This is a genomic window from Nodularia sp. LEGE 04288, assembly GCF_963896525.1.
Taxonomy (GTDB): Bacteria; Cyanobacteriota; Cyanobacteriia; order Cyanobacteriales; family Nostocaceae; genus Nodularia.
Genome location: NZ_CAWQOY010000098.1, coordinates 1 through 57,671 on the forward strand (window position 1 = coordinate 1; position 57,671 = coordinate 57,671).

40 protein-coding genes (1 of these 40 running past the window's edge) are annotated in these 57,671 nt (G+C 42.5%); 20 read left to right on the forward strand and 20 right to left on the reverse strand.

What is annotated here, in order from left to right; genetic code table 11:
- Positions 1–268: 268 nt before the first annotated feature.
- Positions 269–1,603 (reverse strand): methyltransferase domain-containing protein, encoded by a 1,335-nt coding sequence (locus AACX33_RS09150; RefSeq protein WP_193997509.1) that lies wholly within the window; start codon positions 1,601–1,603, stop codon positions 269–271.
- Positions 1,604–1,955: 352 nt separating this feature from the next.
- Between AACX33_RS09150 and AACX33_RS09155 the strand changes: the two genes are divergently transcribed.
- The 5 genes from AACX33_RS09155 (at position 1,956) to AACX33_RS09175 (ending at position 7,012) form a co-directional block, all read left to right on the forward strand.
- On the forward strand, positions 1,956–2,927 hold the full coding sequence (locus AACX33_RS09155; RefSeq protein ID WP_193997508.1) for an FkbM family methyltransferase: 972 nt from the start codon (positions 1,956–1,958) through the stop codon (positions 2,925–2,927).
- A gap of 365 nt (positions 2,928–3,292) precedes the next feature.
- On the forward strand, positions 3,293–4,660 hold the full coding sequence (gene trxB / locus AACX33_RS09160) for a thioredoxin-disulfide reductase (protein ID WP_193997507.1): 1,368 nt from the start codon (positions 3,293–3,295) through the stop codon (positions 4,658–4,660).
- A 240-nt stretch (positions 4,661–4,900) separates the two neighbouring features.
- Positions 4,901–5,797: an ABC transporter permease gene (locus AACX33_RS09165; RefSeq protein ID WP_193997506.1), complete on the forward strand. Its 897-nt coding sequence runs from the start codon at positions 4,901–4,903 to the stop codon at positions 5,795–5,797.
- Between the two features lie 79 nt (positions 5,798–5,876).
- Complete coding sequence (locus AACX33_RS09170; protein ID WP_193997505.1) at positions 5,877–6,080, forward strand: hypothetical protein; 204 nt, start codon at positions 5,877–5,879, stop codon at positions 6,078–6,080.
- Between the two features lie 38 nt (positions 6,081–6,118).
- A complete protein-coding gene (locus tag AACX33_RS09175; protein ID WP_193997504.1) occupies positions 6,119–7,012 on the forward strand; it encodes an ROK family protein in 894 nt (297 codons plus the stop codon).
- Positions 7,013–7,154: 142 nt separating this feature from the next.
- On the opposite strand, the gene AACX33_RS09180 is transcribed toward AACX33_RS09175, so the two are convergent.
- On the reverse strand, positions 7,155–7,574 hold the full coding sequence (locus AACX33_RS09180) for a hypothetical protein (RefSeq protein WP_193997503.1): 420 nt from the start codon (positions 7,572–7,574) through the stop codon (positions 7,155–7,157).
- A 133-nt stretch (positions 7,575–7,707) separates the two neighbouring features.
- Complete coding sequence (locus tag AACX33_RS09185) at positions 7,708–9,345, reverse strand: CTP synthase (protein WP_193997502.1); 1,638 nt, start codon at positions 9,343–9,345, stop codon at positions 7,708–7,710.
- 90 nt (positions 9,346–9,435) lie between these two features.
- Here AACX33_RS09185 and AACX33_RS09190 point away from each other — a divergent pair, with 90 nt between their 5' ends.
- On the forward strand, positions 9,436–11,232 hold the full coding sequence (locus tag AACX33_RS09190) for an N-acetylmuramoyl-L-alanine amidase (RefSeq protein ID WP_193997501.1): 1,797 nt from the start codon (positions 9,436–9,438) through the stop codon (positions 11,230–11,232).
- Between the two features lie 131 nt (positions 11,233–11,363).
- Positions 11,364–13,136 carry an N-acetylmuramoyl-L-alanine amidase gene (locus AACX33_RS09195; RefSeq protein WP_193997500.1) on the forward strand — a complete coding sequence of 591 codons (1,773 nt, stop codon included), beginning with the start codon at positions 11,364–11,366 and terminating at the stop codon, positions 13,134–13,136.
- A gap of 51 nt (positions 13,137–13,187) precedes the next feature.
- Here AACX33_RS09195 and AACX33_RS09200 read toward each other — a convergent pair whose 3' ends face one another.
- A complete protein-coding gene (locus AACX33_RS09200; RefSeq protein WP_193997499.1) occupies positions 13,188–13,913 on the reverse strand; it encodes a hypothetical protein in 726 nt (241 codons plus the stop codon).
- Between the two features lie 201 nt (positions 13,914–14,114).
- Between AACX33_RS09200 and AACX33_RS09205 the strand changes: the two genes are divergently transcribed.
- Together AACX33_RS09205 and AACX33_RS09210 are read left to right on the forward strand one after the other, a co-directional pair.
- Positions 14,115–14,414 carry a hypothetical protein gene (locus AACX33_RS09205; RefSeq protein WP_193997498.1) on the forward strand — a complete coding sequence of 100 codons (300 nt, stop codon included), beginning with the start codon at positions 14,115–14,117 and terminating at the stop codon, positions 14,412–14,414.
- 8 nt (positions 14,415–14,422) lie between these two features.
- The gene (locus AACX33_RS09210) at positions 14,423–15,106 is read left to right on the forward strand and encodes a DUF6745 domain-containing protein (protein ID WP_228048615.1); all 684 of its coding nucleotides are present in this window, start codon (positions 14,423–14,425) and stop codon (positions 15,104–15,106) included.
- 90 nt (positions 15,107–15,196) lie between these two features.
- On the opposite strand, the gene AACX33_RS09215 is transcribed toward AACX33_RS09210, so the two are convergent.
- The 5 genes from AACX33_RS09215 to argZ all read right to left on the reverse strand — a co-directional run bounded on the left by AACX33_RS09215 (position 15,197) and on the right by argZ (position 21,109).
- Positions 15,197–17,035, reverse strand: a complete 1,839-nt coding sequence (locus AACX33_RS09215) for a vWA domain-containing protein (protein ID WP_193997496.1) — start codon at positions 17,033–17,035, stop codon at positions 15,197–15,199.
- A gap of 234 nt (positions 17,036–17,269) precedes the next feature.
- A complete protein-coding gene (locus AACX33_RS09220; protein ID WP_193997495.1) occupies positions 17,270–17,776 on the reverse strand; it encodes a DUF2085 domain-containing protein in 507 nt (168 codons plus the stop codon).
- Positions 17,777–17,802: 26 nt separating this feature from the next.
- Entirely contained in the window at positions 17,803–18,606 is an 804-nt protein-coding gene (locus AACX33_RS09225) for a Uma2 family endonuclease (RefSeq protein WP_193997494.1), read from the reverse strand.
- Positions 18,607–18,713: 107 nt separating this feature from the next.
- The gene (locus AACX33_RS09230; RefSeq protein ID WP_193997493.1) at positions 18,714–18,881 is read right to left on the reverse strand and encodes a hypothetical protein; all 168 of its coding nucleotides are present in this window, start codon (positions 18,879–18,881) and stop codon (positions 18,714–18,716) included.
- Positions 18,882–18,997: 116 nt separating this feature from the next.
- Positions 18,998–21,109 (reverse strand): bifunctional arginine dihydrolase/ornithine cyclodeaminase, encoded by a 2,112-nt coding sequence (gene argZ / locus AACX33_RS09235; RefSeq protein WP_193997492.1) that lies wholly within the window; start codon positions 21,107–21,109, stop codon positions 18,998–19,000.
- Between the two features lie 803 nt (positions 21,110–21,912).
- Here argZ and AACX33_RS09240 point away from each other — a divergent pair.
- Positions 21,913–23,550 (forward strand): TonB family protein, encoded by a 1,638-nt coding sequence (locus AACX33_RS09240; RefSeq protein WP_193997491.1) that lies wholly within the window; start codon positions 21,913–21,915, stop codon positions 23,548–23,550.
- Between the two features lie 244 nt (positions 23,551–23,794).
- Positions 23,795–25,159, forward strand: coding sequence for a tRNA (N6-isopentenyl adenosine(37)-C2)-methylthiotransferase MiaB (gene miaB, locus AACX33_RS09245; protein ID WP_193997490.1), 1,365 nt, complete (start codon positions 23,795–23,797; stop codon positions 25,157–25,159).
- Between the two features lie 51 nt (positions 25,160–25,210).
- On the opposite strand, the gene AACX33_RS09250 is transcribed toward miaB, so the two are convergent.
- Complete coding sequence (locus AACX33_RS09250; RefSeq protein WP_193997489.1) at positions 25,211–26,059, reverse strand: lysophospholipid acyltransferase family protein; 849 nt, start codon at positions 26,057–26,059, stop codon at positions 25,211–25,213.
- A gap of 1,289 nt (positions 26,060–27,348) precedes the next feature.
- Here AACX33_RS09250 and AACX33_RS09255 point away from each other — a divergent pair.
- Positions 27,349–29,691 carry a hypothetical protein gene (locus AACX33_RS09255; protein ID WP_193997488.1) on the forward strand — a complete coding sequence of 781 codons (2,343 nt, stop codon included), beginning with the start codon at positions 27,349–27,351 and terminating at the stop codon, positions 29,689–29,691.
- A 41-nt stretch (positions 29,692–29,732) separates the two neighbouring features.
- Here AACX33_RS09255 and AACX33_RS09260 read toward each other — a convergent pair whose 3' ends face one another.
- Positions 29,733–29,933, reverse strand: a complete 201-nt coding sequence (locus AACX33_RS09260; RefSeq protein WP_193997487.1) for a hypothetical protein — start codon at positions 29,931–29,933, stop codon at positions 29,733–29,735.
- A gap of 446 nt (positions 29,934–30,379) precedes the next feature.
- Here AACX33_RS09260 and thrC point away from each other — a divergent pair, with 446 nt between their 5' ends.
- The gene (gene thrC / locus AACX33_RS09265; RefSeq protein WP_193997486.1) at positions 30,380–31,471 is read left to right on the forward strand and encodes a threonine synthase; all 1,092 of its coding nucleotides are present in this window, start codon (positions 30,380–30,382) and stop codon (positions 31,469–31,471) included.
- 52 nt (positions 31,472–31,523) lie between these two features.
- On the opposite strand, the gene AACX33_RS09270 is transcribed toward thrC, so the two are convergent.
- Positions 31,524–32,369 (reverse strand): Rpn family recombination-promoting nuclease/putative transposase, encoded by an 846-nt coding sequence (locus tag AACX33_RS09270; RefSeq protein WP_193997485.1) that lies wholly within the window; start codon positions 32,367–32,369, stop codon positions 31,524–31,526.
- Between the two features lie 79 nt (positions 32,370–32,448).
- On the opposite strand from AACX33_RS09270, the gene AACX33_RS09275 reads away from it, so the two are divergent.
- Entirely contained in the window at positions 32,449–33,759 is a 1,311-nt protein-coding gene (locus AACX33_RS09275; RefSeq protein WP_193997484.1) for an ATP-binding protein, read from the forward strand.
- 80 nt (positions 33,760–33,839) lie between these two features.
- Positions 33,840–37,727, forward strand: coding sequence for an nSTAND1 domain-containing NTPase (locus tag AACX33_RS09280; RefSeq protein WP_193997483.1), 3,888 nt, complete (start codon positions 33,840–33,842; stop codon positions 37,725–37,727).
- A gap of 166 nt (positions 37,728–37,893) precedes the next feature.
- Here the strand turns inward: AACX33_RS09280 and AACX33_RS09285 are convergent, their stop codons facing one another.
- The gene (locus AACX33_RS09285) at positions 37,894–38,370 is read right to left on the reverse strand and encodes a hypothetical protein (RefSeq protein ID WP_193997482.1); all 477 of its coding nucleotides are present in this window, start codon (positions 38,368–38,370) and stop codon (positions 37,894–37,896) included.
- A 204-nt stretch (positions 38,371–38,574) separates the two neighbouring features.
- On the opposite strand from AACX33_RS09285, the gene radC reads away from it, so the two are divergent.
- Positions 38,575–39,306, forward strand: a complete 732-nt coding sequence (radC, locus tag AACX33_RS09290; protein ID WP_193997481.1) for a RadC family protein — start codon at positions 38,575–38,577, stop codon at positions 39,304–39,306.
- A gap of 4 nt (positions 39,307–39,310) precedes the next feature.
- Here the strand turns inward: radC and AACX33_RS09295 are convergent, their stop codons facing one another.
- From AACX33_RS09295 to AACX33_RS09305, 3 genes are all read right to left on the reverse strand, one after another.
- Positions 39,311–40,606 carry a hypothetical protein gene (locus AACX33_RS09295; protein WP_227788994.1) on the reverse strand — a complete coding sequence of 432 codons (1,296 nt, stop codon included), beginning with the start codon at positions 40,604–40,606 and terminating at the stop codon, positions 39,311–39,313.
- Between the two features lie 66 nt (positions 40,607–40,672).
- Complete coding sequence (locus AACX33_RS09300) at positions 40,673–44,146, reverse strand: response regulator (RefSeq protein WP_193997480.1); 3,474 nt, start codon at positions 44,144–44,146, stop codon at positions 40,673–40,675.
- Between the two features lie 891 nt (positions 44,147–45,037).
- Entirely contained in the window at positions 45,038–46,282 is a 1,245-nt protein-coding gene (locus AACX33_RS09305) for a hypothetical protein (protein WP_193997479.1), read from the reverse strand.
- A 529-nt stretch (positions 46,283–46,811) separates the two neighbouring features.
- Between AACX33_RS09305 and AACX33_RS09310 the strand changes: the two genes are divergently transcribed.
- The 3 genes from AACX33_RS09310 (at position 46,812) to AACX33_RS09320 (ending at position 48,664) form a co-directional block, all read left to right on the forward strand.
- A complete protein-coding gene (locus AACX33_RS09310) occupies positions 46,812–47,726 on the forward strand; it encodes a tetratricopeptide repeat protein (RefSeq protein ID WP_193997478.1) in 915 nt (304 codons plus the stop codon).
- 90 nt (positions 47,727–47,816) lie between these two features.
- Complete coding sequence (locus tag AACX33_RS09315; RefSeq protein WP_193997477.1) at positions 47,817–48,320, forward strand: phosphate-starvation-inducible PsiE family protein; 504 nt, start codon at positions 47,817–47,819, stop codon at positions 48,318–48,320.
- 104 nt (positions 48,321–48,424) lie between these two features.
- Entirely contained in the window at positions 48,425–48,664 is a 240-nt protein-coding gene (locus AACX33_RS09320) for a hypothetical protein (RefSeq protein ID WP_193997476.1), read from the forward strand.
- A gap of 309 nt (positions 48,665–48,973) precedes the next feature.
- On the opposite strand, the gene AACX33_RS09325 is transcribed toward AACX33_RS09320, so the two are convergent.
- The gene (locus tag AACX33_RS09325) at positions 48,974–49,192 is read right to left on the reverse strand and encodes a hypothetical protein (protein ID WP_193997475.1); all 219 of its coding nucleotides are present in this window, start codon (positions 49,190–49,192) and stop codon (positions 48,974–48,976) included.
- Between the two features lie 179 nt (positions 49,193–49,371).
- On the opposite strand from AACX33_RS09325, the gene AACX33_RS09330 reads away from it, so the two are divergent.
- On the forward strand, positions 49,372–53,040 hold the full coding sequence (locus AACX33_RS09330; protein ID WP_227788996.1) for a HEAT repeat domain-containing protein: 3,669 nt from the start codon (positions 49,372–49,374) through the stop codon (positions 53,038–53,040).
- Between the two features lie 312 nt (positions 53,041–53,352).
- On the opposite strand, the gene AACX33_RS09335 is transcribed toward AACX33_RS09330, so the two are convergent.
- The 3 genes from AACX33_RS09335 to AACX33_RS09345 form a co-directional block, all read right to left on the reverse strand.
- Positions 53,353–54,927, reverse strand: coding sequence for an NAD(P)H-quinone oxidoreductase subunit 4 (locus tag AACX33_RS09335; RefSeq protein WP_193997473.1), 1,575 nt, complete (start codon positions 54,925–54,927; stop codon positions 53,353–53,355).
- Between the two features lie 342 nt (positions 54,928–55,269).
- Positions 55,270–55,890, reverse strand: a complete 621-nt coding sequence (locus AACX33_RS09340; RefSeq protein ID WP_193997472.1) for a hypothetical protein — start codon at positions 55,888–55,890, stop codon at positions 55,270–55,272.
- 197 nt (positions 55,891–56,087) lie between these two features.
- Positions 56,088–57,671, reverse strand: the 3' portion of a protein-coding gene (locus AACX33_RS09345) for an NAD(P)H-quinone oxidoreductase subunit 5 (protein ID WP_193997471.1). It continues 504 nt past the right edge of the window; the window shows 1,584 of its 2,088 coding nt (coding positions 505–2,088); its start codon lies off the right edge, out of view — the gene reads right to left on this strand; the stop codon is at positions 56,088–56,090.

Consider the following 57,671-nt stretch of genomic DNA (forward strand, 5'->3'; position numbering starts at 1 on the left):
CCCCTAACCCCTCCCCCTTCGGGTTCACCAGTCGCCTACGGTGGGAAACCCGCCTACAGCGCTGGTTCACCGCAAGCGAGGAGGGGAACTGGATTTCTCGTTCAATCATGTTTTTAGGGCTGGAAAACCTTTATGGGTAAGGATGTGTGTACACGATAGCCCCTGCAAGGAGAGAGGCTTTAACGTTTTTCCTTTTCCCTCTCCTTGTAGGAGAGGGTTAGGGAGAGGTCAGAAATCCGGGGAAGCTGAGTGAGGGGTAAAGTTGAAATTACGAATTAGCTTGAGGTTCCAGCATCACGTAACCAAAGCTTTCTAGCCTGATGAGCAACTGTTGGACTATATTGAAGGCTGCTTCTGACTCTGTAGGTTCTAAGGTGACAGGATCTAGGGGTCGAAATTGTTTCCAACGCTCTACCAGAGACATTATCGGCTGGGGTTGATCTAACAAAGGTATCAAGCAAGTGGCTCTTGAGCTTTCTAGCTCCTTAATTCCTTCTGTGGGTGATAAATATTCACTGATGGGAAATGGTCGAATTTCTCTGACGCAAGCGATGAGGTCTTCTTGGAATTTGGGAGTGTTTAACTGAGGACACAGATGCACCGTAGCTACTCGCCAATCAGAGTCAGTCCACTCTGTCAGTGGTACAGTAGCGGCGGCTAGCTGAGGATGACCACACCAAAAGTCAAGCAGCCGATTTACAGGATTTAGCAGCTCAAATAACTGTAGGCGCTCTTCTATAGATATATCTGGTAAGCTCATCGCCAGAAAAGCAGGTAAATTATCTGGATCTTGGAATAAATCCAGCAATTCCCACTGTCGCCAGTTCACCATATTGATAAACTCTAGGTCTGAGTCTCGCAAAGCCGTAAACATATCAGTGATGGTGTAACCTTTATCTGCTTGTAATAAGTGATTCATTAAAATTTTCTCTTTCCCAGACTCCAGTTCATAAGTAGAATTCCAAGCTGTAGTTTTAAGATAGACAGTATCTTTCAAAGCTTTCATGGTTTCTAGTACAATTTCAATCTCAAATTCTTGGGGATTTTCTGCCATCAAACCCATCATACCGAAGACTTTCTGAGCGCTGAAATAATTGAATCGCTGGATATAACTATGGAGATTTGTCCGAATAATTCCATCCGGCTTCAATACATTTTTCATTGCTTCTAAAGCCAGAGGTATATCAGGAAAAAGATAAAGTGTCTCATCACAATTAATATAATCAAATTGAAAATCTAGATGAGTTAGATTTTCAATTGATAGAATGTGAAATTCAGCATGATCAAAACCGTGATATTGCAAGCGTTGTTGTGCTAATTTAATTGATTCCGGTGAGATGTCAATACCGACAATTTTTGCTCCTGGATTAGCTTCTGCTAAAATTAAAGATTTATAACCACTGCCACATCCAGCATCTAAAATTACTTTGTTTTTGGGGTCTATAATTTTTTGATTTCTTACATAGTAAGCTGTAACTAAGCTATGAATATAAAGTAAATTTGGTTGTGTTTTAGGTGATTTCTCCAGGGGAATTCGGGGATAGGGAGAACTGTCAAATTGCTGTCGAATTTTTTCTAGTAACTCAGATGATATATTTACCATTGCAATTGCTCCTGATCCTAATTTTTTTTGCCGGGTCTAGATGCTTACACAAAGTTTATTATTCCCGAATTTTCAGATTTATAACACAACTGCACTAAGCGAGGGTGATTCGGAGTTACATAGACAATAACCTCACCCCCAACCCCTCTCTCCTTGCTTTCGCGTAGCATCTTCCTTTGGAAGAAGGATAGGGGAGACTTTAACGAAAGTAAAAGGCGGGGTGAGGTTTCCGCCAGACGTAGGCGATATTGATGGAGAGGACTAAAATCGTGACTACGAGCTTTTAATTATTGACAGTGTGGTATGTGCAATGCATACTTGCTCATACAAGTACAAAGAGATTGAACAAACTATGTCTGTTTTTCTAAAAAGTCTCAAAGAAAAAGGTCGCCTTGACCAAATTCATCTGACAATCTGCAATGTAGGATCTCGTAAATTATCATCACAAGATGATTACGGTGCTGGCGCTTGGAATGTATTTGCTCCTAACCTAACTATTTACGGATTTGATGCAGATGCAGATGCTTGTGAAGCTGCTGAATCTGAACTGGAGTTGCAAAATATCAATTGGACTGAAAAACATATTCCTTTAGCTCTGGGTAAATCTATAGAGGAGAGAACTCTTTATGTAACTAAGCATCCTATGTGTAGTTCTCTATATCCGCCGAATGAATCATATACAGACAGATTTTCCAGTTTACCGGAATTTTGTAATTTGGATTTCACTATGGAGATTGAGACAACTACATTAGATAGTTTTTGCGATGCTGAAGGAATTAATACGATAGATTTTTTACAAATTGATGTTCAAGGTGCGGAACTGGAAGTTTTAAAAGGAGCATCTAAAATTTTAAGCCGTGGGGTGTTGGGAATTGAAACAGAAGTTGAATTTTCACATATATATGTAAATCAACCTTTATTTGCTGATATAGATGGCTATTTAAGGGAACATGATTTTACATTATTTGACTTAAGAAATTCCTATCGGGTTCGCGCTCGCTCACCCATCGCATCGGCACAGCGTCCGGGACAGTTACTCTGGGGCGAGGCTTTTTATCTCCAAGATCCGATCAGAGAAAATGCGAATCTTCAGATTCAGGAACCAGCGAAGATTTTTAAATTAGCTTGTATAGCTGATGTTCTAGATTTTCCAGATTATGCTTTGGAGTTACTAGAATATTTAACAGTTAATTATGGCGATAATCCTGAATATAACTTTGCTGACTCTATTATAGAGAGCTTATCTAATTTTCCTGAGTTGGTGGAGATGGGTTTAGATTCTCTCCCTGTGGTAGCTAATATTCGTTCTTTTTTAAAGGTATAAAGATGATTTTACCAGTTTACCTTCTCCTGAACTAATACCAATTTAAGTGAAGGTTTGTAGTGAAGAATTTAGTTGTCTAAAAGATGCTCAAGCCCTGACTAACAATTCATATCAAGTCCGGTTAATTAGTTATGTTTTTCACAGTCTAGCACCCCACCATTTACCCCTCGTCATAATTAATGGTGGGTTACGGACTATCACTAAGCCACCCTATGAAACATAATTTTGATTAATGAAATCATTTGTGCGTAAATAGTAGCCTTAGTAAGGAGATGGGTAGGGGGTGAGTTTCTGTATTTGATTCAATCCGCATTCCTGAGTCGGTTATGATATATTAGTCATAGTCGTTATGAGTTTATATAAATATGGCTAACCCGATTGTAGAAAACTTAGTCATTATTGGTTCTGGGCCAGCCGGCTACACGGCCGCTATCTATGCGGGACGGGCGAATTTAAAACCTGTGGTGTTTGAAGGTTTTGAAATGGGGGGTTTACCAGGTGGTCAACTGATGACAACGACGGAAGTGGAAAATTTTCCGGGGTTTCCCCAAGGTATTACTGGACCGGAACTGATGGATAACATGAAGGCGCAAGCTGAACGCTGGGGGGCGGAGTTATATACTGAGGATGTGACTGCTGTGGATTTGAGTCAGCGTCCTTTTATTGTTCGTTCCGAAGAACGGGAAATCAAAACCCATAGTCTAGTTATCGCCACTGGTGCAACAGCCAAGCGTTTGGGTTTACCCAGTGAACATCAATTCTGGAGTCGGGGGATCTCTGCTTGTGCAATTTGCGATGGTGCGACACCAATTTTTCACGGTGCGGAATTAGCTGTGATTGGGGCTGGGGACTCGGCGGCGGAAGAGTCGATTTACTTGACTAAATACGGTTCTAAGGTGAATCTGCTGGTGCGTTCTGATCAAATGCGCGCTTCTAAAGCTATGCAAGACCGGGTTTTGAGTAATCCTAAAATCCAAGTACATTGGCATACTGAAGCTGTGGATATCTTCGGTGATGGTCACATGGCTGGGGTGAAGGTGCGTAATAATCAAACTGGTGAAGAAAGTAAACTTTACGCTAAGGGTTTATTTTACGCTGTTGGACACACTCCCAATACTAGGTTATTTCAAGGACAACTAGAACTGGATGAGGTGGGTTACATTGTCACTAAAAACGGTTCTGTAGAAACTAGTTTAGAAGGTGTGTTTGCAGCTGGGGATGTGCAGGATCATGAGTTTCGTCAGGCTGTTACGGCTGCTGGTACTGGCTGTATGGCGGCGATGTTGACTGAACGCTGGTTATCTACGAAGGGTTTAATTACTGAATTTCATCAGTCAGCGACTGCTGTTAATGAATTGGAATCCCAGCCTGCTCAGAAAACGGAAGCGGAAGCAGAGGCTGGATTTAATTTGCAGGCGACTCGCCATGAAGGGGGTTATGCTTTAAGGAAATTATTCCATGAAAGCGATCGCCTAATCATAGTCAAATACATTTCCCCTGGTTGCGGCCCTTGTCATACCCTGAAGCAGATATTAAATAAAGTCGTAGATGAATTTGAGGGTAAAATCCACTTTGTAGAAATTGACATCGACCAAGACCGAGATATTGCGGAAAATGCCAATGTCACAGGAACACCGACGGTGCAATTCTTTAAAAATAAGGAACTGTTGCAGGAAGTCAAAGGTATGAAGCAAAAGAGCGAGTATCGTCAGATAATTGAGCGTTATCTTTAGAAAGTCGGGAGTGGGGAAGAGTTTTCCTCATCCGCTAAATAATTTACGAACCAAAGATCCCCGACTTCTTGAAGAAGTCGGGGATCTGAGCCTATTTTGTGTTTGCAAAGTATATAAATAAACATAATACTCATGTTTTATCTGGAGGTGGAATTTCTAGGTAGGCATTCCCCGGATGGTTTCAGGAACGAGAGCATCTTATATGTAGAATAGTATCTTGCTTTATGCAGGCGATCGCTCATGGCCATGACTAAACGTCAGCTACCGACTTTTTTACGTTTTGCTCAAAATTCCAACCTTTCCCAAAAATTAATGCTGATTGGCATAGCCATTAGTTTATTTTTCCTCTGTTTGGCATTCTTTGCTCCTGTATTACAAGCTTGGGGATGGTTGCAAAACCCCAGAGAGTTTCTCTCTAACCCTATTCAAGAACCACCTTCAGCTAAATATTGGTTTGGTACGAGTCGTCTGGGACATGATGTATTTTCCCGCACATTGTTTGGCACTCAGGCTGCATTGCAAGTAGTATTTTTAGCGACAGCGCTGAGTATGTTTATTGGTGTGCCGTTGGGAATGGTGAGTGGCTATCTCGGCGGTAAATTAGATAAGGTGTTGCTGTTTTTGATGGATAGTATCTACACCTTACCAGGGCTACTGCTTTCTGTAACACTGGCTTTTGTGGTGGGGCGGGGAATTTTTAATGCCGCGATCGCCATTAGCATTGCCTACGTTCCCCAATATTATCGTGTTGTCCGTAATCACACTGTTAGCGTCAAAACAGAGGTATTTATTGAAGCGGCTCAAGCAATGGGTGCTTCTACTTGGGTGGTACTATCTCGCTATCTATTTTTTAACGTCATTCAAAGCGTACCCGTATTATTTACTCTGAATGCCGCCGACGCAATTTTAGTATTAGGCGGTTTAGGCTTTTTGGGGCTAGGACTTCCCGAAGAAGTGCCAGAATGGGGACATGACCTCAGACAAGCCCTAGAAGCCTTACCTACGGGAATTTGGTGGACTACCCTTTTCCCTGGTTTAGCAATGACATTGATGGTAGTAGGGTTATCATTACTGGGTGAGGGGTTAAACGAATTTGTCAATCCTCGATTACGGCGAGAAAATAAAATGGGGAAATAGTCAAAAATGAAGTTTTAATGGCATCTAACTGAGTATTTCTGCGTCTACATATTTTTGAAGTTATTACCGAGAGAGTTAAGTGAAAGATCATATTTCTTTAATTGCGGCTGCTACTGGTGGGTTTATGCTGTCTATCGCCCTGTCCGGTTTATTACGGGGTACACCGATGACAGCTTGGCAGCTACCATCAAGTTTTCATTCGGCAATGGTTACGAGTTCACCTGTGGCTGTCAAAAAAATCGAAAAATCGGAATTTTTGCGGGATAAAACCCAAAAAAGCTAAATTACTACATAGGTTAGGTCTGTCTTATATTTTTTCAGGTGGTTAATTCACAATTCATCGGTATTGATGTGGGGGGAACAGCGATTAAGCTGGGACGGTTCCAAGCAGATGGTACTTGCTTACAATCTTTGACTGTAGCAACTCCCCAACCATCGACACCAGAAGCAGTTCTAGCTGTTATGGTAGATGCGATCGCTCAAGTTGACCCGTATGATCAAGCTGTGGCTATTGGTGTGGGTACTCCAGGGCCTGCTGATACAACCGGACGCATTGCCCAAATCGCCATTAACTTACCGGGATGGCAAAATGTGCCTTTAGCAGACTGGTTAGAAGCGAAAACTGGTAAACCTACCGTGATTGCTAACGATGCCAACTGTGCAGGATTAGCAGAACATTGGTTGGGTGCCGGTCGCCACTTTCAAAATCTGATTTTGTTGACCTTGGGGACTGGGGTGGGTGGTGCGATTATTTTGGACGGTAAACTGTTTGTCGGTCATCAAGGCGCAGCTGGGGAACTGGGTTTAATTACTTTAAACCCCGATGGCCCTATCTGTAAGAGTGGCAATTCCGGTTCTTTGGAACAGTATGCTTCCATTACAGCAATTCGTCGCCGCACAGGTAAGGAACCCGCCGAGTTAGGCGCACTGGCCGCACAGGGAGATATGGCAGCATTGACTTTTTGGCAAGAATATGGTAGGAATTTGGGTATTGGTTTAGCTAGTTTGATTTACGTGTTGACACCGCAAGCAATTATTATTGGTGGTGGTATCAGTGCTAGCTTTGAGTTTTTTTTCCCCGCAGTTCAGGCAGAAATTGAGCAGCGAGTCATGCCGACATCTCGCGCCAAATTGCAAATTTTACCAGCAGAATTGGGCAATTCGGCGGGAATGGTAGGTGCAGCAAAATTGGCATCGTTAGTCATTGGTCATTAGTCATTGGTCATTAGTCATTGGTCATTAGTCATTGGTCATTAGTCATTGGTCATTGGAAAGTTTCTTTTCCCCTGCTCCCTGCTTCTTCTCCCCTGCTCCCTGCTCCCTGCTCCCCTGCTTCTTCCCCCACTCCCCATTTTCATTACAAAGAATATCCGGTTGACTTTTGCACAAATTTTAAAACTTTCTCATAAGATTCTGGATTACTTACGGGGCTAATAATAATGGGGATAGTCCCGTCAGGTAACCAAAATGTGATTCTGCCATTAGTTTCTTGACAAAAGGAACTAATACAGGTGAGGTTAATTATATATTCCTTTTGCTCATAAATAATTTTCACCCAATAGGCATCTTCTAGTTCTAACCCGGTAACAGATTGTATATATTCTTTAATTTTTTGATACTCTTCTAAATGAGTCTGTGGATTCAGCACAATAGGAATGGCGCAATCAGGTAGCCAAAAGGTTACTCTGCCGTTCTTTTCATAACAAAAAGCATTAACACGATCAAAATTGACCACATATTTTTTCCTATCGTAAAGGATTTTCACCCAGTACGCCACAACATCTCCTTAAGTTTGAAGTTTATGAATGATGCACCCTATATATAAAGGAAAATATCCTCAAGTCCTAAGTTAATGTTGCTTAGTACTAATTCAAAACTCAAAAAAGTGATTTTCTTGAGTTTTGAATTGTTTAAGAAACCTCTACGGGTGTTGGTAAGTTTGACATGGGATGAGTCCGGTTAATCGCGGCTTCCATAAATCCTTTAAATAAAGGATGAGGAGTGCTAGGACGCGAATGAAACTCTGGATGAAATTGACAAGCTAAAAAGAAGGGATGTTGCGGAAATTCTACGATTTCTACTAAGCGTCCATCGGGTGAAGTTCCACTGATCACATAGCCTGATTCCAACAACATATTACGATAAGTATTGTTGAATTCATAGCGATGGCGATGGCGTTCGTCAACGACTTCTTTTTGATAAAGATTAGCAGCCATAGTGTTAGGGACAAGATGACAAGGATAGAGTCCTAATCGCATGGTTCCGCCTAAATCAACTACATCCTGCTGTTCTGGTAATAAGTTAATGACTGGATACTTGGTTTCGGAGTCAAATTCGGCACTGTTAGCACCAATTAATCCTTCTACGTTTCTCGCCCATTCAATCACGGAACATTGCATTCCTAAGCATAAACCTAAGAAGGGGATTTGGCGATCGCGCGCATATTTAATTGCCGCAATTTTGCCGTCTACCCCCCGAACACCAAAACCTCCAGGAACTAAAATACCGTCAACACCGGCTAAATAGGTTTCGGGTGATTCGTTTTCTAAATCTTCGGAGTTCACCCACCGCAAACGCAAATCCCCATAGGTAGAAATCGCCGCATGACGCAGCGCCTCTACTACAGACAGATAAGCATCACTTAATCGCACATATTTCCCAACAATGGCAATTTCTACAGTATACTTAGGACTGTATAAGCGTTCCACCATTGTTTGCCACTGCACCAAATTCGGTTGGCGTTGTTCCATTTGCAGCAAATCTAAAACTTGCTCTGCCAGTCCTTCCCGTTCTACAATCAGCGGTACTTCATAAATACTGCTGGCATCTTGGGCAGTAATCACACATTCTTGAGGAACATCGCAAAATTCCGATAACTTGCGTTTTAATCCCAGAGGTATCGAGCGATCGCATCGACAGACTAGAATATCTGGTTGAATGCCAATGGATCTCAATTCTTTCACAGAATGTTGTGTGGGCTTCGTTTTCATTTCCCCAGCCGAAGCTATCCACGGGATGAGGGTAACGTGCATATACAACACATTTTGCCGTCCCACTTCCTTGCGTAACTGGCGAATAGCTTCCAAAAACGGCAGTGATTCAATATCGCCCACCGTGCCGCCGATTTCCGTAATTAATACAGATGGATTAGTATCTTGGGCAACCTTCAGAATCCGTTCTTTAATTTCATTGGTAATATGGGGTATAACTTGTACAGTACCGCCATTGTAGTCTCCGCGCCGCTCCTTATTAATTACCGCTTGGTAAATCGAGCCAGTGGTAACACTGTTTAACCGCGACATTGAGGTATCAGTAAAGCGTTCGTAATGTCCCAAGTCTAAATCCGTTTCAGCACCATCTGCGGTAACAAAAACTTCTCCATGCTGAAAAGGACTCATTGTACCTGGATCGATATTAATATAAGGGTCGAGTTTCAAAATCGACACCGAATAATCCCGCGATTTCAGTAACCGTCCCAGACTTGCTGCTACAATGCCCTTGCCAATACTGGAAACTACACCTCCAGTTACAAAAATAAATTTAGTCATAGTATAGGATTTTGAATTTTTAGCAACTTCTCAAAAAACATCCCGTAATTGTGCCACAGTGTCTGTGGTGAAATCTTTTGTGCTGTTGTCGTGAAAAAACTTCTAGGATTACTAATATTAGGGTTGATTGTTACCTCCTCTGTAGTAGCATTGGCAAGATCATCATTTTTGGTTGTTTATCCGGCAAACAATCACCAAACAAGCGCAGAAAAAATCTTCTTGATTGGCACAGCGCCACCAGATGGACAGGTTCTCATCAATGGTAAGCCAATTAACCGCAGTCAAGCAGGCCATTTTGCGCCAAGTTTTCCTTTGCAGTTGGGAGAGAATCTCTTTGCTGTACGTCACCAAAATCAAGAACTAAAAATTCAAGTTACAAGGTTAGCGACACAGCCTGAGTTACCTCAAGGATTAGCCTTTGCCAAAGATTCTCTGATTCCAGCAGCCGACATTGCCAGACTACCGGGAGAATTAATTTGCTTTAGCGCCATCGCACCCCCTAATGCCAGTGTATCTGTCAATCTGGCAAATCAAACTATTTCTCTTGCACCCCAATCTCAGCAGGTAAAACTACCAAGTAATTCTGCCGCCCTCACAGGAAGTAACCAGCCTACTGCCCAGTCTACCCCAGGAAAGTATGAAGGTTGCACTACAGTTGAACAACCTGGTTCCCCCTCCTCTGCTAACAACATCATTTCTGCTGCTAAAGTGGGAGATTTGGGTAAACCGGAATTTCAACTAACACTCAACGGAAAGACGATAACTCAACCAGGAACTGGAAAAATTCAAATTCTCTCACCTGCAAACTTAGAAGTTGCCGAGGTGGTAGCAGATGCAGGGGTAGCGCGTACAGGCCCCAGTACCGATTATTCCCGACTCACTCCACTTCCCAAAGGAACAAAAGCATCAGTGACAGGGCGTGAAGGTGAATGGTTGCGTCTCGACTATGGCGGTTGGATTAATAGTCAGGAAACTCGAGTTTTACCAGGTGCAATTCCGCCACGCACAACTATTCGTAGTGTCGGATATCGTCGGCTTCCTAGTGCCACAGAAATAGTTTTCCCTCTACAAGTTCCTGTACCAGTGAGTGTGCAACAAAGCGATGATAATTTCACTCTCACACTTTACAACACCACTGCCCAAACAGACACAATTCGCCTCGATGATGACCCCTTAATTTCTCGTCTCGATTGGCAGCAGGTAGTTGCAGGGCAAGCTCAATACACCTTTAACCTCAAAAAAGCTCAACAGTGGGGATATAAGCTCAGATACGACGACACAACCCTGATTTTAGCTTTGCGTCATCCGCCAACTATCGGGAGGGACAGACAAAAACCACTATCTGGCATTAAGATTCTACTCGATCCCGGACATGGTGGCAAAGAATCAGGTTCAGTGGGTCCGACTGGATATCCAGAAAAAGAAGTCAATTTAGTCGTGTCCAAGTTATTCCGCGATGAATTGCTGAAATTAGGAGCCAGAGTAGTCATGACTAGGGATACTGATATTGACGTTTCCCTGGGCGATCGCATGGCCATGATAGATCGAGAAGAACCAGCGATCGCACTTTCTGTACATTACAATGCTTTACCCGATAGCGGTGATGCAGAGAATACCAAGGGAATCGGCACTTTCTGGTATCATCCCCAAGCTCATAACTTAGCTATATTTATGCAAGATTATCTAGTCAAAAAGCTAAATAGACCTGACTATGGCGTATTTTGGAACAACTTAGCGCTGACACGTCCCCATGCTGCGCCATCTGTTTTATTAGAATTGGGTTTTATGATTAACCCCCAAGAATTTGAATGGCTGACAAATCCCCAAGAACAGAAAAAGTTAGCAAAGGTTTTGGCTGAGGGAGTTGTAGAGTGGTTTAAAACGTAGGGTGGGTTAGACGGCGATAAATTATATTTTCTGGAAAAGGTTTGTACCGTCGTAACCCACCTTTACGGCGATAAATCTTTTTTGATGGCGAATTTCATTTTCGTCGTAACCCACCAAAACATCCCTCAATCATGCGATCGCTTATCGGATTAATCATTCTCGGTTCTCTCACAACTCCCACCCTAGCTTGGGCGCAAGCAAACACGCTCAAGGTGGTTTATCCGCCAGCAAACCACGAAACTAATACAGATAAAATATTTCTCCTGGGGACTGCACCACCCAGGGGACAAGTTATCATTAATAATCAGGTAATTAATCGCAGCAAATCTGGACATTTTGCCCCTAGCTTTCCCTTGGAGGTGGGAGAAAATCTGTTTACTGTACGTTACCAAAATCAAGAAATTCAGATGCAGGTAACTAGGGTTGATTCTCAGCCAAAAATACCACAAGAATTAGCTTTTATTGAAGATTCCCTAACTCCTAAACTTGATATTTCCCGACTACCAGGAGAAGAGATTTGTTTTAGTGCGATCGCTTCTCCCAATGCTAGTTTAAATGTCAAATTTGGACAGCAAACTGTTAAATTATCACCGCAGCAAGAACAAATATCTCTGCCCAGTAATTCAGCAATTTATCTAAATAAAAATCAACCTATAAATCAAGTTATCCCAGGTAAATATCAGGGATGCACAATATTAGCAATCTTAGAAGAGGAAGAAAAACCAGAATTTCAATTAACTCTCAATGGCGAAACCATAACTCAAATTAGTGCAGGGAAGATTCAAAGCCTTTCCTTAGCCAAACTCCCAGTAGTCGAAGTGATAGCTGAGGCTGGTGTGGCGCGGACAGGGCCCAGTACCACTGATTCACGCTTAACGCCTTTACCCAAAGGTGTGAGAGCATCTGTTACAGCAAAAGAAGGCGATTGGTTGCGTTTAGATTATGGAGGTTGGATTCATAGTCAAGAAACTCGGATGATTCCAGGCGCAATTCCCCCACGCTCAATGATTCGCAGTATAATATCCCGGCAATTACCAACAGCAACAGAAATAGTTTTTCCTCTACAAGTCCCTGTACCCGTCAGTGTTGAACAGGGGGATAAAACATTTACCCTGACGTTGCATAACACCACTGCCCAAACAGACACAATTCGCCTCGATGATAACCCCTTGATTTCTCGTCTGGATTGGCAGCAAATAGCTCCAGGGACGGTGAAATATACCTTTAACCTCAAAAAAGACCAACAATGGGGTTATAACCTGCAATACCAAGATACAAGCTTGGTTTTAAGTTTGCGTCATCCCCCGGCTATTCCCCGCAGACAACGACAACCTTTATCTGGGTTGAAAATTCTGCTGAACGCCGGACATGGTGGCGAAGAATTAGGTGCAGCAGGACCGACAGGTTATTTAGCTAAAGATTTAAATTTGGTAGTTACAAAACTGTTGCGGGATGAATTAGTACAGCGAGGTGCAACAGTGGTGATGACTAGGGAAGATGACCGGGATTTGTCTTTGGTGGCACGTCAGAAAATGATAGATCAAAAACAACCCGCGATGGCTTCGCCCGCCGTAGGCATCGCACTGACTTTTCATTATCGATTTTTGGCTGATGATGGCGACGCGGAAAATACGCAGGGTGTCAGCAGTTATTGGTATCATCCCCAGGCGCACAGTTTAGCTGTGTTGCTGCAAAATCGGTTAGTGCAAAATTTAGGTAGGTCTTCTTTTGGGGTGTATTGGAATAATTTAGCGCTGACTCGTCCCCATTCTGCGCCATCGGTTTTATTGGAGTTGGGTTTTATGAGTAACCCTGATGATTTTGAATTGGCGATGGATGTTCAGGAACAAAGGAGGTTAGCGAAGGTTTTGGCTGAGGGTGTTGTGGAGTGGTTTAATCGATGATTTTTGTCACGCAGAGACGCAGAGGCGCAGAGAGTAGGAGGAGTTGGGATTTTACGTTGGGTTAGTAGCTATTAATTTACCAATGTTATGGAAGTATTCATTCTTTAAACCATTAGCTACAGGATGTTTAGATATCACAAATACGGTTTGACTGTTTCTACAGGTTAAGAAACCTGATGAAGTTGGTAAAAACTCAACGTCTGTTATTGTTCTGGTGATTGTTCTCCAATAATATTCATATTTAGTTCCATAAAACACAACTGCTTTAGGTTGATGTTTTTTAATTTTTTCACTAATTGTATTGATGCGGGTTTCTAGACAATGCTTTTCGTACTGATTTCTGTCGGTTAAATAACTCAGCCGAGAATGATCCTTATATATCCAATGCTTGAGAGAGGGTGACGGTAAAGGCAATAATTCTAATAAACAAGTGTCCTTGTCTTTTCTGCCTAATTCTTCCATTTGATATTTAAGGACATCTTCTGTATTAATATTTTCTTTTCCTGCGGCACTTAATACAATGCGAATTAATTTATTCCAAGTTGGTTGTAATCTTGCATCCCATGCTCCCATAGCTATATGATATTCTGCAACATCTTCTATATCCTTTTTACCTCTATCACTCCATATATTTATTCTCTTTTGAATATTTTCAAAGTCTCCTCCTGATTCTTCCATTCCAATAAACCAATACTTTCCTTGGAAATTACCGTAGCCATAAAATGTTTCAATTAATTTTTCGAGAAGTTCATCATTAAAAAAATCTGGATTATTCATAGTTCCGCATTTTTACGTAGTTCATTTAACTTAATCGTTTAAAAATAAACGAGTATAAATTTAACGTCAAGTCAAGCAGACTTTGACTTTTAGTTATCAACTCTCAAATTCTCTGCGACTCTGCGCCTCTGCGTGAAATCAACGCCCAAAGTACCATAAAATTAGAAGATGTATAGCGATCGCAACTAACCCCAAACTGATATGCTTTACAGACATGGTGACGTTCTCATCAGCAAAATTGCGTCTTTACCCGTAAGTGTGCAAAAGCGCACAGGTGCTACTCTCGCACATGGTGAAATTACTGGACATAGCCATCGCATCCAGCAAACCGAAGCTGTTCAATTGTGGGTAAATGGTAGTGACCTATTTCTGGAAGTCAAACAACCCAGTGCTACCTTAATACATGAAGAACATCGAGCAATCGAATTACCCCAAGGCTTTTATCGGGTCTGGAAACAACGTGAATACCGTCCTGATGCTTATGTAGAGGTAGAGGACTAATGCTAAATATGATGTCGAAGGGGCGTATCCCCAAAAAGCCAGTTAAGCAACGCCCCAGTGATGAACCTGTATCTCCAGAAGTAGCACGAAAACTGATTTTGTCACATCGCGCCTGGGATGGGATGCGCGTTTTGGGTCATCTGAATTTAAGCGGCGCGTCGGATATTTACAATTTACCGGAAAACCTCACCTGTGAAAGCCTAGATATCAGCGACTGTGTGAATTTAACTACTCTTCCCCAAGGTTTGCACGTCACACATGGAATTGAGTTAGCTAATAGCGGAATTACAAGTTTACCTGCGGGACATGGTTTCGTCTTGCGCTGGCGAGGTGTGGAAGTAAATGATCAGATGGCTTTTGCATCAGACTCAATTACAGGACAGGATATTCTCAATATCGAAAATGTGGAGTTACGCCGTGTACTAATTGAGCGTTTGGGATACGAGACATTATTGCAGCAAGTGGGGGGCTTAATTCGCGATCGCGATCAAGATGCAGGTGGAGAACGTCAACTTGTTTACATCCCCTTTGAAGATGACGAACCATTCATGGTTTTAAAAGTCACCTGTCCATCCACAGGACACATTCATATCCTCCGCGTTCCCCCTCACATGAGAAATTGTCATCAAGCAGCAGCTTGGATTGCAGGTTTTAATAACCCAGATGATTATCATCCTTTGATTGAAGCATAAGCTCAAAAAAGTTAATGGTGGGTTACGCTGCGCTAACCCACCCTACAAAACTTCTTCCCCCCTGCACCCTACACCCTGCCCCTCTGCCTCTTAAATGGGTTGCACAAAACGCTTAATATCCCCACAAGCAATATAAGACTTACCATCAGGCGCTGTTTTCACTTCATCAACAACATAAAGCATACCTTCCTCCCGTACCGAACGAGGAAAGCGCATATTCCAATCCGGTTCATAACCGTCAGAAACTACCCTTGCCCTGAGCTTACTGCCATCTTTGACACACTGCACTAAAACCTGATTATCCACAGTGTCAGTTGTCTCCAAGTCAGCAGCACTAGCGGGACCCTTAGCAGCTTTACCCGTGCTAACTCGTTGCGTAGTTCTATGGGTAACAAAAGTATCTGCTACACCAGGTTGAGCAAAACGAGTAATCTCTCCCCGGACACGGTAAAAAGTGCGATCGCTTGAAAGTTCCAATCCTTCCACAACATAGCGTGCGCCTTCAGCCCGAATCCCTCGCGGAAACTGGATATTCTTGCTGGTATCATAACCCTCAGACATGACTTTAACTCGCAATTTACCGCCTTCGCGAACACAGTGCAGTTCCACACCAGAACCGACTTCATTCACAACCGGCATTGCATAGACTTCATCGCCAGCCGTGACACCACGACCTCCCAAATCGCTGCGATTGCGTGTCATTGTCTGGTAAGTTTGATCTCGCATTTCTTTACGTCCAGCATTACCCAGAGCTTTTTGGGCGATGCGATCCGCGAAATACTCCAGCTGATCTATCTCTTCAGCAATTTCAAAATTCTCATTTAACCCTTTATCCCGGAGTTCTTTCACTAATACCCGCAGGGTTTGTTCAGCTTCCTCATGTCTGCCATGTTCAGCTAAATTAAGGGCAATTTCTTTGGCTTTAGCAATGGTAAGACGGCTAAGTTCTAGGATAATATGGCTCGAAGACGCAGCAGCAGCTTCCTCCACAGTGCCAACTTTAGCGAAGACATCGGCTGTACCTGACACATTTTCAATCAGGTTATCTTGGACAACATCAGCGCTGTAATGCAGCTTGAACACAGGTAAATCACCAACTGGTGCTGAGGATATATCCAAACTCAACCCCAAAAGTTTATCTTCTCCTTCGTAAAGTTCGCCCAAATTAATCACAGCTTGACCAGCTTGATTATGACTGACTGTAGCCAGACTCAAAGTATCTAGGAGGCTAACACCATCAGCTAATTCCAGAGTCACTGTCAGGTTTTGACCTACCACGGCTCTAAGACTGTCTAACTCAATCCCAAAAACTTCCGTTGCTTCATCAATGCTTTGGATAAAGTAGAAATTCCCATTGGCGGCTCTAGCCATACCAATCAACAAATCTTCATTGAAACCTTGAGCAAATCCCAATGTAGTTGTAGTGATGCCTTCCTCAGCTTTTTTAGCAGATGTCGCCGTCAATACCTTGGGGTCTACAATACCCATATTGGCGTGACCATCAGTAAGCAAAAGCACACGGTTGATTTTTTGCGGATCAAGTTGTGCTTTGATATATTCGCAACCTTTGAGCCAACCCCCTGATAAGTTGGTAATACCCCCGGCTCTGACTTTGCGAATAGATGTTTTAAGTGCCGGCTTGTCAGTTACAGGCTGGGGTGCTACAACGGTATCCACTTCGTCATCGTAAACCACCACCGAGAGAATATCATTTGACTCCAGCTGATCCACCACAGACTCAGCAGCTTTAAGTGCATGATGCAAAGCACCACCCGCCATAGAACCGGAGCGGTCAATTACCAAAGAAAGATTCAGGTTACGTCGGGGAGATTCCGCAATATCAGCCCGAAAACGTAGCAGAATATTTGTCTTTAATGAAGATCCTGTAGGTAGGATAGCTTGGTCAAAATCGTAACTGGTATTAATCATTTGGTAGAGCCTTCTGAGTTAACTGTGGTCAGCTACAAGCAGATAATACAAGTGTATTAGTACTACCCTGAGTTTACCCAGAAAATAGTATAATCTGTATCAGCAATTACGCTTAAGTCAGGAGTTAATTAACCACAGAGGCACAGAGTACGCGGAGTTATGAGAATGCAGAGACGTTGCATGACTTGTGTCTATAAGGGTTTGAGAAAAAGCTTATTTAAATTTGGTCGATGTCTAGTGATCATGCTGCGACTCATGCAAAATCGGCATAGTTAACAACCCCCAAGCTAAACCCGTAATTAACCCAAAAGGTGTCACCAAATAATTATTAAAATCCCATAACCCGAAAACCTGTGCAGCCAATTCCAAAGGATAAGCCATCATCAACACACTAGCCAAAGCTGCACCATTCCAACCATATTGACTTAACCAGTAAAAACCCTGACCACCAGTTACCCCATATAACAACCGAGTAAATAGCAACCCCGAAACAGTACCATAGCAACGCATACACACAGCCATAATCAACGGGGGTGCTAAATCCAAACCCATATCAGGTTGCGGACAGACATGATTACCCATGAAATAAATAATGTCCGCAATCTTACCCAGCAAAGACACATCAGACGCAGCCAAAAAAGGAGCAATAGGGGGGCCAAAAACCATCCCCACCAACAGAAAATCAGCAATAAAACTCACCCAATTAACCTGAAAATCCCTTGACAAAATAACCCTTTGCATATTTTTTACTTTGCGAGAAAAATTTCTTAATCTATTGTATCTGGGTCAATACCCATTTCTCGCAATCGTGCTGCTAGTTGTGCTGCTTTGTGTTCTGCTTGTTCAGCCCTTAATCTTTGTAATTGGGCTTCTTCTTTACCGACTAATAATAAATTACCATCTAAATTCCACCAGCGCAGCCAAACTTGCTCAGGATTATTTAAATAACTTCCTTGCCATAATCCTAATTCTACACTTAAAGGGGGAATTGGATAATGTCCACGTTCGTTGGGCTGCATTTTTTGGTAGGAAAAATCTACCAAGTGATAAACTTCTAATTTCTCATGATTAACTTCATAAATAACATAGTAGGGAATGCGGATCACTCTTTCATATACCCAAAATTTCCCAGGTTTTGCACCTTCACGATTACCAGCTAAAGGTAGAGGTGTTTTGTCTCGTTCTTCGTCACCATTACCACTAGCTAATTCTATCGCAATTAATGGGGGTATATATTCCCGCCATAATACATAAGAACGGCGGATTTTACCTTCTAATCTTGGTGCTACATCAGGGACATAAAACCAATCTGGTGCAACTGTACCTTTTTCCGGTGGTTGTGTTTCGCGCCAATAAATACCACAATCTTGACCTATACAAAATTGTCCATCGGGATGTAACTTTTGTAAAGTTTGAATTATTGAGTCTGTAATAATAATGCTTTGGGGATGTTCTTGAAAGTTCTGACCTACGGTACGCTTCGCTAACACAAACGTACCATCAGACTCTGGTAGTTGAGTATGATCAGGAAACTGCGGTGGTATAGCAATATCAGCCAGGGTTTCACTCATACTATTCAAGGGATTGCAGTTGTTAATTTAGTATAACTTGGAGAGCGCAGGCTTTGCCCGCAGTAGCCATTGCTTTTTATCCTACAAGAATGAATCCAGAATGTGGCTTAATATTTTTTATCAAATAATTCTTCTGTTGAACTTTTTACACCAATATTTTCTGGTGTTTTAGTTTCTATAAAGGTAATTAACACTTGACTTTCTAAGATATTTTCAGGAATTTCAGTTAACTCAATTTTGCCATTTTTGTAGATTCCTTTCTCAGTTTGTAACATAATTAATTATGTCCTTTTTTAAAACTATAACTCTCTGCGACTGGAGCGCCTCTGCATGGAAAAAAACAAAGACACAAAAACCCTTAGCGTCTTTGCGCCTTTGCGTGATACATTTTTTAACCTACGCTAGCAACATAGGGATTTGTCAACTTCTCCAACTGCTGAATCAACAGACTGAGGAACAAACCGACATCAGTCACCACACCCACCGATTCCACAGAACCGCGATCGCTTAACTTAGTAACTACAGCTGGATTAATATCCACACAGACCATCTTCACCCCAGCCGGAGTCATATTCCCCACCCCAATGGAGTGCAACATCGATGACAGCATCAAAATCATCTCCGCACCCTCAATCAGTTTGGCGTATTCCTCCTGTGCCTTAATCAAATTCATTTGGGTATCAGGCAAAGGTCCATCATCCCGAATCGAACCAGCCAGGCTAAAAGGAATGTGATTGGAAACACACTCATACATCACGCCATTTTTAATCACTCCCGCTTCCACAGCCTTAGCAATGCTGCCATGACGGCGGATAGTATTAATGGCTTTAAGGTGATGGCGATGTCCACCACGGACAGCTACACCCCGCTTCATGTCCACACCGAGGGAAGTCCCCATCATATTTTGCTCAATGTCGTGGACGGCGATCGCATTACCACCCAAGAGCGCCTGTACATATCCTTCCCGAATCAGTTGCGCCAAATGTTCGCCGCCGCCGGTGTGAATCACCACAGGACCCGCAGTGACAACTACTTTACCACCAGCATCCCTAATTTTACGTAATTCCCAAGCGACTTGTTCCACCACAAGTTCCACACGTCTTTCACTGGAAACCCCGGCTGACATAAAGCTAAATTCTTGAGAATTACGCTGTTCACGGGATTCAGTTTTGCGGATAGTACGGATACCCAGTACGTCTACAATTACTCGGTCATTGACTTCTAAGTCACGTAAAAGTTTACACCTAGCTACTAAACCATTGGCAGTTTGAGTAATGGCGATCGCACCATCCATGCGCTGATTTTTTACCCGCACCCACTCACCGTTAATCCGCACTTCCGTAGGATAAATCGTACTAACGTAGAAATCATCAGGAGCCACCCCAGCTTGAATTACAGGCTGTAGTTTAGCATCTCGTTCATCTTGGGGTAAATTTACAGCCCCCAAATCGATTAACTGAGAGATGATTCCTTCCATCACCTCATGAGAAGGCGCTGACACTCGCACCTCAGCCGCAGATGTGCTTTGGCGTTGTTCTCCCAAGTTAAAATTCATGACTTGGAAGCTTCCCCCAGCATCCACAATCAAATCTAAAGCCCGGTTAATCAAACCAGAGTCGAGCAAATGCCCTTCCAGGCGAATCACGCGGCTTTCTACCGAGACATTGGCATGGATTTCTGTGTCTAGTGGTTCTGTGACCCGCAGTGTCAAACATTTAGCTGCACCACCTGCTTTGAGAAATTCCGTCAACGGCGTTTCAATGACTCGGAAACCAACATCTGCTAAACGTGCTTTTAACACATTGCTGGCTTTGTTCATGATCACGATGCTTTCCACATTCACCGTATTACAGGCAAAGTTGACTGCATCAGCTTCGGTAATTGCTATGCGCTTTTCTGGCGCAACTCGCATTTCTATTAAGCGATTAGAATAAGCATCAAAAGCGCCGGGATAATACAATAAATAGCCGTTAGCTAAAGGACAAAAGCAGGTATCTAGGTGATAGAAGCGCTCATCAATTAGTCGCAGGGATAGCACCTCAATATCTAACCATTTAGCCAAGTAAGGGTGTGAGTCTAATTCTGAACGAAAACCATATCCAGCCCATAACCAACGTCCTTCCCGATCTAAAAGTGCATCTCCAGCACCTTCAAATGGTAAGTCTTTCGGCAATAAATGAACCGTATAACCGTTTTCCTCAAACCAATTTTTAAAGAAAGGCTCTTCACCCTGACGTTCTTTGTGTAGAAATCGACTGAGAACGACATTTTCACCCAGGACTAAACCAGCATTGGCGGTAAACACCATGTCAGGCCAACCAATCTGGGGCGGGACTAAATCGACAATGGCGTTTTGTTTGAGGATGTGGTGGAGTTTTTGCCACTGTTCTACGGCGCGATCGCGCGAAGACTTGTGAATATTCCCTTCCATCCAGGGATTAATTACATAGTCTACATCGTAGTGGTCAGGGGCGCACATCAAGAAGCGAATCAGAGAAGTCATAAAAATATTAAAAGCGTTGAGATGCTACCAGCCTACTTCAAAGAAAGTTTTTTGTGGTTCTAATTTTTTGCAACCAGCTATTAACCGCTAGATAGACCTACTCAAATCTACTCATGAAACTGGAATTGCTTCCTTTTTGTCCACAGATGTAAATTCAAGCAGACTTTCTCCCTATTTACTCTAAATACAATGAATAGATTTAGAAGGATTTGGTGAAAGTTTTTTTTGCTGTTACCACCCTTCTATCTTTAAATACTTATGAGTGGGCAGCACAGGCTCTAGTCCTATTCTATTCTTATATCAAGATAAATAGCAAATACCAAGAAGATTAAAGTGTCAAAATGGCATAGGTAAACGCATCAAGATGATCACCTCTACTTTGGCTGGAGCAATCCTCTCAGAGCCAATCGCCTCATAGACAGAAGAATCGCCGTGCGTTCACGCCGGGGAGTGTCAATTAATCATTGAATATTTTATGTTGAACTAAATTGTTATCTGATATACAGCTTTTTCTTTCCAGCTTTGCAAAAAAAATAATTGCTATTTTATTGCAGAAAAATAAAAATAAAAGGCAAATATTATCTACAGCGATCATGATCATATAGGCTTCAATGCCTAAAAAGAATTTAAACTAAACGAAAAAATATATCTGCACACAAGCCTGATGATGAGCAATAGACTAGGAAGTGTCGGCGAAAAGAGGCGATCGTATGATTACCGAAACAATTTTAATTTTTTACTTGATATTTTGAGCCAGTGCGTTCTAATATAACTAAGCAAGTGAGAATAGGTAGCAATAGACTATGAGCTTTTCCGGCATTACTGTCAAACATCGTTCCCAAGAAGTTGAAGCTCTCAAGACTTTCTTGATTTACAGTCTAATTGGCTCGTTAACGCTACACATCGGCGTACTAGCTTCGGGTATAGGTAGTTTGTTGGTGAGAGTGCCGAAAGAAGAATACGAACCAATAGAGTTAGCAATTATCGATCCCATAGAAGAGCCGCCGGTCGAAAAACCAGAAAAACCACCGGAAATAATTCCCGAAAAAATTAAAATACCCGAACCTACCAAGATTGTTACGAGTAGAGTCACACCAATAACTCCGGTAACTCCGGTAACTCCGGTAACTCCGGTAAAAATTGAGCCGACATTTTCCCAGCCTACTGTAGCACCTCAACAACAGCAGCCAACGGTAACTCCACCAGCGCCAAAGGTTGAAAGTGTGAAAACTCCGCCGGTTCCTCAGCCACCGCAACCAACAGTTTCTCAGCCACCCCAACAAACTACAGCAACCACAGCACAACCCCAATCTACGAGTCCCCCACGCCAGGAATCTGTAGCTAAGTTAGAATCTCTGTTGACTGCAACAACAACATCATCAGAATCGACAATTGCAGTTCCTCAGACGAATCAAGCTAGTGAACAACTCCGAGGAACTTTAAGTGGACTAAGAGATTCCAGAGTCACTCAAAGCAGTAATACAGTAGCTTCAGGTACAAATAATAATACAAATAATAATACAAGTAATAGTACAAGAGTACAGCGATCGCCAATAGCAGCAGCACCCACTGCGCCCAGCACTCCACAGATCAAAACAGCGCCACAAAATAATAATAGTGGTGGTAATTCCAGAAGTTCAGGTAATGGTCGTGCAGGTTGTATTGATTGCAACACCAGCTATCCAGAGTTTGCTAGACGGCGAGGCATTGAGGGAACAGTAGGTATAGTTCATGATGGTGTCGATTCCCAAGGAAAACTTATCAATCCGCGGATTGATAAATCTAGTGGTAACAGCAGATTAGACGAAGAAAACTTGAGACAAGCCCGTAATGAATGGATATTGAAACCCTCATCAGAGGGTGGCAAAATAAACACAGATTATGCTCTAGAAGGTTCACGGCGACACCGCGAACTCCAAGAACGCAAAAGAAAAGAACAAGAGCAAGCTAGACAGAGAAGCCGCGAGAGAGCAGCATCTAGTTCCAGCCCCTCACCAAGTACAAATACTCCTCCAGCCAAAACCACCAGCGAACCCACAGTCAGAGCCAGACGAGAAATTACACCCACAGCACCAGCCGCCCCAGTCACCAGACCCGCCGCAGCAACACCAGTCAGACAACCGCGTCAGCCTGAGCAAAACACCGCCGCAGGTTCATCATCTGGAACCAGGAAGACTCCTACTCCTAGCCAGTCAAATGTCAGAAATTCTTTGCGTAGAGTCAAGCGTCAGCGAACCAATCCAGCGCCAGCAGCAGCACGACCAGCGCCACGACCAGCGCCAGTAGCGCAACCTAGCACAAATCGGCGGCCACGTCCCACAGCAAGTACACCACCTCCGGCTGCTCCCGCCAAGCCCTCATCTTCTGGTCAAAATCAGTTGCGGAATTCATTACGCCGTAGTCGCGAAGCAGCTCCACCTGAGCCTACAAGTCAGGAGTAGATAGACAAAGGCTGGGACATTATTCCCCAGGTTCAACTTAGCAGCCTGGGGAGACATAGCATTTCCTAGTCTAATGAAGTACACAATTATCTGCGTTTATCTGCGTCCATCTGCGTTTAATTATTACTGCTTGTACCTCACTTGAATGGGAATTGCTATAGCGTTCAATAGTTACCTAGTTGTTATATCTAATAGAATAGAAACAAAGTTTATATTCCGTGACGCTAACTCAGCATAATCGCCCATGACTACTTCTAATCGCCACTACCACATTATTACTTTCGGTTGCCAAATGAATAAAGCCGACTCCGAGCGCATGGCTGGCATTTTAGAAGACATGGGCTTTGAATGGTCGGAAGACCCTAATGATGCAGATTTGATTCTCTACAATACCTGCACGATTCGGGATAACGCCGAACACAAGGTGTATTCTTACCTCGGTAGACAAGCTAAACGCAAGCACGAAAAGCCTGATTTAACACTGATTATTGCTGGTTGTGTTGCCCAGCAGGAAGGAGAAGCCCTATTACGACGAGTGCCAGAATTGGACTTGGTAATGGGGCCACAACACGCTAACCGGCTCAAAGATTTGCTGACATCAGTGTTAGATGGTAATCAAGTTGTGGCTACTGAGTCGGTTCACATCATGGAAGATATCACCCAGCCACGAAGAGATAGCAGTGTGACTGCTTGGGTAAATATCATTTATGGCTGTAATGAACGCTGCACTTATTGTGTGGTTCCTAATGTGCGTGGTGTAGAACAATCTCGCACGCCAGAAGCCATACGTGCCGAAATGGAGGAACTAGGACGACAAGGTTACAAGGAAATTACCCTACTCGGTCAAAACATTGACGCTTACGGTCGAGATTTGCCGGGGACAACTTCAGAAGGGCGGCATCTGCATAATTTCACTGATTTACTTTATTATGTACATGATATTCCAGGCATTGAACGCTTAAGATTTGCTACTAGTCATCCCCGTTATTTTACTGAGAGATTAATTAAGGCTTGTGCTGAGTTACCCAAAGTGTGTGAACACTTTCACATTCCCTTTCAATCAGGGGATAATGAACTGTTGAAAGCAATGTCACGGGGTTATACTCACGAGAAATATCGCCGGATCATTGATACAATTCGCCGCTATATGCCCGATGCGTCAATTAGTGGCGATGCCATTGTGGGCTTTCCTGGAGAGACAGAAGCACAGTTTGAAAATACCTTGAAGTTGGTAGAAGATATCGGCTTTGACTTGTTGAATACAGCCGCATATTCCCCCCGTCCAGGTACACCGGCGGCTTTGTGGTCAAATCAACTCAGTGAAGAAGTTAAAAGCGATCGCCTCCAAAGATTAAACCATTTAGTCAACGTCAAAGCATCCGAGCGATCGCAACGTTACATGGGACGTATCGAAGATGTCTTAGTGGAAGAGCAAAACGCCAAAGATCCCACCCAAGTCATGGGACGCACTGGCGGTAATCGTTTGACTTTCTTTAATGGCGACATCAACGAATTAAAAGGGACAATTGTCAAGGTAAAAATTACTGAAGTTCGGGCTTTTAGTTTGACAGGTGAACCAGTAGAAGTGCGGCAAGCAGTACCAGTTTAGAAATGGTAACAAAAGAAGTGCAAGCAAATATTTCGCCATTGCTTTTGTAAATCAGTCCTCAGCACTGAGTTTAACTAATTGGTCTAACTCTTGCTGCATCTGATTTACAACTAATTCATAGCATTCTTGGACATAATGGCGATCGCTTGCCGCTTCCCGACCATAGCGTTCAAATACAATGGGTTTACACACCCGCGTTTGAATCGGCACTGGTAATGGGAGATTAGGCAGAGGCCCCAATGCTAATCCCCACGGTAATCCCAAATAAATAGGAAAGACTACCGGGTCAATCCCAAACAACCAAGGCATTCCCCATTTATGGAGTTGCTGTAAAATCTTATAGAAGTCAGCCAACACAAACAGAGTATCGTGAGCGCCAGTAGAAATCACAGGTACAATCGGGACGTTTTCCCGTAGCGCTAGCTTAATAAATCCTTTTCGTCCGGCAAAATAAATTTGATTACGCAAATGATGCGGTCGAAAGACATCTTCAGCTCCCCCAGGATAGACTAGTACGCTCGCCCCAGAACGCAAAGCCGCGTAAGCCATTTTCGGATGCGCGATCACTGCGCCACTCTTAGCAGCCATTTTTGCTATTGCTGGGGTAAATTTCCAAATATGGGGATGCATGAGACCGTAGACAGGTTTTTCATACCCAAATTTTCGGAACCAGTCGTACATCATCATCGACATATCAGGCGCAGCTAGTCCTCCATTGTGAGAACCGACGAAGAGGACTTTTTTTTCGGGTGATATATGATGCCAACCACTAGTTTCAACTCGAAAGTAGTAATGATACAAAAAGCTCAATAAGGGCATCAAAGATTCGATGAACTGGGGATCTCGTTCATCTAAAGACCAACCAAGTTTGGTTTCGCGTTTATGTTTCTCTTGTAACATTTAGGATGATTAACAGAATTAATAAAAATGTGACTATTGCGCTTGTTACAGTTACTGTACCACAGTATTAATACATAGACTTTTATTTATCTAAGTAATAATTTAAATTTGAATTTACGTAAATTAGCAAAATTTTTTCCCACTCACCGACAAAAATAGAGTGGAATTGCACAAACCCAAAATATGGCAGTCAATAGTCTTGCCCAGAAAATGGATTTCGGTGGAACTGCGGTTTTTATATTCGGCTTATAGCTAGATTATAACTATATTTAAGTTTTTTTTCATACATATACCTCTGCTCGTGATCATATGGCAGATATGCCAGTAATTTTGTCACATTTTTGACAATATGTGATTTTGTCAATTTTCTGCGAAAAGATTTGGTGAAATGGCATAAATTACCAAAAGGCTTCTCATAGTTATACTTAGAAGCAAATTTCAGTCGGCAATTTTATGGTTGAGGATCTGCCAAAATGGCAACTCATTAAATTTATTATGTGATATATTCATGATCAATACCAGAATTGACTATAATTAAAATACGGAATTCAGCATAATTAGCTGTTCCTTTTATTGACATAATCCGCTTTCGTAAAAACCTATTAATTTTTTTATTGCTAATTTTCTAAATTCCAAGGTGTATTGCCACTTTCAAGCTATATCGACGGGATAAAACCCGTCTTTTATTTTGCCAACGATTTTGACAAAATGCTTGATTACGAGTGTTGCCTCATAGAGTATTGCTGGTAATATGGGCATTTTTCGCTGTGTAAAGCTCTTTTAGCTGAGATTTGGCTGATGTATTTGGGAATGCCGAAAACAACCCTTATCAGCTTTTATGACATTTGGACACATCCCATAGGAAGATGACTAAGTAGGATAATAATAGGTACATTAATCCGGGATGTTGTTATGCACTGGATTTATAGTGAGGTTTGGTGATCAGCCAAACCTCTTTTATTATTCGTAGCCAGAAAAAAGATTAATAGTGGTCACAAATAACATATTGCTAATGCATAAGTATTTTCTAACTAGTAAACGATCATAGGAGGATGTCGCCTCATGTGGAATTTTAGGGTTCGGAATTTCAAAATAGCAATCTCCCATAGGTTAATGGCTGATCCTCAAGTCCTAGAGCCAATACAGCGAATCGGCTCGGATAATATCGTTAGTCGAAGATAAAGTTATGGCATAATAATGAAAAATTTCTAGGCAACATTGCCAAAGCCGGAGTATAAAAGAAAAAATATCAAACACAAACCTCATCTCTGGCTTAACTAAGAACTAAAATGGCAAATCGCTCGCGAAAGCCAACGCCAAAATCTTCTCCAGGAAATCAGTCTGATGGAAATGGGAAAAAACGCGCCGCCTCAAATCCCCAGAAAAAGTCTCAATATCGCGGTTGGCTGTGGTCAACCTTAGCCCTGACTCTTTTGTTGAGCAGTGCTGGATTAATTGTGGCTTTTGCTTGGATGAGTATTCTCTTCATCTTTAATCCGGAACAGTTAGCTTGGGTGAACGAATTTTTACCCGAATGGGTGCAAATTCCGGTGAATAACAGCGAACGTCCCCAAAGCCTCAAACAAATTCAAGATGGTCTGAGTCAAGAACAAATAGCGGGGAAATCCCTTCCATTAGATGAAGAGTCAGACTCATTTTTATTACCAATTTTTCAGCAGCGTGTCAATTGCCAGTCTGATTGTCAAGAAATTGTGGAACTGAGAGTTTACCAGCGCTCAGAAGACCGAGAATTTCAATCACAGTCAGAAAAATACTATTATCTAGCGACTCAATTACCAATCACTGCGCCAGACGAATCCTTGATTGATCGTGCATTAGAATACCGAGATGACAATACTCGTCTCCCCTTAACTGAAATTCAATCTTTAGGATCTGACACAGGATCACCAGGGTTTTGGTTGGCTTTGTGGGGTGAGCGTCAACAAGAAACTAATGCGATCGCTTACGGTTATATTATCTATTACAATCCCCAACGTCAGAACCTACTACAGTTGTTATCTTGGCAGAGTCCCCAAGGAGAGATACCCCAATGGCAGCAGGTGACTGGTGGGGGTGCAAAGGAGTTAGTTATTGATCAAACTGTCGGTTTAGAACCCCAGTTAAGCGTTTACCAAGTCCAATCCACTAATTATTACCTCAACCCTCTTCAACTAACTGAGATATCGCTAAAATCACCAGGATTTCAGGATTCTGCTTATGCAGATGCCTTATTAATTGCGCGGAATGGATTATGGACACCTGCTTTTGAATGGTTGCAATTCATCCAGAAACAGCAAAAAGGAGGTTTACCCGCAGCCGCTCAAGCCCAAGTCGATGTGATTCGCTTGCATTCCCAATTAACCAAAGCGCAAGCAGATATCAGTTGGGCTAGTCCTAGTCAACAAGTATTGGCAGAGTTGATTGATGGTCGTTGGGCAAAGGCTTTACAGGTATTTGAAGCATCGCCGCAGAATGCCCAAGAAATCGCGACTCTACTGAAAGCAGATACCGGGCGTTTGTGGAATCGCACAGTGGCGGCGTTGCGAGTCAATCCCATGCGACAAGATGTGCAAGCTTGGGCGACTTTAATTTTAGCAGCCCAGAAGGGGGAAAAATCTGCTAATTCTTGGTTAAAGTCCCAACCGAATATTACCCCAGCCACTCTTACCTATGTTCAAGGTTTGTTACCACAACTCCAGGGCGAGGTGGTAAAGCCGCCGCCAATATTGCCTAATCATCCCAGTCAAATTATGGGTGCGGTGCAACCCGTTGCTGAAATTAACTCTTCGGAATGGTTACAACCGAATGGAAACGCCGACCTTAAACTCACAGATAACCAAATTTGGTATCGGGTAGAGGTAAATGCTTTTCACTATGGTAAAAGCTGGCTAAGTTCTCCTTTTAGGAATTTGCAACCGCCCAGCAATTCCCCAGCCCAGTTTTTTTGGAGAACTTTGGGAATTAATTCTAATTCAGTTATTCAGATTATGATCTGGGATGCACAAGGCAAACAGCAAGTTACTTCCGCTACTATCAAAGCTGTACGCTGGCAAAATGGGGTTTTGCAGCTATTGGCTGCTGGGCCAGAAATTGCTAATTATCAGCATCATCCTCTCCAACCCAAACCTTTAGCCCTGACTGAAACGACGCTGGAATGGGTGCAACCATCTCCGATTACTCTGACAACGCTGTATCAACAAAATCCTCAAGCTGTGGAGGCTATGCTGCCGATTCTGTGGCGTTCTTTACAACAAATCGGTCAGCTGACTGTTGGTGATATTCCTAGCTTCGGGCAAATTCAAGCACAAATAGGTGATTGGCCGCTACAAATGATTGATTTAACAAATGATACTCAGCCTGAAATGGTGCTGACGATTTCCACCGAGGCGATCGCTTCTTTGCAGGATATCAAATTGGACACCCAAACACCAGAGAAAAACCAGTCCCGTCCTCGTACCCTGATTTTATCGAATACTGGTCAGGTGATCTATACAGATTTTGAAAATAATTCCGGACAATCATTGACAGCGATCGCCAAGCTGTCTAATAGTCAATCTCTGGCATTGTTAGTAGAGAATGTCCAGAACTACAGCCTGAAGCGTTGGTCAAATCAAAATCAGCGCTTTGAGTAGTAGTATTTCTCAACTATCAGCTACAGGCGATCGCGATCATCTTAATTAGTTGATGATTCTGGGTGATTATCCGATAGCCTCTGTGCTTTGAGGTTTTGTAATTGCTGCAATAGGGAATCTACCTCTGCTTGCAGGTACTTCAGTTTCGCTTGCTGGTCATCTTGATAATAAGACTTGGTTAAATCGCTAACCCAGAGAGTCTGGGAGTGACGTTCAGAAACACTAGATGAATAGGTAGGCATTGTTAACTAAAATTCACAACTCAACTCACACCATCAGTAAATATAATAATGTAAGTTTAAGGTTTGTTAAACACTTGTATAGTTTTTATCATAAAATCTCATAGGTTATGGGTGTATCTATAAGTGAAGGTAATTGTGCTGTATTCTATACTGAAATCTCTGCTTTGCTTTCTCTCAAGCTAGGGTGAAGTTGCCAGAGGAGGTGAGTATGTCAACGGATAATGATATTATGATGTTTTCCAGCATCGACTCCTATTGATAGTGACGATAAACTGGCATTCCACATAAAATAAAAATTATCAATGAGACGTTGGCACTAAAGATAGATAATATTCTTCTAGAATCAAAAATCTGGAAAATACACCTAAAAAGGAGAAATTAAGTTTTTTTCCTGGCCAATGCAGCGCTCCCTCATCCCAATCCTTAGTTAAAAACTTTTAAAGCCTGTGACTGTGAGTTTGTCTGTTGCTAAATCTTATCGCCAACCCTGGCCCGGACTGATTGAAGCCTATCGTGAGTACTTGCCTGTTAGCGAAAAAACGCCTGTTGTCACCTTATTAGAGGGTAATACTCCCTTGATTCCGGTACCGGCGATCGCAGAACGTATTGGCAGACAAGTAAAAGTGTATGTGAAATACGATGGTCTGAACCCCACTGGTAGCTTCAAAGACCGGGGTATGACTATGGCAATTTCCAAGGCCAAGGAAGCCGGGGCGAAAGCGGTAATTTGTGCCAGTACAGGCAACACCTCAGCCGCAGCCGCAGCTTATGCAAAACGTGGCGGAATGAAGCCCTTTGTACTCATCCCCGATGGCTATGTGGCGCTGGGTAAGTTAGCACAGGCGTTGTTATATGGTGCAGAAGTTTTAGCCATTAAAGGCAACTTTGACCGGGCGCTGGAAATTGTCCGCGAAATGGCAGAAAGTTATCCTATCACTTTAGTTAATTCCGTGAATCCCTACCGTTTGGAAGGGCAAAAAACCGGAGCATTTGAAGTTGTCGATGCTTTGGGTAATGCCCCAGATTGGTTGTGTATCCCCGTGGGCAATGCCGGAAATATCACAGCATATTGGATGGGGTTTTGTCAATATCATCAAGTCGGAAAGTGCGATCGCTTGCCCAGAATGATGGGATTCCAAGCCGCAGGTGCAGCCCCTCTAGTGAATGGACAGCCAGTTTCTCATCCTGAAACCATCGCCACAGCTATCCGCATTGGTAACCCTGCTAGTTGGGATAAAGCGATCGCAGCTCAAACTGCCAGTCAAGGCTGCTTCAAAGCCGTTACAGACGAGGAAATTTTGGATGCTTATAGACTTTTGGCATCATCAGAAGGTATTTTTTGTGAACCCGCCAGCGCTGCATCTGTAGCTGGATTATTGCAGGTTAAAGACCAAGTTCCCACCGGGGCGACAGTGGTTTGTGTCCTGACTGGGAATGGTTTAAAAGACCCAGATACCGCGATTAAACACAGTCACAGCCAATTTAAACAAGGCATCGATGCTGAATTGGGTGCAGTAGCTAAAGCGATGGGATTCTAACCGCAAGGCGGAAGGGGCGTATTGCAATACGCCCGTACAAAAGCTAAATTTATTACAAAACTTGTCGTAGTTCCTCAACTGTATTTGAAGTTTTGATCGCTTGTTGAACTGCTTTTAATTGTTGTAAATCATGGATTTGCGAGATAATTGGCATTAATTCCAAGCCAGGAATGCCAAATTTAATCTCTAACGCTAACTCAATACCATTTTTCAATCCACGTCCCTCGCCACGTTTTTCACCCTCGCGTAAAATTTCTTGATACCAAGGCGATTCGTGTAATACAGCCATATCCCACCTCATGATTTCTTGAACTAAGGCGCTGTCTAGTACAAAGGTTGCAAAAAAAGCTAACACTGTTTCCAGTTGGTTTAATTGCTCATCTGCACGCAAAAGTTGTAATGCTTCTCTAATTGTAGATTCCTTTTCACCGCCTTTCAGTATGGGGACAAATGGCAGTAATGACGGTAGTGGTTGCTGAAAAGCAATATTTACATCGACTTCCCATAAATTAATCACGCGGTAATCTTGGCGTGCTTGCAAGCCGGCAACGTTTGATGTGTACGTTGATGGGATTTCCGCGTTACTGACTTTGAGAATATTAATTAATACCGGGTAGATTGGTAAATTATATTTTTCCTCTGCCAGTCCAACATAAGCACGCATTCGACGAGGCATTTGTGGCTGATAGCGTAATTGTAATTCATTGAGAACGAGAAATTCTCCAACTTGAGGACTGTTAACGCGAATTAAAACATCACTTTCTCTACTTATCCATTGAAATTCCGAATTGAGGATTTCGGCTGCTGTGACATCAGGAATCTGTGTCACCCATTTTACCCAGTTGTCGGGTGCGAGGCTAATTAACTTTTTGGTGCTAACATCTGCGGGTTTGGTCATAAATTCGGAAATATCAGCATGAGCAACTGTATAATCACGTAAAAGGCAGTAGTATTAGGCTGATTTCGGCTAATTTGTCATGAAACTGAATGTAAATAAGTTTTTTAAGGCGTGCAACCCTGCCAAAACATTGGTAGTCAGCAAACTTGAAGATAGACAGTATTATATTGATTTTTCTAAAGTACGTGGTGCCAAGATTATTGAAGAATTAGGCCGGACTATTACCCGTCTCTCACCTGATGAACCTACCTGTCAATTATTTACAGGACATATCGGTTGTGGTAAGTCTACTGAATTGCTGCGACTGAAAACCGAGTTAGAACAGCAGGGGTTTCATGTGGTTTATTTTGAATCTAGCCATAGCTTGGATATGGCGGATGTGGATATTACAGATATTTTATTGGCTATAGCCAGGGAAGTCAGTCTCAGTCTAGAAGCAGTCACAATTAACCTCAAACCGGGATACTTTCAAAATTTATTTAAAGAAATTGTTGATCTTCTCCAAACACCGTTAGATATTGGCGTAGAAGCCGAGTTGTCTGTGGGTATTGGCAAGATTACAGCTAAAACTAAAGATAGTCCGAAACTGCGATCGCAATTACGGCAATATTTAGAACCGCGCACCAACGGCATTTTAGAATCAATCAACCAAGAATTGCTCAAACCAGCCATAGAAAAGCTGAAGCAGCAAGGTAAAGAAGGACTGGTGGTGATAGTTGATAACCTTGACCGCATAGATAATTCTTTGAAACCAGGGGGTTCCTATTACCAACCAGAATATCTGTTTGTGGAACGTGGCGAACAGTTAAACAAGCTAAATTGTCACGTTGTTTACACCATTCCCCTAGTATTAATTTTTTCCAACGCTTTAGGAAGGTTAACGAATCGGTTTGGGGTAGACCCGAAAGTTTTGCCAATGGTCCCGGTAAAGTCACGTCATGGGGCTGATTTTCTCCCAGGAATTACACTGCTGCAAGAGATGGTCATGGCTAGAGCATTTCCTGGGGTGAATTGGCTGCAAAGCCAGCATTTAATTACAGAAGTGTTTGAACAGGCTGATAGTTTAGAGCGACTTTGCCGAGTTAGCGGTGGTCATCTGCGTAACTTGTTGATGTTATTATTTCGTTGTCTGCAAAGAGAAGATCCTCCTCTGTCGCCTGAGTGTGTGGAAAAAGTGATTAAACAACGGTGTAATGAGCTAAGTTTGGCTATTACTGAAGATGAGTGGGAATTACTACGTGAGGTGAAGGAACTGAAAAGCTTTACAGGTGATGAAAGATATGAAGTTTTGCTCCGCAGTATGTTTGTCTTTGAATACCGGGATGACGATGGTTCTTGGTTTGATATCAATCCGATTTTGGTAGCAAATGAGGAAGGTAAATCAGAGTAGTGGCGTGAACCAGATCCCCGACTTCTCAAAGAAGTCGGGGATCTAATAGGGATCTAATACCATTCAAATAGGATTGCTATATGAGTAATCAGCATGAGCCGGAAAACTTAGAAGTTGATAATGAGCAATCATTGCAAACTCTGGTTAGAGCAATTACCTTGGTTGAGGGTGAATTTTCGCTGATTTTACTGCGCTGTAATTATGCAGTTTTGCGTCAGGTTATGGTTGAACGTCTGCACCAATTATCTCCTGTACAAATTCGCGAAATTACTTTACCTACATCCGTCAAAACTCTTTACACAGCGATTAAAGAACAACTGGGAGATGAACAGCCGCCAGCTTTAATGGTTTTTGGGTTGGAATTAGTAAAAAATATTGATACCGTTCTGACTGCGGCTAACCGAGTGCGAGAGGAATTTAGAAAACAATTTCCTTTCCCGATTTTGTTGTGGGTGAATGACCAAACTCTGCAAAAGTTGATGCGATTAGCCGCAGATTTGGAAAATTGGGCAAGTGTGATTGAGTTTGCAACTCCTACTTCTGAATTATACAATTTTTTACAACAAAAAGCTGATGAAGTATTTACTGGAAATGTGCATCCCTCTCCGCAAATTTGCTGGGAATTAAAATCTGCTTATGAGGATTTACAGACTCGTGGCGAAGTTTTAGATTTTGCCATTACCGCTAGTCTGGAATTTATCTTGGGTTTTCATGATTATCTTTATGACAGACTCGATTTAGCTTTAACACATTATCAGCAAAGTTTGGCTGGATGGCAAGAAAGTGATAATTTCAAAGAACGGCAAGGTATAGTTTTAGTTCATATTGCTTTAGTCTATTCTCGGCAAGCTGTAATTAATCGCTTAGATAATCAAATATCTTGGGAAGCTGCGAGAAAATATCTGCAAGATGCTTTAGTTATTTTTGCACAAATCCAGCGTCTAGATTTAGTCGCTAAATATATTAGTAATTTGGGTGAAGTGCTGCGAAATTTAACAGAATGGTCAGATTTACAAACTCTCGCTGATAAATCTCTGCCTCTACATGAGAAATATGGCACTCCCCGACAATTGGCACAAGATTATGGCTTTTTGGCAGAGGTGGCGCTACAAGATTCACGCTGGCAAGATGCCAGGCAATTGGTAGAAACAGCACTACAAATATTAAACAATATCTCTAGTTTAGCACCTTATGAATGTGGTTTATATCAATTTATTTTAGCTAGTGCTTACGAGGGTTTAGGTGAAGTTACAGCCGCAATTGAGCATTTGGAAATTGCCAAAACTGCAAGTAACCCGCAATATAAACCGCAATTATATATCTCAATTTTAGAAAGATTACGTTTACTCTATTTTGACAAAACTGAATATCGTTTAGCTTTTAATCTCAAGCAAGAACAATTACAAATTGAACATCAATATGGGTTTCGAGCTTTTGTGGGTGCATCTTATTTAAATCCCCAGAGAAAAGCCATAAATCCGGCACAGTTACAGGTAGAAAATACAGATAGTGTGGCTCAAGAAATCGCTGCTTCCGGTCGGAGTCAAGATGTGAAGCGGTTACGGGACAGAATTAGCGGCAATGAGCATAAGTTAACTGTAATTCATGGTCAGTCAGGTGTGGGTAAAAGTTCAATTTTACAGGGTGGTTTAATACCTGCATTGCAACAACAACCAATTGAGGGACGTAATGTTTTACCTATTTTGTTGCGAGTTTATACAGATTGGGTGGGAATGTTAGGTCAGTGTTTGGCAGAAAATATTCAGTCATTAAATGCTAGTTCTCTAAATTCCTCAGCAGCTATTGTGGCAGAGTTACGAAAAAATGCTGAACGCAATCTGTTAACGGTGTTAATGTTTGACCAATTTGAAGAATTTTTCTTTGTTTATCCAGACCAAGGTGATAGACGCAGTTTTTATGAGTTTCTGCATATTTGTTTAGATATTCCTTTTGTCAAGGTGATTCTGTCTTTACGAGAAGATTATTTACATTACTTATTAGAGTTAGAACGGTTGTTTGATTTAAAGGTAATTAATAATAATATTCTGGCTAAAAATATTCGCTATTATTTAGGCAATTTTTTACCAGAAGATGCTAAGACTGTTATTCAAACTTTGACTCGGCAAAACCTCTCTCCTACGAAGCTACCGTATACAACTAAAGCATCTGATCCCCCTAAATCCCCCTTAGAAAGGGGGACTTCAAGACAAATTTCACCCTTAAAAATGGGGATTAGTAGGGATGAAAATACTCTTGTAACTGGTGGGGTTGGGTCAGAAGGTGGGATTGTGGAGGTAAGGGAAAATCAATCTTCTTTAGAAGCTGCTTTAATTGAGAAATTAGTGCAGGATTTAGCGGGTAAGATTGGGGAGGTACGCCCAATTGAGTTGCAAATTGTGGGGATGCAGTTGCAAACTGAGAAAATTACAACTTTAAAACAGTATCAAAATTTTGGGACTAAAGAAAATCTGGTAGAAGCATTTTTAGAATCGGTTATTAAAGATTGTGGGGCAGAAAATGAACGCGCTGCGAGATTGATTTTATATTTACTCACAGATGAAAATGGCACTCGTCCTTTGAAAACTAGGGCTGAGTTGACAGCAAAGTTAGCAGCAGAAACCGAGAGATTAGATTTGATATTAGATATTTTTGTGCAATCTGGTTTAGTGTTGCTATTACCAGAATCTCCGGCTGATAGGTATCAGTTGGTGCATGATTATCTGGTTTATTTTGTGCGACAACAACAGGATAATGAATTATTAGCGAAATTAGCTCTAGCTGAAGAGCAGTTAAAACAGGAACAAGAAGCTAAAGAAATATTAGCTGTTGCTAACCAGGAAGCTGAAGCAAAAATTAGGGAAGGGCAGAAACGGTTTAAGATAAGTTCTCGTTTATCAGTGTTTTTATTAGTAATTTCAGGGATGGCTTCTGTTTATGCAGTGATTCAAGTTGGTACAGCCAGTAAATCTAATGAAAATCAACAACAAGCGGAACGGAAATTAACCAAAACTGAAGATGATTATCAGCGAACAACTAAAAGTTTGCAAGAGACGGAAAGAAAACAGGCAGAATTACAAAGAACAGCGCAAGATTTAGAACTAAAGAAGAAGGACGCAGAAGCAAAGTTTAACGCCGCACAAAAAGAAAATATCAAAGCTACCCAAAACCTAGCTGCTGCTAAAACAGATTTAGAGAATGTAAATCAGCAAGCCACAGCATTAGAAGCGAAAAATACCGAAGCGGAAGCCAGAATTAAAACGGCTACGGATAGAGTAAAAACTGCTGATGAGAAAGCGCAACAAGCACAGCAACAACAACAGCAAGCGGAATTTCAAGTTGCAGAGGCAGAAATTACTCTGCAACAGGCGCAAGTAGAACAACAAAAAGCCCAGGAAGCCGCAAAATTAGCGCAAGTCGCCCAACAAGAAGCCAAAAAGGGAACAGAATTAGAACGGGCTGGAGTTAATGCCATTAGACAGTTTGAGTTTACACAGTTAGCAGGGCTAGTTACAGCAGTTAAAACTGGTAAAGAGTTGAAAAATTTAGTTAAAGATAATCGCCCTCTGGATCAATACCCAGCTATTAGCCCGATTTCTGCTTTGCATACTATTCTGAGTGATATTAAAGAACGTAACCAATTTCATGGGCATCAGGGCGAAATAAATAGTGTGAGTTTCAGCCCCGACGGCAAAACCATCGCCACCGCATCCGATGACCAAACAGCACGGTTGTGGAGTGCCGACGGGCAACTGTTAGCAGAATTGAAAGGGCATCAGAGTGCTGTCATAAGTGTAAGTTTCAGCCCCGACGGCAAAACCATCGCCACCGCATCCCAAGACGGGACAGCGCGGTTGTGGCCTGTGCAGAGTTTAGATGAATTGCTGGTGCGGGGTTGCGCTTGGTTGGATGATTATTTGCAGAATCCTAATACAAATTTGAGTGAGGATGATCGGGGGATTTGTAAGTAGTTACGGTTTACTCAGAAGTCGGTAAATTCTCGTTTGTGTCGTAAGACCCCACCCCTAGCCCCTCCCCGCAAGCGAGGAGGGGAACCGGATTGACAGTGAAATTCGGTTTTTAAGGCTGGAAACCCTTTTTGGATGAGAAGGCTTCTCCCTGCTCCCTTGCTTCTTCCTACTTCCCAGTTACACCATCTCTTTCTCGTGTTAAGCCATCGATCGCATCACCCAAGGCGGTGGTGAGGCTGTTACGGGTTTGGGCGTGGTTTTCTTGCTCGGTTTTTAAGGCTTGCAGCAGGCGATCGCGTTCTTTCATAATGGCTATGAGTCTGCCTTGCAATTCTGCTAATGATTGGATTTGTTGAATTTCTTCTTGGGCGGCTGTGGTGGCTTTCCCGTCTACGAGTAGACCTGATTCTAGTCCCTTGATTTTATGGATCTCTGCTTTCAAGGAGGCGATCGCCTGTTGGGCTAAATTTGCATCTGTGCGGCGTTGTTCGGCTTCGGTGTTATAAAGTTTACGCCATTTTTGGGCGCTTTCCCAACCTGTATCGCGATCGCGCTGCTGTTCTGCTAGTTGTTCCTTCAGTGCCTGAATTTCCCCTAGCCACTGTTGGGTTAAAGCTGTAGTTTTACCAATATTTTCTGTCATATTAATGCTCTTTTATATACTTAAAATATATCCGATTTAAGTATAATCTGGCTAGGCGATCGCAGTCATTAGTTGAGAAGTGCGATCGCATCTACCCGCAATCAGTAAAAAATTAAATATTTTTGCATCTGGGGATGATTTGCAGAGTAAACAAGGGATAACTAAAGATAGTGCGATCTAAGTCATTATTCTCTTCGTTATTCTATGACCTATTGTCTCAGAATTGCCGATATCCCCACAGATGAGCGTCCCCGTGAGCGTTTAATGACCCACGGCCCCAAAATTTTAGCCACGGCCGAGTTAATTGCCATACTTTTAGGAACTGGTCAAGGGCCAGGCAAACTTTCCGCCGTAGGATTAGGACAATATTTATTACAGGAACTGAGTAAACACCAACGTGACCCCTTAGCTGTGCTGCGAGAAGTCACCCCCGCGGAATTAATGCAAATTCCTGGTATTGGCCCAGCAAAAGCCACAACTATCTTAGCGGCAATTGAACTGGGGAAACGTGCCTTTCAATTTCGTCCCTCAGACAGTACACCCATTGATAACCCCATAGTGGCGGCGGCGGCACTTAGTCAAGACCTGATGTGGCAAACCCAAGAACGTTTTGCTGTATTGCTCTTAGATGTCAAAAATCGGTTATTGGGAACCCAAGTAATTACCATCGGTACTGCCACCGAAACCTTAGCATCTCCCCGTGACATTTTTCGAGAAATCATTCGTCAAGGTGCAACGCGGGCAATTATTGCTCATAATCATCCTTCAGGTAACGTAGAACCTAGCAACGAAGATATAGAATTAACCCGTCAATTGTTATCCGGGGCGCAGCTTTTGGGCATCCCCTTATTAGATCACTTGATTTTGGGTAATGGTAATCACCAAAGCTTACGTGAAACTACTAATTTATGGGCTGAATATCCCCAAGCTGATTGATTTATTAGTTGCTGCTTATCGGCTGAATATTCATGCGGATAAACAAATTACTCAACTCTGGTTTTGTGCCATCGTTATTCTGTGCCGGCAAAAACCGATCATTGATAAAAAGATCGTTAATAACTTGCTCATACAAGCTTTTTTGACTTTGTAGTCTCGCTGGTTCTACTTCTAAAACTTGAGCTTGTTGAAAGTTGCCATTGTCATCTATTACTAAGCTCACCAGTAACTGTGCAGGTTCAAGGACAAAAGCGCCAGGAATATAACTTGAGTCTACATTCTTGCTGTTACTTCCCTGGTGTATGGCTAGAACATCGGGTAGACCATCTGGTCTGATTCTACCCTGTTGGATTAATTGTTCTATTTCAGGTTTATTTACTTGACTAAATGTAACTGTCGCTCCTTGCTTGGTGGGAGTGGGTGGAGTTTCCCCAGTGGATTGAGGTAATGGTTCTTCATTGGGAGTGGGTGGAGTTTCTCCAGTGGGTAGAGGTAATGGTTCCTCGTCGGGAGTGGGTGGAGTTTCCCCAGTGGATTGAGGTAAGGGTTCCTCATTGGGAGTGGGTGGAGTTTCTTCAGTGGGTAGAGGTAATGGTTCCTGATCCAGCCCGTTGAGTGTTTCGCCTGGTTCAGTTCCCGAAACTTTTGGTAGTTCTGAGGAAGTAGATGGAATATCTCTGGGTAATAGCTGTCCTTGTCCTAGTAAAACTTCCTGACGACGGTTCCAAGGGAGATCACCTAGTGTCGGCGTTGGTGTGGGTGTCGGCGTTGGTGTTGGTGTTGGTGTCGGCGTTGGTGTCGGTGTTGGTGTCGGTGTCGGCGTTGGTGTCGGCGTTGGTGTTGGCGTTGGTATTGAAACTGTTTTCTCCGGAACGAGTTGGGGATTAGGTTGAGAAGCCTCTATTTGACTTTCACGCTCACGAAGAAGACTAGAATCAGAATTTATCGCCTCAGTATCCTGATTACTAGGTGTAATTGGTGCAGCAGTTTCTGGCGCTGGCGCTGATACAGACTGTTGAGGAGAGGTCGATGATTTTGGTGAGACTGTTTCAGCTTCTAACTTAGATTCATCTGCTGAATTTTCTGGGGGATAAATTTCGATAAATTCAATGGGAATAACTGTTTGTCCTTGCTCCGGAAACCACGGTTGAAAGACATTAGACGATCGCATAAACCAGAAAACCAGCAAATGCAAGGAAATTGAACTGATGGCGATCGTCATCCATAAACTTGCTGGATCTGTGTGCCGTCTCCGTTCATTAGCTGTTCTTGGTGTTTTGTCCGTAACCGATGATGTCATAATTGGAACCCAAAGATGATTCGGCGCTTTTGCTCATTGCTCATGCTGCAAAATCCAGTTTCTATCTTAGCGATTCGCCATGATTTCTGGTTTAACAGCAAAAGTTAGAACTGTTTCATCGATCCCTTTCAGTTTTAACGGACTACCTTTAGTAATTTCTTCGTCTTGTAAATAATCAGCCACAGCAGCAGAAACCAGAATAGTACCGGGTACAGCCGCCGCCTGCAACCTAGCCGCAATATTTACACTCGGACCAATAGCTGTATAATCGGCACGTTCAGCGCTACCAAACATCCCCACAACTGCCGTTCCCTGGTGGATACCACAGCGAAACTGTACGCCTGCATAGCCGTGATTGTCAAATATACCTTGGTCTTGCCAGCGCTGGTTTAACTCAGCTAGTGAGCTTTGCATGGCTCTGGCTGTGCTGATAGCACGACGGACTTGTTCGTTGGGGGTGAGTTCTTCCGGCGCTCCGTATAAAGCTAAAATAGCATCTCCCATAAATTTATCGACGGTGCCGCCATTATTAAACACAACTTTGGTCATGCTTTCTAAATATTCATTCAGCAACTCTGCGACTCTTCGGGATCTGAGGGTATTTGCTAGCTGGGTAAAACCCACGATGTCACTAAATAAAACTGTAATCAAGCGCGGTTCTGGCCGCAAATCGAGGGTTAAAGTTCCGGCTGCGGCTTTTTTGACTAATACAGCCGGCAAAAACCGTTTTAGCACTGATTCTGTGAGATAAGTATTTAGCTCTAAAACTCGCCGTTCATTTGCTTTCAATGCAAGCAGATTCCTGACTTCTGCGAGAAGTTCCCGGTCATTAAATGGTTTTGCTAAATAAGCATCCGCGCCATTTTCTGTACTTTCGATGCGGGTTTCTTCATCAACTTTGGCTGTGAGTAAAATGATTGGTGTGCCTTTTAAATTCTCCTCATTGCGGATCATCCGAATCATTTCTAATCCTGTGACCATAGGCATCATCAGGTCAGTAACTATCAAGCTGGGTGCAGTTTCTTGAGTTTGACTGAAGCCTTCATAACCGTTGCGAGCTGTTTGGACTTGATAACCGTTGCGGCGCAGTATATCCGATACATAGGCTCGCAAATCCGAATTGTCGTCCACAACCAAAATAGAGTGCTGAGTAGAGACTTGATTTATTCCGTCTAGAGAAGGAAGTTCTGATTGCTGTCTGCTTTGATCTAATAATAGGTTTGCTGTAATATTTTCAATATTTTCTGTGGTTGATTCTACAAGTTCTAAATCAGCTAATTCTACTTTGGCGCGAGTCGTATTTAATTCCAGAGGAGTTTCTACTACTTGCTCTCTGGGTAAGTGAGAATGACCAGTAACTAGCCAGAGGGTAAAGGTTGTACCTTTTCTATAAATTGAGTCTACAGTGACTTTGCCGCCGTGCATTTCCACTAACTCTTTGACTAAAGCCAAACCCAAACCACTGCCTTCATAGGAGCGATTTTCTGAGCCTTCGGCTTGGCGAAAGCGCTCAAATAGTTGGGGAAGTTCTGCGGGAGCAATGCCAATTCCGGTGTCTTGTACTTGCAATTTGCAATGGTTCTTTTCCGATTGCAATTTGACCCGAATTGTGCCACCTTCCGGAGTGAATTTCATGGCATTTGACAGGAGATTGTAAACCACTTTGTCAAATTTTTCCATGTCCAAGTAGACTGGAGGACATTCACTCATTTCTATCTCTAGATGTAGTCCCTTCTTTTCACCGTAGGGACGGAATGATTCCACAATTTGGCTGACAAATTCCACTAAATTACAGGGGCGGAAACTGGGCTGCATTCTGCCAGCATCTAGGCGTTGCAGGTCTAGTAGTTGGTTGACGAGTCTTAATAGGCGGCGGGAGTTACGCAGGGCGATCGCACTTTGTTTATGAGATAACCCTTCTCCGACAGCTACCGCAGACTCTAAAGGCCCTTGAATTAAGGTGATGGGAGTGCGGAATTCATGGGAAATATTTTGAAAAAATTCGGTTTTCTGTTTGTCTAGTTGTAACAAGCGCTCGGCTTGCTCACGAGTTTTTTGGTATAAGCGTGATTGCTGCACGGCGATCGCCGCTTGGGCTGCTACTGCTTTAGCTAGTTCGACATCCGACGCTAACCATTTGCGTACTTTCTGACCTTCTTGTAGGGTAATACTACCGATACATTTGCCATCAGCCAGTAGGGGAACTACCATTAGCGATCGCGCTGGAATTTTCAAAGGCAAATCGACACCCTTAATTTCTAGATCACAATCGCTGACATCGTGAATTATCACTGGCTCCTGAGTCCGTAAAATTGCTTGCAGGATCGGAGTCTTGGGAATCTGTGCTGCTGGTGATTCCGTCTTCAAAAGCACAGGACTATCTAAAACTCTTTTGGGGCTATGTGGGGAATTTTCCGAATTGTGACTACTGTCATACAAGCCCACACAATGAACAAACTCATCTTCCTCAGCCCATAAAGACAACATCGAGCCATCGACTTGTAAGGCTTGTCCCAATTGTTGAGTAATAGCCGCAAAAATATCTTGCGGGTCTAAGCTAGAACGAATTGCCGTCGTAATTGTATTAATTAAGGCTTCTCTCTTAGCCAGGGCGCGTACCTGTTCGTAAGCATAGGCTTGAGACAAAGCTAAGGCTGCCTGATCTACCACCATTAATACCAGGTTTACCTCATCCTTGTCCCAGTTGCGGGATTGTTCACACTGGTGTAGCGCCAGCACTGCCATCAATTCCTGCTGCCAAATCAAAGGTACAATCAAACTAGAGGAAATGTTGGCTGTCGCAAAAGCTGCGGCTCGTTGAGAAAATTCGGGTGTTTCTCCCTGAATGCGCTGATCACCAGGGACATCGTAAATCACCTGAACTTCGCGAACTTCCCAAATAGTTTCCGCCAAAACAGCGGCGGGCGATGAAGAAGCAACTTTCTGGTAAATGAATCCTTCATCGATCAATCGCCCATCTTGAAAGGGACGTAACAGGCAAACATCAACCTCCAACATCCGACCCATTGTATCGACAATTGCTTGTAAAATTTGCCGATAGTCTAGAGCGCTGCGGATCGTATTTGTAATTCCGTTCAGCAGTGATTCCTGGCGCAGAGTCCGCGTTAGTTCACGGGTGCGGGCTTTAAGGACGTTATGGGTATCTAAGGCTTGACGAACTAAAGCTTTGAGTTCCTCTGATTCCCAGGGTTTAGTGACATATTTGAACACCTTACCAGCATTGATGGCTTCAACTAAGTCTTCGACATCTGTATAACCAGTTAAAATAATCCGAATAATATCTGGATATTGAGTTGCTGTCAGGCTTAAAAATTCCGTACCGCTCATGATCGGCATTCGCTGATCTGAGATGATCACGGAAATATTGCCTTCTTGCGCTAGCAAATCCAGTGCCGCCGGGCCAGATATTGCTCTCAACACCTGATAATCGCGACAAAAGGTGCGGTAAAGCAAGTCAAGGTTATCCGGTTCGTCGTCAACAACTAAAATTTTCGGCTTACTGTTTACTTGAGATTTCATGCACTGCTTTCCTGCAGCAACGGCAGTCGGATAAAGAATAATCGAATCAGGTGGGAATGTTTCATCCTCAGTTGAGAGCAGAGCATTTTGAGCAATAAGGTTATTTGGCTATAGGAGAGCTGACGGTCAAAATATTTACTCACAGTCATTGGCCTCAATGGCTGGTGCCGATCGCCAATTGTTCTAGTGCAGTGACATTTTTCGAGTCAATTTTCATGTGAGAGAGTTTATCCTGGGATGCCAAATTTTCCTGTACCTCCTGCGAAAACTATCTCATACATAGATATAGCGCTCAAAACTGGCTGCAAAAACCAGATGTCGCTGTATATTAAGTTTTCCCTTTGCAACTGTTGCGCTAACACTTGCAGGTAAATTTTATTTACGCTGGGAATAATATAATCAGTGATCCTACAATAAATAATATTTCAACAAAAGCAAAAGTATAGTATAAGACACATAACTTTTGGCAATTTAGAATCCGAGTCGTAAATCAGACAAGTAGCAGTGGCATCTTGCATTTATTGGGGTGAGGAATTGCCATATCTGAGCCAGCCGATCGCTTGTCCTGGTAAAGCAAAAAGCCTCCACCGCACCCTAATTGCCCAATTCTTCACCAGATGATCACTAGGGGCAATTTCCTAGTTACCAATAAACTGCTTGACAATAAGCCGAATTTGTGTTTATGCCATCCCAAAACAGATAATTTTGTCCTTGATTAAGTAAGACAACGTAAATAATTCCAGGTTCATAGTCAGAAATTTAGCTTTTACTACGATGTAATTGGATTAATTTAACATTATCTAACATTATGTAACATACTTTCATTTATTCCTCCCGAATTGATCATGGCGATCGCTTGCCTAAAATTGGATCTGCGATCGCCATACCCAGTTAGACGTGATTGTGGCTAGAATCTTGGCCAGTGCCACAATGATGACAGTGGGAGAGATACTTGTAAGTAAGATCATGGCAGTGTGGGCATTCAACGTATTGATAATAACCACAATGGGGACAGTATGTATCATGCTGCCGAATTTTTTTAGCACAGTTAATACAGCGTGAGTCTTGAACTCTCCTAACTGCCTGTGCTTTAGTATTCAAAATAATTCTTTGAAAAAGCTGGATAATTCCAAAACCCACAAGTGGAATCAGCAAGATATAAACATAACTGATCAGGAACAGCAAACCACCGAAAAGGGTGCCAAAGATATCAAATATCAATGTCAAGAATACACCGACTTGCAGAGATTCAAAGATTTTTATAATTAGCGGCAGAAAAAAGATTACCAGTAAATGCCAACTAATCAGCGCAATCAGTCCATATTCTCTGCGTTGAGCAAAGTTGTTAACTGACAAAGCCACAAGAATCAGTGGAACAAGAAATAACGACTGAAAACCCAGTTGGATAATTGGATAGCGAAATGCAGCTTGCTGATAATTTGCTTCAACTTGCTTAAAGTTATTTTCATTTTTAAGTAAACCTAAAAAATTAATACTTTCTGGTTTAGCCAGCAGTTGATTTTTGAAATTAGAAATTTCCTGTTTCAGTGTGGAAATTTTCTGGTTATTTTGGTCTAACTCTTGTTTAGCCTTTTCCGCACCGACGAGATTAATTGATTGTTGACGAGACTGACCGGCAATTTTTTCTAAAAGGCTAGAGTCATATTGAGTCCGAATATTGCGATTGCTTTGTTCAAACTGACTAATCTGATTTTGCTTCTGCTCAATAGTTTTGATGATTTGCTGGTTGGCGGGGATGTTAATCTGGTCTTGAGATTTAGCATACTGCAAGCAAGTTTGAGAAACCTTACCCAAATGTATTGCTTCCGCTTGTTGGTAAATTTGCTCTTGACTGAGTTGATTGTTACGCTCCAACAAGGAAATTCTCAGAAATTCATAGTCTTTACCTGGACTAGTTTGATTTTGATAATTTTGCCACTCGAAATAACATGGAGCAGCCTGTGATGGACTCATATACCATCTGCTGATATCGTCTAATCCCGTAAAAACATTCAGCAATATAAAAATGTCAATCACAATAATGACAACTAGACTGACTTTATTCAGTGGTTCATTATTGACTTTTCTCGATTTATTAAAAAATTGACTCCAAAAACGGCGAATTTTATGAAGCATATTGTTGTTTTATCGATGGAAACTCCAAGTATGGAAGTAAAAAAATGTCATAATTCCAGAGGAAGATGGCAGAGTTATCATTTCTAAAACATCTCCACAACTGATCAAATGACTATGAAAAATAGCTCTGCACTTTTAATTACAGGGCATGAAAAATAGATCAATTGCGAATTACTTATGCTTGACGTGACTACCAAGAAAAAGTTCAGTCAGTTTTGCCACTACTACCTGAAAATGCAGTTATTTCTGAAACCAGGAATAAATGCTGAGGATAAGCGCACAGGAACTACTAAATCTTAAATCAGTCTGAATATCATACACTGTTTTAATTGTATTGCGTAATAATTCGTAAATATATAGTCATCCGCTTTAATTTTTAATAGCTTGCGTGGCGTAGCCATACTTACTTTCGTAGGTAGGGAGTGGGTAATCCGGGGACTCCTATGGGGATAAGAGACAATGGGAAGTAGGAAAAAGCCTTTTTGAGTTCAAGTCAAGGTAAATAAAACTGGTGGGAGTTAAAGAACCAATGGAATTATCATTTTATCAATATCCTATTGTCGGGATAGTGAGTTTAGTCATACTTGGTGAAAGTATGCTTTTCCCATCACCTAGTTACCCCACACCCTTATTAGCACAATATAGTTTGCCAACATCCACAATTTTGTTAAATCAAGGTTTACAGGCAATTCAGGCGGGAAGAGTCCAAGATGCGATCGCAGCTTTTCAACAAGCAACTCAACTAGATCCCAATTTAGCAGCAGCGCATTATAATTTAGGGTTAGCACTGCGACAAACAGGACAATTAAAACCGGCGGCTGATGCCTTTTATCAAGCAACACAAGCTGACCCCAAATTTGCCCCAGCCTTTGCTAATTTAGGTGGGGCGTTATTAGAAGGAAGTAATTTACAGCAAGCGGGTGATTATTTAGAACGAGCCTTAGAACTAGACCCCAAGCTAGGTTTTGCCCACTATAACTTGGGATTGCTACGACAGCAGCAACAAGATTGGGATAGAGCGATCGCATCTTTTAAAAAAGCGATAGAGTATAGTAAAAATTCCCCAGAAGCACCCTATCATCTAGGAATGTGTTATCTCCAGCAAGGTAAAATCAATCCAGCTAGAGATGCCTTTCGCCAAGCTATTAAAATTAATCCCAAATATCCTGAAGCTCATTACAATCTCGGTACAATTTGGTTTAATGAAGGCAAAAATCAAGAAGCATTAGAAGCTTTTAGAAAATCAGCCGCAGCTAATGCTAATTATCCCAATGCTTATTATGGCGCTGGGTTAGTTTTTATGCAGCAAAAGCAATATGCACAAGCAACGCAAGTTTTGCAATATGCCAAAGATTTATACAATGCTCAAGGTAATCCCCAATGGGCTAGGAATGCCGAACAATTGTTGCAACAAGTACAAAATTTAAATTACCAACCTCGCTGAGGCGTAATCTCTTAATTTTACATAATATGAGATTAATGGGTGGACTAACTGGTGTGGTCTGAACTTGACCAGATGGGAATAGAAAAATAAATGTACAAGCGCGCCAAGAGTCGATTTTTATTTTGCGATCGCTGGCTGGATAGACACACAATAGTTCGCAACATGGAAGCCTTCCAAGACTTAATTGTGATTGTCTTATGTTTTGGTTTGTTCGCCGTCATGCTGATCCAGTTGTGGGGCATATTTATCGCCATCATGCAGTCATTAGAGTATCAACAGGTAACGGCAAAAATACTATTTGTGTTGATATTGGTCGAGTTATTTCGGCTACTAATGGTCTATTTGCAAGAACATAGTATTTCTGTGGGAGTAGCAGTTGAGGTCACAATTGTATCTCTATTGCGGGAAGTCGTAGTTCACGGAGCATTAGAGATTTCTGGGGTGAAGACAGCCGCAATTTGTGGTTTGCTGTTTGTTTTGGGTGGTTTACTGCTGGTATGTGCCAAAACACCACACATGGATTGCATGAGTGCTAACACCAAGTTCTGCCCCATTACCCATCAAGAAAGTATAGAAAGGCAAGATGACCATTGATGCTAAAATTCTCTGAGGCGTATCTTTTCCTACGCTTTTGGGGAGATGAATAACTCTTTGAGGATGAGTAGAAATTAATTAGTCACCTCAAGGAGAATAATTTTATGACTACAGGTAACGGACAATCTCAACAAGCAATTAGCAACTTAGAGTATGACTTTATCACCGTTCTGCACAATAAAGCTGAAGCAGTAAAGGCTTACGATTCTTACATCAAAGATGCACAGGAAATGAAATCTCAGCCCTGTGTAGAGTTATTTCAAAAATTGCAGAAATCTGAAATAGAACAAGCCCAAGAAATTCGCCATCATCTGCAACAAGTAATGCAGCACGGCAAAATGTAATCAACAAGGAACAGGGAGCGGGTAGGAATTTTATAGTTAACTGTCAGTTGTTATACCAATTATTTGTGAGGCTGCATATTATTTCGAACCCACCCCTAACCCCTCCCCGCAAGCGAGGAGGGGAACTGGATTTCTAGTTAAATTCTATTTATGCATCTTTATATTAAAACTGTTTGCAAACCCAAAATTAGACTTAATTGTAGGTTGGGTTAAGCACAGATCAACCCAACGCAGCAAACCAAATGTAGAGTAATGTTGGGTGTCGTTCCTTGCTCCGCAACGCTGACGCGAACAACCCAACCTACTTTTCTAGCTAGATTTTATAGTTTTTATCAATCGTGCGATCGCACTCAGAACAATGGCGACACTTAAGGCGATCGCAAAGGGACTATCAGGATTTTGCAGCAATACAGGTGTAATATCAACTTGGTATGGGATATTAGAGCCAAGTACTGAGATAGCTTGCTGAGGCTTCAGATTAATTTCTTCTCTCGCTGGCGCGGTTGGTTGTGGGTTCTGATTCACCATTGTCATTGTCATCACTCCGTTTCAAGTGGTTATGAGACAAAGGTACATTGAGTGATCAGTGCTACGCTGGACATTTAAGGACAGGACAGGGACAGAGATTAAATGACCTTTTCTGACCCTGCTAAAATCAATCAATCTCCTAAAGTAGAAATATCCTCAACCGCGCCAATACATTAACTATGGGAGAAACACGGAACCGCAATAGTGTTGGAGTCAATGCAAAAGGAAAAGAGAAACTACAAGAGGCTAAAGCAGCGAAACGTGATTATGATGGCAACCTTTGGACTGACTTGGATATTGCGACGGAAGCGGGTGTAAGTGAAAAAACTGTTGAACGGTTTTTCAGTGGTACAACTGTTAGCAAGAAAAGTGCCATTGCGATCGCCAAAGCCTTAAATTTAGAACTAACAGACTTAATCGATGAAATACCTACGACTCCGCCACCTGAAACTACAACGACTCTCATCAACTGGCGCGAAGTATGTAACAAAATGCTGGAACCGCAGCGCCGGATAACCAGCAACCTTCTGATGCAAGATGAATCCGCCAAAAAAGAAAGAAAGCAGATTTATGTTCCCCTAGCACTGGTGGAGAGAAAGAAACCAGAGAAACGCAACAAAGAGGACTTTTTGCCAGATGCGGGAACACGTCTTTATGAACCGGAGTATGAAACCCAGCAGCGATTTGAACATGAAGCTTTTTTCAGTCAAATTCTAGAACAGGGCGAAGGTAAAACCAAAGGTAAGCAGATAGCAGTAATTGGAGAACCGGGTGCAGGGAAAACAACTCTACTGCAAACCGTTGCTTTTTGGGTATTAGACAAATATTTAGGCTTACCAATCTGGATTTCTCTAGCAGACTTGGCGCGAAATGGCAATTTTACAGATATTCAAACCTATATAGATCAAAATTGGCTTCAGCAAGCAATTCTGCCCACACAACTAACTCAAGAAGTCCGGGATGACTTGACAAACCAAATTCAGCAAGGGCGAGTGTGGCTGCTGTTGGATGGGGTGGATGAAATATCAGCAGGTTCAGCGTCTCAACAGCCATTAGAAGAAATTTCTCGTCAGTTAACTGGATGGGTAGGGCGTTCATCGCGGGTAGTGTTAACTTGTCGGCTAAATGTTTGGCAAGCAGATCGTAATGCCCTAGAAACCTTTGAAACCTATCGCCTACTGGACTTTGACTATCCCCAACAGGTGCATCAGTTTATTGATAACTGGTTTGTGGAAGATATTGAAAAAGGAGAACGGTTAAAGACAGAATTAAACTCAACTGAACGGGTGCGCTTGCGGGATTTGGTGCAAACTCCCCTGCGGTTAACGCTGTTATGTAGTATGTGGCAAAGTGAAGAGGGGAATTTACCAGAGACCAAGGCGGGACTGTATTCTCAGTGTGTGCAGCAGTTCTACACTTGGAAACAAAACCGTTTCCCCACCCAGAAAAAAGAAAAACGAGAGTTAAACCAAGCTTTAGGAAGTTTAGCCCTGCGGGATATCAATGAAGGTAGTTCGCGGTTCCGGTTGCGGGAAAGTTTTATCAGTGAGGAACTGGGATATCCAGATGATGAAACTTCACTATTTTACCAAGCATTACAACTCGGCTGGCTAAATCATGTAGGAATTGCGGCTGAATCTCCCAGCCAAGAAAAAGTTTATGCCTTCTACCATGCCACCTTTGAGGAATATTTTGCAGCCTTAGCTGTTGAGGATTGGGACTATTTTCTGAATCACGTTCCTGAGAACCCAGAACAAGGAACCTATCGCATATTTGAACCACAGTGGAAAGAGGTAATTTTGCTGTGGTTGGGACGAGAAGATATAAAAAAAGAGCAGAAAAAAGAAGAGCAGAAGAAAGAATTTATTCAGGCATTGGTAGAATTTGAGGATGGGTGTAAAAGTCAGAGTCAAATTCCTGATTGGAAAGGATTTTATGAATACCGTGCCTATTTTCTAGCCGCGGCCGGAATTGCCGAGTTTAAAGATTGTGGTTTGGCAGATGCAATTGTGCAGCAAATCGTCAGATGGGGCTTTGGTTATTTAAATATTAAAGCACAGAATGCTAGGGCTGTACTCATAGAAACAGATCACAAAAAAGCTATCACTGCATTAGAAGAGTTAATTCGTGATTCTCAAGATGAATATATCCGTAGGCAAGCGGCAGATAGGTTAGGAAAAATAGCGCCGCATAATCCCACTGCGATCACTGCATTAGTTGAGTTAATTCGTGATTCTCAAGATGAAGATACCCGTTGGCAAGCGGCATTTTTTTTAGAAAATATAGCGCCGCATAATCCCACTGTGATCACTGCATTAGTGGAGTTAATTCGTGATTCTCAAGATGAAGATACCCGTTGGCAAGCGGCACAGATTTTAGAAAAAATAGCACCCAATAATCCCACTGTGATCACTGCATTAGTGGAGTTAATTCGTGATTCTCAAGATGAAGATACCCGTTGGCAAGTGGCATTGATCTTAGAAAAAATAGCACCCAATAATCCCACTGTGATCACTGCATTAGTGGAATTAATTCGTGATTCTCAATCTGAATATACCCGTATGCAAGCGGCATCGACTTTAGGAAAAATAGCAGCCAATAATCCCACTGCGATCACTGCATTAGTGGAGTTAATTCGTGATTCTCAATCTGAATATACCCGTATGCAAGCGGCATCGACTTTAGGAAAAATAGCAGCCAATAATCCCACTGCGGTCACTGCATTAAAGGAGTTAATTCGTGATTCTCAAGATAAATGGACTCGTATGCAAGCGGCAGAGAGTTTAGGAAAAATAGCACCCAATAATCCCACTGTAATCACTGCATTAGAGGAGTTAATTCGTGATTCTCAATCTGAAGATACCCGTTGGCAAGCGGCATTCATTTTAGGAAAAATAGCACCCAATGATCCCACTTTGATCACTGTATTAGTGGAGTTAATTCATGATTCTCAATCTGAAGATACCCGTAGGCAAGCGGCATTGATTTTGGAAAATATAGCACCCAATAATCCCACTGCTATCACTGCATTAGAGGAGTTAATTCGTGATTCTCAAGATAAATGGACTCGTATGCAAGCGGCAGAGAGTTTAGGAAAAATAGCACCCAATAATCCCACTGCTATCACTGCATTAGTGGAGTTAATTCGTGATTCTCAATCTGAAGATATCCGTATGCAAGCGGCATTGATTTTAGGAAAAATAGCACCCAATAATCCCACTGCTATCACTGCATTAGTGGAGTTAATTCATGATTCTCAATCTGAAGATACCCGTAGGCAAGCGGCATTGATTTTAGAAAAAATAGCACCCAATAATCCCACTGCTATCACTGCATTAGAGGAGTTAATTCGTGATTCTCAATCTAAATATACCCGTTGGCAAGCGGCAGAGATTTTAGGAAAAATAGCACCCAATAATCCCACTGCTATCACTGCATTAGTGGAGTTAATTCGTGATTCTCAATCTGAAGATACCCGTTGGCAAGCGGCAGAGAGTTTAGGAAAAATAGCACCCAATAATCCCACTGCTATCACTGCATTAGTGGAGTTAATTCGTGATTCTCAATCTGAATATATCCGTAGGCTAGCGGCAGAGAGTTTAAGAAATATAGCACCCAATAATCCCACTGCGATCACTGCATTAGTGGAGTTAATTCGTGATTCTCAATCTGAAGATATCCGTAGGCTAGCGGCAGAGAGTTTAAGAAAATTGTTAACAGAAGCTGAGAATATGGCAGCAGTTGTCACCACTTTAAAAAATCACTTATCAAATGAGGCTTACAAAGTTATCTGGCACTGCGCCCAAACTATGACTTATCCAGCGTTTTATCAAGCTTGGCATAGCTAGCGCCGCAAAGCGGAAGTCAAAAATCAAAAGTCAAAAGTAACCCCGCCCGTACTACCCAGTCCCCAGCTATAAATCAGGGGCTTGTGCCATTAAAGAACTATTGCTTATCCTTGACAATTGAACCAGAAATATTTTCTGAATAAATTAAGTAGGTCAACATAATTAAACATAAAACCTTGAGGATATAGATCCCCGACTTCTCTAAGAAGTCGGGGATCTGGGTATTACGTTTTTTTAGTTTGAACTAATCAACAAAAAAGAGCGGGTTCAAAAACCCACTCCCAGAAAAATATTAATTTAAACTAGCGTTACTTAACGAACAAGTTCCGGCGCTTTCAAAGAAATCTGAGGCACTTCTTTTTGCTGTGCTAAAGTCGGCACAGAATCACGCAACCTTGCTGTTAACTGTACAGTTGTCGCGTCATACATCTGAGTTAGTAACTTGGGATAAAATCCAATCCCAATAATAGGCACTAACAAACAAGCAACGATAAACACTTCGCGAGGTTCAGCATCAATCAAAGCTTGGTGAGAAACTAATTCTTCGTTTTCTTCACCATAGAAAATTTCTCGCAACATCGACAGCAAATAAATAGGAGTTAAAATTACTCCAACTGCCATCAAAAACACCACGATAACTTTAAAAGTGGAGCTATAAGCATCGCTGGTGGCAAAGCCGACAAAGATCATTAATTCTGCTACAAAACCGCTCATTCCTGGCAATGCTAAAGAAGCCATAGAACAAGTGGTGAACAGAGCGAAAATCTTTTTCATCCTCTTACCAACACCACCCATTTCATCTAACATCAGGGTGTGTGTCCGGTCATAAGTCGCACCGACAAGGAAGAACAAACTCGCCCCAATTAATCCGTGGGAAACCATTTGTAAAACTGCGCCACTCAATCCTAAATCGGTGAACGAAGCAATACCAATCAGGACAAACCCCATGTGAGAAATTGAGGAGTAGGCAATTTTTCGCTTCAAGTTCCTCTGGGCGAAAGATGTCAGGGCGGCGTAGATGATATTCACTACCCCCAAAACCACTAACACAGGGGCAAAATAAGCATGGGCATCGGGCAGCATTTGGGCATTCATGCGAATTAACGCGTAACCGCCCATTTTCAGCAAAATCCCGGCTAGCAACATATGCACTGGCGCTGTAGCTTCACCGTGGGCATCTGGTAGCCACGTATGCAGGGGAATAATCGGCAACTTGACTGCATAAGCAATCAGGAACCCAGCGTATAATGCTAACTGAAAATTGAGGGCGAAATCTTTCAAAGCGAGGGCGCGCATATCGAACGTCACCGTATCGCCGTAAAATCCCATTGTCAGGGCAGACAGCAAAATAAACAGCGACCCACCGGCAGTGTATAAAATAAATTTAGTCGCTGCATATTGTCGCTTTTTGCCTCCCCAAATCGACAGCAGAAAGTAAATCGGTACCAGTTCCAGTTCCCACACCAAGAAAAATAACAGCATATCTTGAACGGCGAACACGGCAATTTGACCGCCATACATCGCCAGAATCAAGAAATAAAATAGTTTTGGCTTGAACGTTACAGGCCAAGCTGCTAAAATCGCTAGCGTGGAAATAAACCCAGTCAAAATAATCAGAGGCATGGACAAGCCATCAGCCCCTACTGACCAATTCAAATCCAGTTGGTTTACCCAGGGGTAACTCTCCACCATCTGCAAATCTGGATTGGAGAAGTCGTAAGCATTAGAAAAAGCGTAAACAATTAGTGCAAAATCTATTAACCCCACAATCAGGGAATACCAGCGCACTGTTTTGCCGTCTTTATCTGGGATGATGGGAATCAGTAGCGACGCGGCTATCGGTAACAAAATAATGGTCGTCAGCCACGGGAAATTAACTGTATTCATCGCAATTCGTCTGCAATCAGAATTATGTTTGGCAAAAAGTCACTAGTTATTAAGTAACAGTTTTTTTGCACTTTTCCCTTCATTGTTAGGTTGATTTAATCAAATTGGCAATCCCCCATCCTCCCAGATGACTTAGACCACATCTACCAGCCAGGATTATCCGCCAACAGGTAAACTGCCTGCTAATTCCCTCCCACTGAGCAAGTGTGCCATCTGTTCTACGTTAAAATGGGTTATGGAACCCCACCCCCAACCCCCTCCCCGCAAGCGAGGAGGGGGCTATGATATACCTCATAAATAATAAGGTGTCGGACAGTTTTTAATACTTTTACAGCCCAGCGATTATTCAGCTACAGACATCAGAAAAACTTTGTGTTTGTTTGATACTTGAGCCTTTCCTTGCTCACTTAAGAATTTAATCGCATTGTAGTGTCCAAACCGCGTATGTCCTTCTACAATCTGGTATGGACAATTTAATTCTGCATAATTTGGTACGTTAATTATATTTTGAGTATTTAAGACAATTATCGGAAGCTGCCAAGTTCCAAACTGTAGCCAATAATTTTTATCTTCCTCAGTGCATGGGAGAGCCTCAAAATCTGATATACGACTTCTGCAATCTACATAATCCTTAAAACCTGAAAATACTTGTACCTTGGACAACTCCTTTTCAGACCAATTTACAAGGCTAAAATAAACCTTATGGTAATCAATCCACCCATAGTTATTTATCATATCAAAGTGATAGATATGCTCAAATTGCCACTGAATAAGTACGTCTCTAGGAATATTTTTAAATATTGATGTTATCCTCTGTGAATATTCTACAGATGTTTCATTGGAAGGATCAAGACCATAGTTAAAGTTGCGTCTTGGCTTAAGTTGTTTCCATGTATTATGACTTCTTTCCCAAACTTCGTCTGGTATATAATGCCGCCTGATTCTGATATCTTCTTCTGTCACAAATAACTCTTTTGTTTAACATCACAAATAGCTGATACACCTAACACACCTGACATAGCAATTTTAGAGCAAATCAACGTATATGGCTTGTAATAAAAAATCTTGTCATTTTTGCAAACTTAACTCTCTGCGACTCTGCGCCTCTGCGTGAAATAAAAAATAATGTCGGGGCGGACAACCGCCCACCCCTGAGAAAACTAGGTTACACCGAAGACAATCACTAAGCCCAAAACAGCCCCAAAGATAATCAAGGCATAGAATTGAGCGCGACCGTTTTCTAGGTACTTCAGACCTTCACCACTAACGAGGGTGAAAAAGCCTGTAAGGTTAACAGCACCATCTACAACGCGGAAGTCAACTTCCATGACTTGTCTAGCTAGGCGACGTAAGCCTAAAACAAAGACACGATGGTAAATGTCATCGAAATACCACTTGTTGAGGGATAGATCGTAAAGTGGTTTGATTTGAGATGCGATCGCAGCTGGGTCAATTTTACCCCGCAGGTACATCAGCGAAGCCAAGGTAATGCCAATCAAGGAAATACCCACTGAAGCCCCCGCCATGACGTAAAATTCCGTCGGGTTAAACTCAGCAGCTTTTTCCAAAACTTCGGAGAGGGTTTCGCTAGGGGGAAAAATAAACTCCTCGAAGTAATTGGCATAAGGTGTCCCCACCAAACCAATCAACATTGAAGGTATAGCCAACAGCGCCAAAGGCAAAGTCATCGTCCACGGCGATTCATGAGGAGTATCGCTGTGATGTTCGTGGGAGTCATGAGCATTTGCTGCCAATTCTCCTTTTTTCATCGCCCCAGGACCAAAATTAGGTGCTAGTGCGGCGGAATCTAATTCCACAATGATTGGGGCGGCGGCTTTTTTGAGTTTAGCCTTGATTTTCTCGTCAGTACCCCGGAATTTGCCTTCAAATGTCATGAAGTACATTCTAAACATATAGAAAGCTGTAATTCCGGCAGTTAACCAGCCAATCAACCACAGCAGGGGGCTGGCTTCAAAAGCCTTACCGAGAATTTCATCTTTTGACCAAAAACCTGCAAAAGGTGGCACACCAGAAATTGCCAAGCAACCAATCAAGAAAGTAATCCCGGTGATGGGCATATACTTTCGCAGTCCTCCCATCAAGCGCATATCCTGCGCTAAAACGGCATCATGACCGACAACGCCTTCCATACCGTGAATCACGGAACCGGAACCTAAGAACAACATGGCCTTAAAGTAGGCGTGAGTCATCAGGTGGAACAATCCCGCACTGTATGAGCCTAACCCCATCGCCATCACCATGTAGCCTAATTGGGAGATGGTGGAATAAGCTAGACCCTTTTTGATGTCATTTTGGGTGATGGCAATGCTAGCCCCCAAAAACGCCGTAAATGCCCCGGTAAAGGCAATGACGTTCATGGCGACTGGGACGTGTTCAAATACGGGGTACATCCGGGCAATCAGGAAGACACCGGCTGCTACCATTGTGGCGGCGTGAATCAGGGCTGAAATGGGTGTGGGACCTTCCATTGCATCTGGTAGCCAGACGTGGAGAGGGAATTGGGCGGATTTCGCCACTGGCCCTAAGAACACCAAAATCGCCAATAAGATGGCGAGGAAATTGCTGATAGAACCTGTTTCTACGAGTTGAGCTAGGCGATCGCCCATCACCCCAAAATCAAAGCTTCCTGTGGCCCAGAACAGTCCCAGGATGCCCAAGAGCAGACCAAAGTCACCCACCCGGTTGGTGACAAATGCCTTTTGACAAGCATCGGCTGCGGCTTT

Excerpts from the sequence above, each read along its gene's own strand:
- AACX33_RS09165 (WP_193997506.1), top strand. The coding sequence starts at position 4,901 with ATGGCCATGACTAAACGTCAGCTACCGACTTTTTTACGTTTTGCTCAA.
- AACX33_RS09320 (WP_193997476.1), top strand. The coding sequence starts at position 48,425 with ATGACTACAGGTAACGGACAATCTCAACAAGCAATTAGCAACTTAGAG.
- AACX33_RS09230 (WP_193997493.1), bottom strand. The coding sequence starts at position 18,881 with ATGTTACAAACTGAGAAAGGAATCTACAAAAATGGCAAAATTGAGTTA.
- radC (WP_193997481.1), top strand. The coding sequence starts at position 38,575 with ATGACCTATTGTCTCAGAATTGCCGATATCCCCACAGATGAGCGTCCC.
- AACX33_RS09335 (WP_193997473.1), bottom strand. The coding sequence starts at position 54,927 with ATGAATACAGTTAATTTCCCGTGGCTGACGACCATTATTTTGTTACCG.
- AACX33_RS09295 (WP_227788994.1), bottom strand. The coding sequence starts at position 40,606 with ATGACATCATCGGTTACGGACAAAACACCAAGAACAGCTAATGAACGG.
- AACX33_RS09270 (WP_193997485.1), bottom strand. The coding sequence starts at position 32,369 with ATGACCAAACCCGCAGATGTTAGCACCAAAAAGTTAATTAGCCTCGCA.
- miaB (WP_193997490.1), top strand. The coding sequence starts at position 23,795 with ATGACTACTTCTAATCGCCACTACCACATTATTACTTTCGGTTGCCAA.
- AACX33_RS09215 (WP_193997496.1), bottom strand. The coding sequence starts at position 17,035 with ATGATTAATACCAGTTACGATTTTGACCAAGCTATCCTACCTACAGGA.
- AACX33_RS09310 (WP_193997478.1), top strand. The coding sequence starts at position 46,812 with ATGGAATTATCATTTTATCAATATCCTATTGTCGGGATAGTGAGTTTA.
- AACX33_RS09150 (WP_193997509.1), bottom strand. The coding sequence starts at position 1,603 with ATGGTAAATATATCATCTGAGTTACTAGAAAAAATTCGACAGCAATTT.
- argZ (WP_193997492.1), bottom strand. The coding sequence starts at position 21,109 with ATGACTTCTCTGATTCGCTTCTTGATGTGCGCCCCTGACCACTACGAT.
- AACX33_RS09205 (WP_193997498.1), top strand. The coding sequence starts at position 14,115 with ATGCTTTACAGACATGGTGACGTTCTCATCAGCAAAATTGCGTCTTTA.
- AACX33_RS09200 (WP_193997499.1), bottom strand. The coding sequence starts at position 13,913 with ATGAATAATCCAGATTTTTTTAATGATGAACTTCTCGAAAAATTAATT.
- AACX33_RS09255 (WP_193997488.1), top strand. The coding sequence starts at position 27,349 with ATGGCAAATCGCTCGCGAAAGCCAACGCCAAAATCTTCTCCAGGAAAT.
- AACX33_RS09330 (WP_227788996.1), top strand. The coding sequence starts at position 49,372 with ATGGGAGAAACACGGAACCGCAATAGTGTTGGAGTCAATGCAAAAGGA.
- AACX33_RS09315 (WP_193997477.1), top strand. The coding sequence starts at position 47,817 with ATGTACAAGCGCGCCAAGAGTCGATTTTTATTTTGCGATCGCTGGCTG.
- AACX33_RS09250 (WP_193997489.1), bottom strand. The coding sequence starts at position 26,059 with ATGTTACAAGAGAAACATAAACGCGAAACCAAACTTGGTTGGTCTTTA.
- trxB (WP_193997507.1), top strand. The coding sequence starts at position 3,293 with ATGGCTAACCCGATTGTAGAAAACTTAGTCATTATTGGTTCTGGGCCA.
- AACX33_RS09240 (WP_193997491.1), top strand. The coding sequence starts at position 21,913 with ATGAGCTTTTCCGGCATTACTGTCAAACATCGTTCCCAAGAAGTTGAA.
- AACX33_RS09155 (WP_193997508.1), top strand. The coding sequence starts at position 1,956 with ATGTCTGTTTTTCTAAAAAGTCTCAAAGAAAAAGGTCGCCTTGACCAA.
- AACX33_RS09300 (WP_193997480.1), bottom strand. The coding sequence starts at position 44,146 with ATGAAATCTCAAGTAAACAGTAAGCCGAAAATTTTAGTTGTTGACGAC.
- AACX33_RS09275 (WP_193997484.1), top strand. The coding sequence starts at position 32,449 with ATGAAACTGAATGTAAATAAGTTTTTTAAGGCGTGCAACCCTGCCAAA.
- AACX33_RS09220 (WP_193997495.1), bottom strand. The coding sequence starts at position 17,776 with ATGCAAAGGGTTATTTTGTCAAGGGATTTTCAGGTTAATTGGGTGAGT.
- AACX33_RS09185 (WP_193997502.1), bottom strand. The coding sequence starts at position 9,345 with ATGACTAAATTTATTTTTGTAACTGGAGGTGTAGTTTCCAGTATTGGC.
- AACX33_RS09260 (WP_193997487.1), bottom strand. The coding sequence starts at position 29,933 with ATGCCTACCTATTCATCTAGTGTTTCTGAACGTCACTCCCAGACTCTC.
- AACX33_RS09285 (WP_193997482.1), bottom strand. The coding sequence starts at position 38,370 with ATGACAGAAAATATTGGTAAAACTACAGCTTTAACCCAACAGTGGCTA.
- AACX33_RS09325 (WP_193997475.1), bottom strand. The coding sequence starts at position 49,192 with ATGGTGAATCAGAACCCACAACCAACCGCGCCAGCGAGAGAAGAAATT.
- AACX33_RS09210 (WP_228048615.1), top strand. The coding sequence starts at position 14,423 with ATGATGTCGAAGGGGCGTATCCCCAAAAAGCCAGTTAAGCAACGCCCC.
- AACX33_RS09195 (WP_193997500.1), top strand. The coding sequence starts at position 11,364 with ATGCGATCGCTTATCGGATTAATCATTCTCGGTTCTCTCACAACTCCC.
- AACX33_RS09305 (WP_193997479.1), bottom strand. The coding sequence starts at position 46,282 with ATGCTTCATAAAATTCGCCGTTTTTGGAGTCAATTTTTTAATAAATCG.
- AACX33_RS09225 (WP_193997494.1), bottom strand. The coding sequence starts at position 18,606 with ATGAGTGAAACCCTGGCTGATATTGCTATACCACCGCAGTTTCCTGAT.
- AACX33_RS09280 (WP_193997483.1), top strand. The coding sequence starts at position 33,840 with ATGAGTAATCAGCATGAGCCGGAAAACTTAGAAGTTGATAATGAGCAA.